This is a genomic window from Calidifontibacillus oryziterrae, from assembly GCF_000331575.1.
Lineage (GTDB): Bacteria > Bacillota > Bacilli > Bacillales > Bacillaceae_J > Calidifontibacillus_A > Calidifontibacillus_A oryziterrae.
Map to the genome: position 1 here is coordinate 1 of NZ_ANOK01000005.1, position 57,671 is coordinate 57,671.

Annotated in this window: 47 protein-coding genes, 1 pseudogene and 1 riboswitch (1 of these 49 running past the window's edge); of the genes and pseudogenes, 16 read left to right on the forward strand and 32 right to left on the reverse strand. The window is 36.1% G+C overall.

Annotated elements, in window-relative coordinates:
* Positions 1-402: 402 nt before the first annotated feature.
* Positions 403-1,278, reverse strand: coding sequence for a nucleotidyltransferase-like protein (locus tag D612_RS0104555; RefSeq protein ID WP_017754305.1), 876 nt, complete (start codon positions 1,276-1,278; stop codon positions 403-405).
* A 186-nt stretch (positions 1,279-1,464) separates the two neighbouring features.
* Between D612_RS0104555 and D612_RS0104560 the strand changes: the two genes are divergently transcribed.
* Positions 1,465-1,815, forward strand: a complete 351-nt coding sequence (locus tag D612_RS0104560) for a YgzB family protein (RefSeq protein WP_017754306.1) — start codon at positions 1,465-1,467, stop codon at positions 1,813-1,815.
* A gap of 36 nt (positions 1,816-1,851) precedes the next feature.
* Here D612_RS0104560 and perR read toward each other — a convergent pair whose 3' ends face one another.
* The 5 genes from perR to D612_RS17860 form a co-directional block, all read right to left on the reverse strand.
* Complete coding sequence (gene perR / locus D612_RS0104565; protein WP_017754307.1) at positions 1,852-2,289, reverse strand: peroxide-responsive transcriptional repressor PerR; 438 nt, start codon at positions 2,287-2,289, stop codon at positions 1,852-1,854.
* Between the two features lie 190 nt (positions 2,290-2,479).
* Complete coding sequence (locus D612_RS0104570; RefSeq protein ID WP_026092394.1) at positions 2,480-3,028, reverse strand: cob(I)yrinic acid a,c-diamide adenosyltransferase; 549 nt, start codon at positions 3,026-3,028, stop codon at positions 2,480-2,482.
* A 3-nt stretch (positions 3,029-3,031) separates the two neighbouring features.
* Positions 3,032-3,982: a D-2-hydroxyacid dehydrogenase gene (locus D612_RS0104575; RefSeq protein ID WP_017754309.1), complete on the reverse strand. Its 951-nt coding sequence runs from the start codon at positions 3,980-3,982 to the stop codon at positions 3,032-3,034.
* A gap of 275 nt (positions 3,983-4,257) precedes the next feature.
* The gene (gene bcp / locus D612_RS0104580) at positions 4,258-4,728 is read right to left on the reverse strand and encodes a thioredoxin-dependent thiol peroxidase (RefSeq protein WP_017754310.1); all 471 of its coding nucleotides are present in this window, start codon (positions 4,726-4,728) and stop codon (positions 4,258-4,260) included.
* Positions 4,729-4,852: 124 nt separating this feature from the next.
* The gene (locus tag D612_RS17860) at positions 4,853-5,332 is read right to left on the reverse strand and encodes a potassium channel family protein (RefSeq protein ID WP_017754311.1); all 480 of its coding nucleotides are present in this window, start codon (positions 5,330-5,332) and stop codon (positions 4,853-4,855) included.
* Positions 5,333-5,522: 190 nt separating this feature from the next.
* Here D612_RS17860 and D612_RS0104590 point away from each other — a divergent pair, with 190 nt between their 5' ends.
* Positions 5,523-6,818, forward strand: coding sequence for a glutamate-1-semialdehyde 2,1-aminomutase (locus D612_RS0104590; protein WP_017754312.1), 1,296 nt, complete (start codon positions 5,523-5,525; stop codon positions 6,816-6,818).
* Between the two features lie 784 nt (positions 6,819-7,602).
* Here D612_RS0104590 and D612_RS0104595 read toward each other — a convergent pair.
* The 5 genes and pseudogenes from D612_RS0104595 to mutY all read right to left on the reverse strand — a co-directional run bounded on the left by D612_RS0104595 (position 7,603) and on the right by mutY (position 12,874).
* Positions 7,603-9,384: an ABC transporter ATP-binding protein gene (locus tag D612_RS0104595; protein WP_017754313.1), complete on the reverse strand. Its 1,782-nt coding sequence runs from the start codon at positions 9,382-9,384 to the stop codon at positions 7,603-7,605.
* 202 nt (positions 9,385-9,586) lie between these two features.
* Positions 9,587-10,117, reverse strand: coding sequence for a nucleoside tri-diphosphate phosphatase (gene ntdP / locus D612_RS0104600; RefSeq protein ID WP_017754314.1), 531 nt, complete (start codon positions 10,115-10,117; stop codon positions 9,587-9,589).
* A 333-nt stretch (positions 10,118-10,450) separates the two neighbouring features.
* A pseudogene (locus tag D612_RS0104605) lies at positions 10,451-10,603 on the reverse strand (gamma-type small acid-soluble spore protein); the annotation flags it as partial.
* A 152-nt stretch (positions 10,604-10,755) separates the two neighbouring features.
* Entirely contained in the window at positions 10,756-11,670 is a 915-nt protein-coding gene (locus D612_RS0104610; RefSeq protein ID WP_017754316.1) for a L,D-transpeptidase, read from the reverse strand.
* A 103-nt stretch (positions 11,671-11,773) separates the two neighbouring features.
* Positions 11,774-12,874, reverse strand: coding sequence for an A/G-specific adenine glycosylase (mutY, locus tag D612_RS0104615; protein WP_017754317.1), 1,101 nt, complete (start codon positions 12,872-12,874; stop codon positions 11,774-11,776).
* Positions 12,875-13,072: 198 nt separating this feature from the next.
* On the opposite strand from mutY, the gene D612_RS0104620 reads away from it, so the two are divergent.
* The 3 genes from D612_RS0104620 to D612_RS18955 all read left to right on the forward strand — a co-directional run bounded on the left by D612_RS0104620 (position 13,073) and on the right by D612_RS18955 (position 14,745).
* Positions 13,073-14,053, forward strand: a complete 981-nt coding sequence (locus D612_RS0104620) for a metal-dependent hydrolase (RefSeq protein WP_017754318.1) — start codon at positions 13,073-13,075, stop codon at positions 14,051-14,053.
* Between the two features lie 273 nt (positions 14,054-14,326).
* On the forward strand, positions 14,327-14,482 hold the full coding sequence (sspK, locus tag D612_RS0104625) for a small acid-soluble spore protein K (protein ID WP_017754319.1): 156 nt from the start codon (positions 14,327-14,329) through the stop codon (positions 14,480-14,482).
* 107 nt (positions 14,483-14,589) lie between these two features.
* Positions 14,590-14,745 (forward strand): YpzG family protein, encoded by a 156-nt coding sequence (locus tag D612_RS18955; protein ID WP_017754320.1) that lies wholly within the window; start codon positions 14,590-14,592, stop codon positions 14,743-14,745.
* 154 nt (positions 14,746-14,899) lie between these two features.
* On the opposite strand, the gene D612_RS0104635 is transcribed toward D612_RS18955, so the two are convergent.
* Together D612_RS0104635 and recX are read right to left on the reverse strand one after the other, a co-directional pair.
* Positions 14,900-15,211: a YfhH family protein gene (locus D612_RS0104635; RefSeq protein WP_017754321.1), complete on the reverse strand. Its 312-nt coding sequence runs from the start codon at positions 15,209-15,211 to the stop codon at positions 14,900-14,902.
* Between the two features lie 182 nt (positions 15,212-15,393).
* Complete coding sequence (recX, locus tag D612_RS0104640) at positions 15,394-16,218, reverse strand: recombination regulator RecX (protein ID WP_017754322.1); 825 nt, start codon at positions 16,216-16,218, stop codon at positions 15,394-15,396.
* A gap of 210 nt (positions 16,219-16,428) precedes the next feature.
* Between recX and D612_RS18960 the strand changes: the two genes are divergently transcribed.
* The 3 genes from D612_RS18960 to D612_RS0104655 all read left to right on the forward strand — a co-directional run bounded on the left by D612_RS18960 (position 16,429) and on the right by D612_RS0104655 (position 18,766).
* Positions 16,429-16,560 carry a YfhE family protein gene (locus D612_RS18960; protein WP_017754323.1) on the forward strand — a complete coding sequence of 44 codons (132 nt, stop codon included), beginning with the start codon at positions 16,429-16,431 and terminating at the stop codon, positions 16,558-16,560.
* Between the two features lie 143 nt (positions 16,561-16,703).
* Positions 16,704-16,889 carry a YfhD family protein gene (locus D612_RS0104650; protein ID WP_017754324.1) on the forward strand — a complete coding sequence of 62 codons (186 nt, stop codon included), beginning with the start codon at positions 16,704-16,706 and terminating at the stop codon, positions 16,887-16,889.
* 449 nt (positions 16,890-17,338) lie between these two features.
* Positions 17,339-18,766 (forward strand): ABC transporter substrate-binding protein, encoded by a 1,428-nt coding sequence (locus tag D612_RS0104655; RefSeq protein ID WP_017754325.1) that lies wholly within the window; start codon positions 17,339-17,341, stop codon positions 18,764-18,766.
* A 222-nt stretch (positions 18,767-18,988) separates the two neighbouring features.
* Here the strand turns inward: D612_RS0104655 and D612_RS0104660 are convergent, their stop codons facing one another.
* A complete protein-coding gene (locus D612_RS0104660) occupies positions 18,989-19,906 on the reverse strand; it encodes a ketopantoate reductase family protein (protein ID WP_017754326.1) in 918 nt (305 codons plus the stop codon).
* Between the two features lie 246 nt (positions 19,907-20,152).
* Between D612_RS0104660 and D612_RS17865 the strand changes: the two genes are divergently transcribed.
* Positions 20,153-21,376: a TsoY family (seleno)protein gene (locus D612_RS17865; RefSeq protein WP_407637448.1), complete on the forward strand. Its 1,224-nt coding sequence runs from the start codon at positions 20,153-20,155 to the stop codon at positions 21,374-21,376.
* A gap of 361 nt (positions 21,377-21,737) precedes the next feature.
* On the opposite strand, the gene D612_RS18620 is transcribed toward D612_RS17865, so the two are convergent.
* From D612_RS18620 to D612_RS17880, 5 genes are all read right to left on the reverse strand, one after another.
* Positions 21,738-23,105 carry a sensor domain-containing diguanylate cyclase gene (locus tag D612_RS18620; RefSeq protein WP_017754328.1) on the reverse strand — a complete coding sequence of 456 codons (1,368 nt, stop codon included), beginning with the start codon at positions 23,103-23,105 and terminating at the stop codon, positions 21,738-21,740.
* Positions 23,102-23,668, reverse strand: a complete 567-nt coding sequence (locus tag D612_RS19800) for a hypothetical protein (RefSeq protein ID WP_017754329.1) — start codon at positions 23,666-23,668, stop codon at positions 23,102-23,104. Before D612_RS19800 ends, D612_RS18620 begins: the two co-directional genes overlap by 4 nt.
* 843 nt (positions 23,669-24,511) lie before the next feature.
* On the reverse strand, positions 24,512-26,929 hold the full coding sequence (locus tag D612_RS0104675; protein ID WP_026092395.1) for a Lon protease family protein: 2,418 nt from the start codon (positions 26,927-26,929) through the stop codon (positions 24,512-24,514).
* Positions 26,930-28,291: 1,362 nt separating this feature from the next.
* Entirely contained in the window at positions 28,292-29,356 is a 1,065-nt protein-coding gene (locus tag D612_RS0104680; protein WP_017754331.1) for a multicopper oxidase domain-containing protein, read from the reverse strand.
* Positions 29,357-29,573: 217 nt separating this feature from the next.
* The gene (locus tag D612_RS17880) at positions 29,574-30,401 is read right to left on the reverse strand and encodes an FAD-binding oxidoreductase (RefSeq protein ID WP_017754332.1); all 828 of its coding nucleotides are present in this window, start codon (positions 30,399-30,401) and stop codon (positions 29,574-29,576) included.
* Positions 30,402-30,828: 427 nt separating this feature from the next.
* Between D612_RS17880 and prxU the strand changes: the two genes are divergently transcribed.
* Positions 30,829-31,548: a thioredoxin-dependent peroxiredoxin gene (gene prxU, locus D612_RS0104695; RefSeq protein ID WP_267879056.1), complete on the forward strand. Its 720-nt coding sequence runs from the start codon at positions 30,829-30,831 to the stop codon at positions 31,546-31,548.
* Between the two features lie 222 nt (positions 31,549-31,770).
* Positions 31,771-32,055, forward strand: coding sequence for a hypothetical protein (locus tag D612_RS0104700; RefSeq protein ID WP_017754335.1), 285 nt, complete (start codon positions 31,771-31,773; stop codon positions 32,053-32,055).
* Positions 32,056-32,418: 363 nt separating this feature from the next.
* On the opposite strand, the gene D612_RS0104705 is transcribed toward D612_RS0104700, so the two are convergent.
* From D612_RS0104705 to D612_RS0104720, 4 genes are all read right to left on the reverse strand, one after another.
* On the reverse strand, positions 32,419-33,450 hold the full coding sequence (locus D612_RS0104705) for a threonine aldolase family protein (protein WP_017754336.1): 1,032 nt from the start codon (positions 33,448-33,450) through the stop codon (positions 32,419-32,421).
* Between the two features lie 246 nt (positions 33,451-33,696).
* Complete coding sequence (locus tag D612_RS0104710; RefSeq protein ID WP_017754337.1) at positions 33,697-33,963, reverse strand: GlsB/YeaQ/YmgE family stress response membrane protein; 267 nt, start codon at positions 33,961-33,963, stop codon at positions 33,697-33,699.
* Between the two features lie 76 nt (positions 33,964-34,039).
* Entirely contained in the window at positions 34,040-35,230 is a 1,191-nt protein-coding gene (locus D612_RS0104715) for a MalY/PatB family protein (RefSeq protein WP_017754338.1), read from the reverse strand.
* Between the two features lie 274 nt (positions 35,231-35,504).
* Positions 35,505-35,825 carry a BC1872 family protein gene (locus D612_RS0104720; protein ID WP_017754339.1) on the reverse strand — a complete coding sequence of 107 codons (321 nt, stop codon included), beginning with the start codon at positions 35,823-35,825 and terminating at the stop codon, positions 35,505-35,507.
* A 362-nt stretch (positions 35,826-36,187) separates the two neighbouring features.
* Here D612_RS0104720 and D612_RS0104725 point away from each other — a divergent pair, with 362 nt between their 5' ends.
* Positions 36,188-37,159 (forward strand): NAD(P)H-dependent flavin oxidoreductase, encoded by a 972-nt coding sequence (locus D612_RS0104725; protein ID WP_026092398.1) that lies wholly within the window; start codon positions 36,188-36,190, stop codon positions 37,157-37,159.
* A gap of 632 nt (positions 37,160-37,791) precedes the next feature.
* Here D612_RS0104725 and D612_RS0104730 read toward each other — a convergent pair.
* Entirely contained in the window at positions 37,792-38,544 is a 753-nt protein-coding gene (locus tag D612_RS0104730; protein ID WP_017754341.1) for an SDR family oxidoreductase, read from the reverse strand.
* A 407-nt stretch (positions 38,545-38,951) separates the two neighbouring features.
* On the opposite strand from D612_RS0104730, the gene D612_RS0104735 reads away from it, so the two are divergent.
* Positions 38,952-40,652, forward strand: coding sequence for a diguanylate cyclase (locus D612_RS0104735; RefSeq protein ID WP_017754342.1), 1,701 nt, complete (start codon positions 38,952-38,954; stop codon positions 40,650-40,652).
* A 231-nt stretch (positions 40,653-40,883) separates the two neighbouring features.
* Here the strand turns inward: D612_RS0104735 and D612_RS18625 are convergent, their stop codons facing one another.
* The 7 genes from D612_RS18625 to D612_RS0104775 form a co-directional block, all read right to left on the reverse strand.
* Positions 40,884-41,777, reverse strand: a complete 894-nt coding sequence (locus D612_RS18625) for a cyclic nucleotide-binding domain-containing protein (RefSeq protein ID WP_017754343.1) — start codon at positions 41,775-41,777, stop codon at positions 40,884-40,886.
* 412 nt (positions 41,778-42,189) lie between these two features.
* The gene (locus tag D612_RS0104745) at positions 42,190-43,014 is read right to left on the reverse strand and encodes a hypothetical protein (protein WP_017754344.1); all 825 of its coding nucleotides are present in this window, start codon (positions 43,012-43,014) and stop codon (positions 42,190-42,192) included.
* Between the two features lie 12 nt (positions 43,015-43,026).
* Entirely contained in the window at positions 43,027-43,725 is a 699-nt protein-coding gene (locus D612_RS0104750; protein ID WP_017754345.1) for an ABC transporter ATP-binding protein, read from the reverse strand.
* Positions 43,722-44,087: a GntR family transcriptional regulator gene (locus tag D612_RS0104755; protein ID WP_017754346.1), complete on the reverse strand. Its 366-nt coding sequence runs from the start codon at positions 44,085-44,087 to the stop codon at positions 43,722-43,724. The genes D612_RS0104750 and D612_RS0104755 overlap by 4 nt, the downstream gene beginning before the upstream one ends.
* Before the next feature lie 202 nt (positions 44,088-44,289).
* Positions 44,290-45,756 carry a sodium:solute symporter family protein gene (locus tag D612_RS0104760; RefSeq protein WP_017754347.1) on the reverse strand — a complete coding sequence of 489 codons (1,467 nt, stop codon included), beginning with the start codon at positions 45,754-45,756 and terminating at the stop codon, positions 44,290-44,292.
* Positions 45,757-46,110: 354 nt separating this feature from the next.
* Entirely contained in the window at positions 46,111-47,841 is a 1,731-nt protein-coding gene (locus D612_RS18630) for an ATP-binding protein (protein WP_017754349.1), read from the reverse strand.
* Positions 47,842-48,072: 231 nt separating this feature from the next.
* A complete protein-coding gene (locus D612_RS0104775; RefSeq protein WP_017754350.1) occupies positions 48,073-48,747 on the reverse strand; it encodes a uracil-DNA glycosylase in 675 nt (224 codons plus the stop codon).
* Between the two features lie 468 nt (positions 48,748-49,215).
* Positions 49,216-49,299, forward strand: a riboswitch (cyclic di-GMP riboswitch).
* Positions 49,300-49,343: 44 nt separating this feature from the next.
* Here D612_RS0104775 and D612_RS0104780 point away from each other — a divergent pair.
* The 3 genes from D612_RS0104780 (at position 49,344) to sstT (ending at position 52,519) form a co-directional block, all read left to right on the forward strand.
* Complete coding sequence (locus D612_RS0104780; RefSeq protein ID WP_017754351.1) at positions 49,344-50,264, forward strand: COG1470 family protein; 921 nt, start codon at positions 49,344-49,346, stop codon at positions 50,262-50,264.
* Positions 50,265-50,344: 80 nt separating this feature from the next.
* On the forward strand, positions 50,345-50,887 hold the full coding sequence (locus D612_RS0104785) for a hypothetical protein (RefSeq protein ID WP_017754352.1): 543 nt from the start codon (positions 50,345-50,347) through the stop codon (positions 50,885-50,887).
* A 399-nt stretch (positions 50,888-51,286) separates the two neighbouring features.
* On the forward strand, positions 51,287-52,519 hold the full coding sequence (sstT, locus tag D612_RS0104790; protein WP_017754353.1) for a serine/threonine transporter SstT: 1,233 nt from the start codon (positions 51,287-51,289) through the stop codon (positions 52,517-52,519).
* A 1,022-nt stretch (positions 52,520-53,541) separates the two neighbouring features.
* On the opposite strand, the gene D612_RS0104795 is transcribed toward sstT, so the two are convergent.
* Positions 53,542-57,671 carry the 3' portion of an immunoglobulin-like domain-containing protein gene (locus D612_RS0104795; protein ID WP_017754354.1) on the reverse strand. 142 nt of this gene lie beyond the right edge of the window, so only the last 4,130 of its 4,272 coding nucleotides appear in the window; its start codon lies beyond the right edge, outside the window; the stop codon is at positions 53,542-53,544.

Genomic DNA, 57,671 nt, shown 5'->3' on the forward strand with positions numbered 1-57,671 from the left:
CAGCGGCAAAATCTATCATATCATTTTGTTTCGTGGAAGTCAACAACTTTTTTAAAGAAGTTTTTACGCCGTCTCTTTAGCGACATTATTTATTTTACCAATCAACTTCATAGAAGTCAATACTGTTTAATAAATATTTTTAATCGCCTTCTTTCAGGCAGCGACCTTTATAAGATAACATCTGACACTTCTAAAGTCAACATGTTTCTTTAAACATATAATCATTTTTTGATCTCTCTATATTATTATTCTATATTATTATATAGAGGTCTTTATCTTATCCTTATAATCAAAAAAAAACACGTCGCTGCTCTTTTTAAGGAAGCGACGGTCTTTACTATATCATGCACTATATTTTTACGTCAACATTTCATTTTTTACAAGTCAATAATTCTGATAGTTTTAGGAAACGATATATTTTCTTTGATATATATTATTGCTTTTTGTTCCTTCATTTATTACGCGAACGATATTTTTTGATACTAAATATTGAAGAAGGAGACCTACGTCCAAGTTAAAGTCCTCGAGGCTTTTTTCCTGCATTAACTCAGCTATTGTCCAAGGCTCTTCTTTTGATTTCATAATATCAACTATGAAGGAGCTGCCAATCCTTGCACGCGAACTGATGGCAAATTCACTGGCTAACAATAGTAATTCTACCTTTTCTTCTATCGTTTCTGTGCTTTCTACAAGCTCCATATAAAGCTTATACACTTCCGGCTCTATTTTTTTAACCTGTTTCCAGACGGTTACTTCCGGATAAAATCCATGTTCAATAACCGATAGCCTAGCTAAATGATGTAACGCAAGAACCATCTGATTATAAGCATCTAAATATTGTTTCCTCTCATATAAATCTTTTCCGTTTGACCAGCTCCGAATTAATTTCGCAAACTCTATTACAATTTTCCTCTTTCGAAACATCACTGGAAATTGAAGAATTGAATTCCTTAATGCCTCTATATATTGATTACGCTCAAATAAAACGGTCCCATCTAACACCCAATAAAGTAGTCTTCGATTTGAGCCATTAGCTAACCATTCATTAAACTGATTTTCATTAATAATATGAAAAGCAACCTTTTTCTCATCAATATTGTAATGTTCGACTTCATACATAGGCCCTTCGTCGTTCATATTTTTTTCAATTACAATTAATATTGTATCGAAATTGTCTGTTAGAGGACTATTTGCTTTAGCTTTTTCTAATAACAACACCCCTAGTGTTTCGCTACGACTCACTCTTTCTTCATAAATAGGCCGAAGTAACTCGTCCATATAAATGCCCCCATCTACCTTACTCTTTGTTTAAATATCATGACTTTAGTCCCAAATGTTCTCGCTATAAATTATTCTACAAGGGTTAATAAAAAACCTTTTTTCACTATTAATAAGTTTAGATTTAGATTTGATAAACTTAATAATTGTTTATGTGCTATAATTTTCAGTTAGGAGGGAATTGAAATGGGTTTAAAATATTCTAGTAAAATAAATAAAATTCGTACCTTTGCCTTAAGTCTAATATTTCTTGGATTTGCTTTAATGTATGTCGGGATTTTTTTCAAGCAAAACGTTTGGTTAATGTCATTTTTTATTTTTATTGGTTTTCTTTTCATTATTGCTAGTACCATTGTTTACTTCTGGATTGGAATGCTTTCAACAAAAACCGTTCAAGTAAAGTGTCCATCCTGTAACAAAACGACCAAAATGCTTGGCCGCGTAGATCTATGTATGTATTGTAACGAACCACTTACTTTAGATCCAAACCTAGAAGGAAAAGAGTTTGACGAAAGCTATAATAGCAAAAAAAAATAAGCTGAAAGCAGCTCATGCTTTCAGCTTTTTACGTACTTAATGCTTTTGGGTTGTTTTACAATCAGTGCATGTTCCATATACTTCCATTCTATGATGGCTTACTTCAAAGCCTGTCACATGCTCGACTATTGTTTCTACCTCATCCAAGCCAGGGTAGTGAAAATCAACAATCTTGCCGCATTGCTCACAAATGGCATGATAGTGATCTGAGACATTACAATCAAATCGGCTTGAGGAATCACCGTAGGTTAGTTCTCTCACTAATCCGACTTCTTTAAATACCCGCAAATTATTATAGACTGTTGCGACACTCATGTTTGGAAATTTTCCTTCAAGCGCTTTGTAAATCTCATCTGCAGTTGGATGGGTCATTGAATTTAATAGAAATTCTAATATCGCATGACGTTGAGGTGTAATTCGAACTCCAGAACCTTTTAGAGTTTCCATCGCCTCTTGAATACGTACTTCTGCCATCGTCATGCACCTCGCTTTCAAGTATATATTATTACTTTATAATTTTTATAATGTTATAACCATTGTACAATCAGCCGTGTTATATTGTCAATCTGCAAATAAATTTTTCACCACTATCATAGTGGAAATCCCTAAGCGGTACTCATGTTTTTTGTCGCGCTTATTTACCCTTGTTTACAATAATTATTAATTATTGATGTAATCCAAGCTCCTCTTCGTTTAATCGATTATTGACATAGCGAGCGGCAATAAACAAGAAATCTGACAGACGATTTAAGTATGCTACAGCTAATGGATTAACACCTTCACCTATTGCCACCGCCTTCCTCTCTCCTCTTCTTACAATTGTTCTAGCGACATGTAAGGCGGCACCTGCAGGATGACCACTAGGTAATATGAAATTTTTAAGCTGTGGTAATCTTGCATCCCACTTGTCTATCGTTTGTTCTAACTCTGTAATATCATTTTCTTGAACTGACCATTTTACCTCTTTTCCCTGCGGAGTTGCTAGCTCTGCCCCAACATGAAAAAGCTTCGTTTGGATACGATGTAGTATTTCTAGTATTTCCTGCTTCCCATCAAATGTCTCTTTTTTTAAATAGCTTAAAGCTAAGCCAATCATGGAATTGGCCTCATCACAAGTACCATACGCATCTACGCGTGGATCTGTTTTTGATACTCTATCTCCGTAAATTAAAGAAGTCGTCCCTTTGTCCCCTGTTTTCGTATATATTTTCATCAACTAATACCCCCTGTTTAAGTCAATTATATTTTTGTAATTATTCTCACCTTTTAAATATTTTTCTAAATTATATTCAAAAATATCAAAGCCTCTACGTTGATAAAGGGCTGATAATCCCGATAAATGGGGAGTTACGGTTACATTTTCCATCCTCCAAAAAGGATGATCTTCCTTCAACGGTTCAGTCTCAAAAACATCTAAGACCGCATGGGCAATTTCATTTCTCTCCAGCGCATTCATTAATACACTTTCTGCAACAACCGTTCCTCTGCCAATATTGAGAAACACTGCATCATTTTTCATTATGGCAAAATGCTCCTCCTTCAACAGATGAACCGTTTCTGGGGTACTTGGTAGGACGGAGACAATAAAATCACCTTGTTTCAGTGCAGGCTTGATGTCAGCAACCGAATATATTTCATCGATATATTCTGATGGTTTGCCGCTACGATTGATACCAATCGTTTTCATGTTAAATGCTTTTGCCAGCCGAGCTATTTCTGTCCCAATTGCCCCTGCACCAAGTATCGTTATTGTTTTGCCAAATAACTCAATCATTTGGATGGAACGATCCCATATTTCATTTTTCTCGTTTTCTATTAATTGCTTTGTCTTTCTTGAGACTTGAAGCATCATTCCAATTGTATATTCGGCCATAGGTGTTTTATGGATCCCCCTGACATTTGTAACGAGAATTCCTTTTTCTTTAATCGCTTGAAAAGGCATTTTTTCCATGCCAGCGGACAAAACCATAATCCATTTTAAGTTTTTTGCCGTATCAATTAATTGTTCATTTAAATCTTCGCCATATGTAATTAATATTTCCGCGTCCAGTAAATCCTCTTTTGCCTCCTTCATTGCTGTTTTAAAGCAAAAATTTACGTTTGGATATTTTTCTAAAAGCTTCTCCTTAATTGCTGTCTTGACTCTAAATGTTGTCAGTATTTTCAAAAATATCACCTCACAGTTAATTATAGCGTATATAGTGAAAACGTGAAAACGTACAAATAAAAAAAGTGCGAAATACAATCGCACTCGCACTTCAATTTTACCGCTATCATCTGAGGAGGTATGCCCTACAATATAACATACGAAAATAAACTGATTTTTGTATAGGTAATCGCCTGTAATTCGTAAATTTCAGGAGAATGATAAGCCGAAGAAAGACGATTCATTACCATTACGCCGGATTCATTATTGATAATAATGTAGTCCTTTCCCTTAATTTAAGCCAAGTTTTCTTTAATAAATTGTAATGCCTCTTCAACATGTCCTTTCACCTTAACTTTGCGCCACTCCTTCACGATCTTGCCTTCTCTGTCAATCACAAAAGTTGAACGTTCAATCCCCATATACTCTTTACCAAAATTTTTCTTTAATTTCCAAACACCGTACGCTTCGGCTGCCTTATTTTCTTCATCTGCTACCAGTAAAAATGGTAAATCATATTTTTCAATAAATTTTTCATGGCGGTTCAGTGGATCAGGACTCACGCCTATAATAACAGTATTTAACCCAGCAAAGCTTTCATGATGATCGCGAAAGTCGCACGCCTCGGTCGTGCACCCCGGCGTCATATCCTTTGGATAGAAATACAACACGACGTTTTTTCCTTGAAAATCAGATAATTTTATTAATTCACCATTACTTGCCGGAAGCTCAAAATCCGGTGCCATCTGACCAATATCAACTGCCATCTCAAAACCTCCATTGTTGTTTTACAAATACAATATCTAACAATACCATATTTTTCAAATATTAACTGAGAAGCTTTACTCATTCATTAAATATTGACTACTCGGTGTTCAGCGTTTTCGTTATCTAATAATATCTCCGACTTCTGTTCGCAGACTGCGTACGTGTATGAATGGTTGCTTTTTTTATCGAATACGCCTCCTCCATTTCTAAAAAAGACCTCATAACAAAGGCGATTGGTAACATATAACCTATTAGCGCTTCGATAATTGCAATCCACCTTCCGATACCAATAGGAGTAATGTCGCCATAGCCAACAGAAAACATCGTAATGGCGCTAAAATACATGCCTGTTGATAATAGCTGTAGAAACTGCCCTGCCACTAATTGACCCGCTTCAACCAATATCGGCTTCCCGGTCACGATGATCACAGCGTACATACATCCAAAACCAACTAAAATGATTATATAAGTTAATAGTAAAACAACGAAGTATTCGAACGGTAAAAACCGTAGCTTTCTTAAATGGGTTTTATGATCTGTCCATATCCATTTCAGGCTTTTATAAATGATAAAAACAATCATAATTATGCTAAAAAGGACCACCCTATTTTGCACCACCTTTTCATTATTTATATGAAGAAGTTGTCCAAAATAGAAATTAATTCCTTTGGCTAGTATTTGGCGAAAATAAAAGTTTTGTCTTTTTAAATATATTTTTACAAATGTAAAATGCAGTTTTTTTTCTAAAAGTTAATTGATAAGATTAAGCTAGACTACATAAGGAGGCAATATAATGCAATTCAACAAGTCAGAGAAATTGTATTCAGATGCGCTAGAACATATTGTAGGTGGAGTAAATAGTCCTTCTCGATCATTTAAAGCTGTTGGTGGTGGCGCACCTGTTTTTATGGAACGGGCAAAAGGTGCCTACTTCTGGGATGTTGACGGTAATCGCTACATCGATTATTTAGCTGCATACGGACCAATTATTACTGGACATGCACATCCCCATATTACAAAAGCAATTACTAAAGCTGCTGAAAACGGCGTGTTGTACGGAACACCAACTGAGCTCGAAGTTCAATTTGCCAAAATGTTGAAGGATGCGATCCCTTCACTTGAGAAAATTCGCTTTACAAACTCGGGAACAGAAGCTGTTATGACAACCATTCGCGTTGCAAGAGCGTATACAAACCGTGATAAAATTATTAAATTTGCCGGCTGTTACCATGGTCACTCAGACTTAGTATTAGTGGCTGCAGGATCAGGCCCATCTACATTAGGAACACCTGATTCTGCTGGTGTACCGAAAAGTATTGCCCAGGAAGTAATTACTGTTCCTTTCAATGAAATTGAACCTTTTGAGGAAGCACTGAACAAATGGGGCGACCAAATTGCCGGTGTGCTTGTAGAGCCAATTGTCGGGAACTTCGGTATCGTTGAGCCAAACCCTGGTTTCTTGGAGAAGGTTGTTGAGCTTACCCATCAGCATGGAGCTTTAGTCATTTTCGACGAAGTAATTACTGCCTTCCGCTTCATGTATGGCGGTGCTCAAAACCTGTTAGGAATTGAACCTGATATTACTGCGCTAGGAAAAATTATCGGTGGTGGCTTGCCAATCGGTGCCTATGGGGGACGTAAAGAAATTATGGAGCAGGTGGCGCCATTAGGCCCTGCTTATCAGGCAGGAACAATGGCTGGAAATCCAGCATCAATTTCAGCTGGGATTGCATGTCTCGAAGTTTTACAGGAAGAAGGACTTTATGAAAAACTCGATGAGTTAGGTGAGATTTTAGAGGAGGGTATTTTGACACACGCGAAAACATATAATATCCCGATTACAATTAATCGCTTAAAAGGTGCATTAACGGTTTACTTTACAACGGAAAAGGTTGTAAATTATGCTCAAGCCGAAAATACTGACGGTGAAATGTTCGGCAAGTTTTTCAAGCTGATGCTTCAGCGAGGTATAAACCTAGCGCCTTCAAAATACGAAGCATGGTTTTTAACAATTGCCCATACAGAAGCTGATGTGACGGAAACGCTTCGGGCAGTCGAAGCTTCATTTATGGCGATGAGTAACAAGTAACAACATAGAATATATGAGAAAACGTTAATTTCGTTGTAGAATATATGAGAGTACATTAATTCCGTTGTAGAATATATGAGAAAACGTTAATTCCGTTGTAGAATATATGAGAAAACGTTAATTCCGTTGTAGAATATATGAGAAAACGTTAATTCCGTTGATGTACTAGATGAAATTAAATAAAAGTGTTTAAAAAAAGCAAAGTGGAAGAAAAATTTCACTTTGCTCTTTTATTGGAGAAAGAAAATTCCTACTTTTCGATCCTCAATATAAAAATAATCTAAAAATATTAAAGATCAACTACAGAAATAAGCTATTATTTTATATTATCAATCATTACAATTATTATTGAGAATGGTTATTGTCCTATATGAACATTTTATTGTCGCAATTCGGATTTTATTTGCCCAGCTTAATACTTTATTGTCCTGAATCGGACATTTATTGTCCGACTGCCACTATTTGGAAAACGAAATGTACATGAACTCATTCGCCGCCTCGACTGCCACTATTTGGAATACGAAATGTACATGCACTCAATTACCACCTCGACTGCCACTATTTGGAAAACGAAATGTACATGAACTCATTTACCGTCTCGACTACCACTATTCGGTAAATACAATGCGCTCACACTCATTTACCGTCTCGACTGCCACTATTCGGTAAATACAATGCACACACACTCATTCGCCGCCTCGACTGCCACTATTTGGAAAATACAATGCGCTCACACTCATTTACCGTCTCGACTGCCACTATTTGGAAAATACAATGCACAAATTTACCTTACACTACATCCATCTTCAGTTTCAGGCACATCATCCAATTGTTGCACCTTAAACAAGTTGTAATAGCTGCCCTCAAGCTGCATTAATTCTTCATGAGTCCCTACTTCTTTTATTTCACCATACTCAATCAACACGATACGATCTGCATGGGTGATCGTAGCTAAGCGATGGGCAACAATGAACGTTGTCCGGTTCCTTGCAAGTTTATCTAGCGCCTCTTGAATGAGATGCTCGCTTTCCAAATCCAGTGCTGATGTTGCTTCATCTAATATTAATAATGGTGGGTTTTTCAAGAAAACACGGGCGATCGCCACGCGTTGCTTTTGTCCCCCAGAAAGCTTCACGCCCCGTTCGCCAACCTTCGTATCATAACCGTTTGGTAGCTCCATAATAAATTCGTGAGCATTGGCAGCCTTCGCTGCGGCAATCACTTCTTCATCTGTTGCATTTGGATTACCCATTAATATATTCATTTTTACAGAATCACTAAACAAAATATTATCTTGAAGCACCATACCGATTTTATCGCGTAAGGATCTCGCTCTAAAGTCACGTATATCAATACCATCTAATTTAATCGAGCCTGAGGTTACATCATAAAAGCGTGGGATAAGGCTTACTAATGTAGATTTGCCACCGCCGCTCATCCCAACCAACGCAATTGTTTCTCCCGGTTGTACGTCTAAGGAAATATCCTTTAACACCATTGTTTCCTCGTCATTATATTGAAAGCTTACATTTTCAATTGTCACATTCCCCTTAACCTCTTTTAGTTCAATCGCATTTGGCTTATCGACAATATCATACTTCTCATCTATAAATTCAAACATTCGATCCATTGATGCCAGCGACTGTGTTAACGTAGTTGAAGAGTTCACTAGGCGCCGCAAAGGGTTATATAGCTTATCCATATAAGAAACAAACACAACCATTGTTCCTATTGATAAATTTCCGGTAATCACCTCATACCCTGAAAAAGCAATAACAATTAACGGTGCGATATCAGCAATCGTATTCACGACAGCAAATGTTTTGGCATTCCAGCTCGTATGTGCCAAAGCTTTATTTAGAAAATTTTTATTTTGCTTATTAAAAAGCGTTTGTTCATGCTCCTCTAATGCAAAGCTGCGAATCACCGGTACGCCTTGAACTCGTTCATGCAAATGGCCTTGTACTTCAGCCAAAGCCTGTGAGCGCACTCGCGTTAATTGCCGCAAGCGTCCATAAAAATATTTGACCGAAAATCCATAAAGTGGAAAAAGCATCATTGCAATCAGTGTAAGTTTTACATCAAGCGTAAACAAAATGGCTAACGCAATAAAAATGGTTAACGTATCAAGCCAAATATTCATTAACCCAGTAACAACAAATGACTTTGTTTGTTCAACATCATTTATAACTCGTGAGATCACCTCACCGGTTTTTGTGTTTGAGTAATAGCGCAAGCTTAGCTTTTGGATATGGGAAAAAAGCTGATCGCGGATATCATATAAGATTTTACTTGCTGTCCATTGGGCATAATATTGACGGTAATATTCAATAGGCGGGCGCAAAACTAAAAATATAAGGAATGCAATTCCCATAATTAGAAATAGTTGATGCACTTTTTCATCAACAGTTAAAGTTTCATTCGGGATAATATCATCTAGTACATATTTTAAAAATAACGGCATTAATAAAGGGATCCCAAATTTTAAAAGTCCGATAATTATCGTTAAAATAATCTTCGATTTATAAGGACCTACGAACTTTAAATATCTCTTTATACTATCCAATCTGTACACCACCTAGTAGGTAATAACGATTCACGTGCTATTTACACCTTAAAAAAACTACCTTAAAAAAACTAGGCTTCCTTTATTTTTGAACGGAAGCCTCTAAATCATGTATTTTAAAAACCTTCTGCTATCATGTCTAGGTAATTATCCCAACTAGTTCTAAATACTACATCAAAAGCATTATTTACATCTAAAGCATTTAAGAACGATAAGTTAAGTACCTCTCATACCAGTTATCAACAAAATCCGGTGCAAACGGACCTTTCCGTCCGCGAATCCAACGAATTAAATCATCCATATTTTTCTTCAATATATAATCAATTTCATCTGGATAATTCATTTGCTTACTATGTATTTTATACTCATCCTCATCTAAAATACTAAAAGTCATATCCGGAAAAACCTTTATATCTAAATCATAATCAATATATTTAAGTATGTTGCGGTCCCATGCAAATGGTGAGCTTAAATTACAATAGTAATAAATACCATCGTCCCGTAACATCCCAATAATATTAAACCAATGCTTGGCGTGAAAATAACAAATCGCCGGTTCGCGTGTTATCCATGTTCTTCCATCAGCTTCCATAACTAGCGTTCGATCATTCGCACCGATTGCAACAGAACGGGTCCCCTTCAATAAAGTAGTTTCTTCCCAAATACGGTGTACATTCCCGCTATGCTTATAGCTTTGTATTTGAATTTTATCTCCTTCTTTGGGAATAAACATACGATCTTCCTTTCTCACCTTAAACCTACTATAATAAATCGGCAACCGTCGCATAACTTCCTTAAGATGATTACTTAAACGTAAATGCTTGAATAAATGAAAAAAGAGCTACCTCTTATCTTTATTGTGGTACTACTTAATTTTAGCTATAACCTATTTTTCTATTATATTATTATAACGGTTCAGTGCTTAATTTAAAACTATTGTGTATGAGAAAAACACGTATTTTGCCCAAAATCACAATTTATGATGGTTTTTAAACCTTATTAAAGCAAAAAAACATTCCCCTCCTTAGATATAAGGAAGGGAATGCTTCCAGTACTGAATGTCAGATTATGAATTCTGACTTTTGTTTTGCTCTGCTTGAGCGTTTTGTTGTCTTACTTGTTGTGCATTTGTTTCACTAGCAAATTCAGTTCCGAATTGCCCTGCACTACCAGCAGACTTTGCATTTTGTTGTCTCACTTGTTGAATGTTAGTCCCAGATTGAGAGTTCTTAGCCATCGTTTGGCACCTCCATCAAATTTGCTAAGTCAAGTACTAGGGAGTACTCCTTGACTTGCACAAATTTATTTTGTGCCGTAATTCATTTTCTATGCAGAAAAATTTCGTTTATCGAAATTAGCTGGGTGTTGAGCTTAATTTTTAACATTTATCCATGCATCACCGAACCATGTAAATATATGGTACCAGCTGCCAACCTGTTCAAATGCTTTTACCGTTTGGGGACTAACCTCACCACTATATGCTCCATTAGGTCTCGTATATAACGTAGTTTGTTTTGTTAAAACAAGCTTCTTCTCTACTTGATTCAATTCCCCAACTACCGTTGCCTCTTTTGTAATCCAAGCATCACCAAGCCAAGTGCGAATATGATAAAACCCCGTGTCCGTTTCCTCAAAAACCTTCACTACTTGTGGAGAGGAAATCATGGCACCGAAGCTGTTACTATACCTTGATGGCTTCGTAAAAAGCTCCTTATCCAAAAAGATCGTGACATTCTTGTTACCTTTTATAATCTCCGGTAGCTTCAGTTCGTACCCATTTTCTTTAGCTAAATCCTCAAAATCCTTTTTCTCATTTACTATAACGACTTGAATACCTGTTGAAATTTGGTCAAAAAGCCAGCGAACATCATCGTTATGCATCCGAACACAGCCGTCACTAATATATTTCCCTATACTACTTTCGTTATTATTACCGTGAATTCCATATACATTGCCCCACGTTCCAGGCACACTTAAACCAAGCCAACGATCTCCTAACGGATTATTCGGTGACCCACCTGGTATATTTTTCTTATAATAAGGACGATTTTTTATTTTTTTTAGAACTGTAAATGTACCTTCTGGTGTATAAGTCATTTTTCTTCCCGTTGCAACATCAAAGACTTTGACTACTTGGCCTTCATCGAAAAAAGCTAATTTATTTGTAGCCTTATTAATGATAATCATGGAATTATTTTCTGCAGCGGCTGTCTTCGTTAAAGAAGGGAAAAGTAATACAAGACACAAGCATATAATCAAAATGAAAAAGGCTCTTTTTCTTACCATCTCTTATTCCCCCCAGCTTAGATTAAAGTAATGGTCCTCAACGACCCAAATCTAATCTATGCATAGGGACTTGTAGTGTTTCTATCTGTAAAGAAAAATTATTTTAGTTCACATTCAACTCTATCTTTAGTTTCTCAATAATTTTTTGAAAGGATACCGGAAAAGCATATTCACTTACCTCATGTAAATAAACAAAGCGCTCGTTATCAGTAGGCTCGAACTTAGATGTTGTTGCTCCACGATAAACGGCAATGTCCCAAAGCAAATGAGAAAACTCATGCTTTAAATTCATAACATAATCAATTCCTTTTAACTTTACCCGATATTTATCATTTATGAATTTTACGAGCTGCTCCTGTTGACTGAGTAACACGGGGGAAATTCCCATTTCAAAATTTGGAAACTCCCATAAATTGGCTAACAAGCCTGTATTGGGCCGTTTTCGAATAAGAATTTTTCCTTCGTCATTCTTAATAATACCAACAATTAATACAACGTCCTTTATTGCTTTTTTCCTAGATTTAATAGGCAATTCATCTTGAACTCCTTCTTGAAAAGCTAAGCAATGCTGTTGAACAGGGCATAACAAACAAGATGGAGATTTCGGCGTACATACAATTGCTCCTAATTCCATCAAACCTTGGTTAAATTCTGATGGTTGTTCATGGGAAATGATTTCTCGAATGACTGATTCGATAATTTTCCTTGTTTTTGGTTTCGCAATATCGTCCCATAAAGAAAGAATGCGCGATAGAACACGCATCACGTTCCCGTCAACGGCAGGCTCCGGAATCCCATATGCAATGCTTAAAATTGCCCCTTGTGTATACGGGCCAACCCCTTTTAGCTTTGAAATTTCCTCAACATTATTCGGAACTTTACCACCATATTCTGACACAACTTCCTTTACAGCCGCTTGAAGATTTCTTGCTCTTGAGTAATAGCCTAATCCTTCCCAAGCCTTAATAACTTGATCTTCATCAGCTTCTGCCAACGCTTCAATAGTTGGAAATTTTTCAAGAAAATTTTTATAATATGGAATTACCGTTTCTACTCTTGTTTGTTGTAGCATTATTTCAGAAACCCATATTTTATAAGGATCTTTATCGATTCGCCATGGTAAATCACGTTGTTCACGAAGGAACCATGTAATAAGATCATTCTGAAACTTGTGTTTATTAAAATTTTTTAAATTAATATGCACGTTTGCTCCCCCATGGTGGTAAAATTTAAAGTATAAAGCTTTTCCAGTTTATTTATTATTGAGTTCAAATAAATCATTACTTTTGAAGTATAATACAATTGAACTTATTTGTTTGCTACTTTTATCGACTTAGTTCAAGCACTGTTGAAGGTTTGCTAGCTAATCATTATACAAATTTTACTATAGGAGGCTAAGCTCATGGATACTGGAACTCATGTTGTCATGGGGATTGCACTTGGTGGTATCGCAACCCTTGACCCAGTTGTTGCGAATCATGAACTTACCGCACAAGCCATTATGATTGGAACAATAATCGGCTCGCAAGCTCCTGATTTGGACACTGTATTAAAGCTGAAAAATAATGCTAAATATATTCGGAATCATCGCGGAATTACTCATTCAATCCCAGCTGTGATGTTTTGGCCTCTATTAATCACTGGTGGTATTTACCTCTTTGCACCAGAGTCCAATTTGCTGCATCTTTGGCTTTGGACTTTTCTAGCTGTAATATTTCACGTTTTTGTAGATATTTTCAATGCATATGGAACACAGGCTTTACGACCATTTACAAAAAAATGGATTGCTCTTGGCGTGATCAATACGTTTGATCCTTACATTTTCTTCGCCCATGTAATCGGAATTGCGATTTGGCGACTTGGTGCTCAGCCAGGAATTACATTTGTTGGTGTCTATATCGTATTAATAGGGTATTATATTGCCCGCTATTACTCGAAGAATAATATTATAAGGAAAGTAAAAGCAAAAATTCCAAATACAACTCAAATTATCATTTCACCAACATACCGATTAGCCCAATGGCACATAGCTATTTCAACTAAAACAAGATTTTATGTAGCAAGGGCCATCAATGGAGAAGTGAATATTTTAGATGAGTTTGAAAAAATTCCAATTCCCGACACACCTGTTATGAAGGCAGCTCTTAAGGATGATAATTTATCCGCCTTTCTGTCGTTTTCGCCTGTCTATCGTTGGGAAATTGATGAATATAATGACCATCATGAGGTTCGATTTATTGATTTAAGATACCGTAGTAAAGGGTACTATCCGTTTGTAGCGGTTGTCCAGCTCGATCAATCCCTAAATATTGTAAGCTCATACACTGGCTGGATATTTAGTGAAGAAAAGCTATTTAAAAAGCTGGAAATTGTGCCGGAATAATTACTTACTCAGTATTTAATTACTTCTTCATCAATCAATAATTAGTTACCAATCAATAATTAGTTACCAATCAATAATTAGTTACCAAGCAATAATTAGTTAGTTAGCAGTAATTAGTTATTTAGAATGGAGCAGCTTTAAATTATATTATTTTTACTAGTTTGGAATCTTTTTTACGCTGTGAGCCCTTCATAAGCTTTTTGTTTTAACTCATACTAATAGTGAATGTTCTTAAGCATTCGGACATTCATCACTGTTTAAGGAGGGTTCTAAATGGTACGCAACAAAGTAAACAATTTTCCTCCTCGCATGAGCTTTGACGGTGAACCACGTGCTAAAGAAGAATATTCTTCGTTACGTGCAAATGGACAAATTAATACAACACCGCAAAAGCGTATGCGGAGCTCAAACGAAGAAGCACGTAAATAGGCTGCCTTACAACTCAACATGGCTAGATTTATCAAAAAATGCTGAAATGGCGCTTGATTTCAAGAACTAGCATATAGGCCAATCGAGATATGAGGAGGATGATTTTTATGTCTAAACGAACGAAGTTCAAGCAGCATATATATCAAAATCCTTTTCAAAGCCCACACGCAAATCCAAAACATGCTTATCACCAAGTAAATGGTGAAACGAGGCGTACCGTAAACTTGATTATCCTAGAGCACGAAACAAGAAAACGTTCCTAACCAACCATTATAATGGCTACCTTCCGCTTTCTTTAGCGGACAATTATGAAAGGGGCTTGCTCACTATGGTACAACATTTACTGCAGGAATTACCCGCTGAAGTGTTTGACCAATGGTGCTCGCCCCTTTTGTGTTGTCAGCTTCATTGAAAAAATTAAATTCGCCTTAATAACGAAATCGGGATTCCTTCCTCCTGTTTGTTCCCATCTCTTTTTCCCCATGCAAACACACCATTCATATAATCAATCTTGAAGTGAACACCTGGTGCTCCTTCAATCTCATATACTTCGCCGACATGAAAATCACTTGGATCTAAAAGATACGCTTTCGCCATAGCAATTTTTCTTTCATATACAGCAAACTCATTAACCATGCCAAGCTGTTCAGCTTTTCTAGCTTTCTCATGTAAATGACTTATTTCTTGATTTAACTCATACTCTGTCATAGTACTATATCGTTTTTCCATTACCCCACCCCATATTTCTTTAGCAAAGCGCTATGTAGTGCTAACCTTTACAACCATAAGTATAGATTATTTCTAGCACCGATCCAAATCATAACTTTTGGAAAAGCTGTTAACTTTGATTTCTGGAGAAAATACTCTATCAAGAAATGAACCGATCCAAATCATAACTTTTGGAAAAGCTGTTAACCTTCGTGTTCGTCCATCTCAATTTTATGAATAAATTTTTCAATGTCATCGCTGCTAAATCCACGTTGATACAAAAATTGTTTTATTTTTTGCTTTAGCTCCCAGCCCTCGTATTTGCTACTGTATTTTTTGAGAGCCTTCTCACCTTGTTTCGTCACTGCTTTTTCAAGTTGTTCGTCGTCTGTAGCAATCTTCACTTGACTAATAGCTGTTTGAACAATTTCCTGGGAAAAACCTTTATTAAATAACGCTTGACTCATGTTTTTCTTTATTTGATACTCAGACAAATTTTTGTTCTTACCAAAATTTTTCTCAGCAAACTTACCGGCAATTTCTAGCTGTTTTTCCTCCGAAAACTCTTTTAATGCTTCCGTAATAGTATCTTCTGAAACGCCTTTTCGATAAAGCTCTTGTTTTATTAGCGCTGGCCCCTTTGTTGATGTGCCAATTCTTGAGCGAACAAAGGCCGTCGCAAACTCTAAATCATTCACAAAATTAAGCTTCCGTAGCCGTACTATTACAGAGCTAATAATATCATGCTCAAATGATTTCCCAACTAAATAATCCTCAATTTCTTTCTTAGATCTCATTCGAAAAGATAAAAAATGAAGTGCCAAATTAAAAGCTTTCTTTATTTCATCTTTATGAAGAATTTTGTTGAGCTCTTCTTCCGTGTATGTATTCCCTTTGCGAAGCTGAAATTCAATATATACATCTTGGTCTACACTAAATCCATACTCTTCGCCATTCCCACGATCAATATAGATGTTAAACCTTTCTGCATTATTTTTTTGGGTTGTAATCCTGACAATCTTTATCACAACTACTCCTCCCAACTTTTTCATGAAAAATTTACTGAATCACACGATCCTTCATCTGCTTCATTATAACAGACGTTATGTATTGTAATCTGTAATTTCAAAAGCAAAACCACCCGTATCTTAACAAAATAATAATTTAATCGTATATCTTACTCTTTTTTGGGAATAATTTTAACAACCATAATTTTGAAAGAAAGGGAGTTTTGACCTTTGAAAAGTAAAGCTAGACGTGACAAAGAAAAAAGACGTTCATTAAATAGTACACAAGAGGTATTGTATTCTCGTGATTTTAAAAAAGCGGATCGAGCAGGTGGATTTGTACCACCTAACCCAAATTCCTAATAATTCCATTCATACCCTTTATCTCTCGAGACATTCTATTAGTAAAGCCTTTGTATATTAAACTTAGCGCTATTAATCGTAACTTACTTTTAATCATAACTTATTGAAGCGCAAAACTATGTATTTGAAAGGAGCTTACACTAATGACTCGAGGACAAAGCCAACAACGAGACAACAACTCAGCAAGTATGCCGCAAACACCTAAATATGCAAAAACGACTGCAGATGGACGTGACATTGAATTTTCCCGCGAATTAGCAGATCAGGCTGATCTAGAAGCACAAGCACGTTCACAAGCTGCTGACCAAAGAGTAAAATCAAAACAATAATTTTTTAAGAAAGACGCGAAATCCCACTCGGAAAAGTGGCATTCGTTAAATTGTAAAACTGTCCAATTTTTTTTGTGGACAGTTTTTTTATTTTACAACATTTTTATAAGCTTTAACGAGGATACTCTGTGTATAAAGCTGTTGATAACTTAATGATTGTTACTATTGTGTGAACGTTTTTCTGTGGATAACCTCGGTTTTCCATGTGGATTATGTGGATATCATGGTGGATTACCCATTTAATCCTGTTTTATATGTGTATAGATTTGTGGATTACTTTTTTGTAAAATTCACCTTAATCTCATTGACATTTTTTATTAAAATACTCTTTTTTTTTTACAATAATCCATAATATTATTTAATCTTTTCCATTTTTTTTATAAAAATTTGGTAAAATAAACCTAGGATTATTTGTCAGAAATTTTTTATTACTAGAAGAGGGTGATTTAGTGAAACGTTTTTCTTTCGTCATTTCTATAGCAATGGTTTTTCTATTACTTTTAATTAGTTGTAATACTAAGGAATCATCCACACCTGTTGGTTCGACAGACAATGATGACTTAACTACTATTAAAATCATTGCAGAATCACCTGGAGCAGTACAATTTATCCAAATGCAGGAAAAAGAAATCGCAGAAAAATATGGAATACGGCTAGAATACAATTATCCTGAAAGATTAACAGAAAACTTGGAGGACTTTTTATTTGCCACTGAAGAGCAATATGATATATATAGCATTTTCCCAGTTAAACTTCCTCTTTATGTTGAACGAGAAATGCTCTTTCCTTTAGATGAATATATAACCGAAGAATTTGAAAGTGATCTTCTCCCCTTTTATCGTAAGCTTTATATGAATTATGGGGGACACGATTATGGTATGGCTTATGACGGTGACGCTCACCTATTATTTTATCGGAAGGATCTTTTTGAAAAATATAACGATGAATACAAGCAACTATATGGAGTTGACTTAAAACCGCCAACAACGTGGCAGGAATATGACCAAGTCGCGAGCTTCTTAACACGAGATCTGGATTCAGATGGTAAAATTGATATTTATGGCACTGCCATCGTAAATGGTGGTGGGATGAGCTATCCTTGGTTTATCGAACGATTCATGTCTATGGGTGGAACTTTTTTTGATAAGAATATGAAACCTACACTTAATAGTGAAATAGGACAGAAGGTTTTACAGGATCTAGTAAACTTACAAAATAGTAATGCCGTCCCACCTGGCTCTATGTATGACTGGGAGGACTTAAATAATGCGTTTTTGCAAGGTAAAATTGCAATGTGTGTTCAATGGAGTGACACAGCGCGCTTTTCCTATGATAGCGACACTTGGAAATCAAAGGTTGCTCATAAAGTTGACTGGACCATTGTACCCGGTGAACTGCCCGAAGCTCCGAGGGGCGGATCCTTTATAGGTAGAGTTTTGGCAATATCAAGTGATTCGAAGGTTCCAGACAAAGCCTGGCAGGTCATTGAGCATCTAACATCAAAAGAAGTAAGTATCAAATCTATCAATTCTTATCAAACGATTAATGATCCTTTCAGATATAGTCATTTTGAAGTAGATGGAAAAGGCCCATTCCCGACCGAGTTAGTAAGTCACGATTTTTTTGAAACACTTAGTGAGAGTTTGAAAAATACAAATGCTGAGTTAATGATTCCAGGCAGCTGGGATTATATGCAAAGTCTTGATCGTAATATGGGGCTCGCACTTATAAATAAACTCACACCAGAACAAGCTCTTGAGCAAACCGAGAGAGAATGGGAAGCTATCACGAATAAGTACGGACGCGACACGCAAAAGCAATATTATCATGAATGGGTAAGAAAATTAGAAGAAGTAAGAGAGCTTAACGAAAAATAGTATTGAAATCCATTTTCCGTTGGTATTGTTGATGTTGATGTTGATGTTGATGTTGATGTTGATGTTGATGTTGATGTTGATGTTGATTTTGATTTTGATTTTGATTTAGTTGATGTTGAGCCTTTGAAGTGCGGCTAATCGAAAAAAATGCATTGGCGAGAAGCTTTGACCGAATCACTCTGCCAATGCATTTTTTATATGTTTCTATTAAAAAACGGTTCGTTAATATTGTAATTCAATTAATTTAATTCGATCATATAACATTTCGTTAACTGGTGTGGCAACATTGTATTGCTTGCCAAGCTCTAGAATTGTTCCGGCAAATAAATCAACCTCACTAAAGCGCTTAGCTTCAACATCCTGTGCCATAGATGGCTTCCCTTCAGGACTTAAAGTCGCTAATACACTTAGCCAATAGTTCAAGTCAGCTTCAGTTAAATTGACCCCTTCCTTTTCAGACAAGGCCATAACCTCTCTCATAGCTGCAATCATTGTATCCCTTGCTTCCCCTTCATTTTGGATTAACCCATAATTTCCTTGGTAGACGGCAACCGTTTGATTGACACCAACGTTTAACATCAATTTACCCCAAAGTCGCTTGTACATATCAGTTACAGCCTCATAAGGAAGCTCCACCTTTTCAAAAAATCTAGCAACGCTTTGGACCTTTTCGCTAACCACACCTGGATCCCGTTCTCCGAAAACTAGCATCCCCATATTATGGTATGTTAATTGATTTCCTTCTTTAACGGCATCCATGCCTTGGGCAACACAATATAAAATTTTATCCATACCATAAGTTTCACCAATAATACCTTCACTTGATATCCCATTTAAGGCAGATATAATAATCGTATTTTCACCGACGTGGTTTTTCGCGGCACTAATTGCATCCTTTAAGCCATTGTATTTCACAGTAAAAATAAGTAAGTCTGCTGGCTCACATTTTTCTTCCGGTGAAATATAGTTAAATTCACATTTTTCACCGTTACAAAAAACACCCGTTTCCTTATACCTTTGGATGCGGTCCTTATCTGCGATTATTCTTAAAGCGTTCTTTGGCATTTTCTTCGCCAAATGACTACCAAATAAAATCCCTAATGCGCCTAGACCAATAATTGAAACAGTTTTTATCTCCATAGCAACCCCCGATTTCCATTCTTTTATGTAATTAAACTTTGTTATTTAAACTTTATCACAAAATTCCAAATTTTGAACCTTTCACGACTTAAGTCACGAGTATTCTCGCTCATGTAATAAAAAATTTCATTTTTGGAAATTTTATTGTTGATTTTTTTATTTTTTTTTATTAATATACCCTTATGGGTATATTTGAAATCGCCAATAAACAATTAAATCAACAATTTAATTATTATTATTAGGAGAGTGGTTTTTTTGGTAAAAAATTTAAAAGAAAAATATAGTCCGCTATATTTTCTAGCTTCACTTGGTGCAGGGGGAATGGGAGTATCCTTTTTCATGTATTTTATGTTTTTAATCCCACATCCAGACTTTGGGATGCCGACGTTTAACCATATTTATCCTTACCTAACAGGGGATAATAAAGTAGTAGCTGGTCTTATCGTATTTGTTACATTAGCAATTCTTTTCTTTGTTTTTAAGCATTTTCAATTACTCATTTGGAATCTAAAGGAATATAGCCAGTTTAAGAAAACTTCTGCCTATCAGCAATTGCGCTCAAGCAATGCTGAAGTAACCTTAATGGCAATTCCTTTAACACTTGGAATGACTATTAATGGCATGTTTATATTAGGCGTGTTATTTGTACCAAATCTACTTAGTTTTATCGAATATTTATTCCCAGCAGCCATCGTAGCATTTTCTCTTGTAGGGATTTATGCATTACGTATTTTCGCAAGCTACTTTACTCGTTTTATAACAAATGGAGATTTTGACTTTGGTAAAAACAACAACCTAAGCCAAATGATTGCAATTTTTGCATTTTCAATGATTTCTGTAGGATTAGCTGCTCCAGCAGCATTAAGTCATAATATTTATACATCAACGGTCGGCATGTATCTATCGATTTTCTTTGGTACAGTTGCAGTATCCTTAGTGATTATCAAGCTTACGTTTGGTTTAAATTCAATATTTGCAAACGGTATCGGGAAGGAAGCGGCTCCTAGCCTTTGGATTATGATTCCTGTACTAACATTATTCGGAATTACTTTTGTACGGCTATTTTCTGGTGTAAACCATAACTTATTTCACACCCAGCCAAGCCCGCATATTGTATTTTTAGTTTTATCAGTTTTTATTTCACTACAAATCATATTCGGATTAGTTGGATTTGTTGTAATGAGAAGGATTGGTTACTTTAAAGATTATGTATATGGCGATATGAACAGTCCTGCAAGCTTTACACTTGTATGTCCGTTTGTTGCATTTACAGTTTTAGGTATGTTCTTTATTGGTTGGGGTCTTGTCCAAACAGGAATTGTTGAAAAGTACACAATTGCTCACTATTCATTAATGATTCCGTTTGTGTTAAGCCAGATTAAGGGTATTGAGTTTATTTTCAGATTGAATAAAAAGAACCTTTATGCAAAAGCAACTAAAAGTGTACTAAAATCTAGTGTTGCAAACTAAGAAACATAAGCTAGCAAAAATCATATCAAATCGATCCAATGTACTCACTTTTTCGTTCATGTTGCAAACTAAGAAACATAAGCTAGCAAAAATCATATCAAATCGATCCAATGTACTCACTTTTTCGTTCATGTTGCAAACTAAGAAACATAAGCTAGCAAAAATCATTATGATGATTATATGATAGCTTCGTATAAATTGATTTTTTAACATAATAGACGCCCGAATAGGCGTCTATTTTTTTGTTACACTAGCGAAAATACTCACGACTGGTAACTGGTATTTTTGCCCGTACTTTCACAAGTCTTTTATTTTGTTACATTAGCGAGATTACTCACGCATTTGTCATGGTTGTTCAATGTTATGTTTTAAATTCTACAAATTGAACTTGGTTTTTCCCGGAAGCTTTTGCTTTATATAAAGCTTTATCTACCGCCAAAAATAAATCCTTCGGTGATCTGTTCATATCAGGAATTATCGACGCAACTCCAATACTAACTGTAACATATGGGCAAACTGCCGAGTATTTATTGGGGATTTTCAAGTCCTCAACTGCTTGTCGCAATTGAAGTGCCATATTGATCGCATCATCCTTTCCAAGATCAGGCATAATAACGACAAACTCTTCTCCCCCATAGCGAGCCGGCAAATCTCCGGCACGATTAAAGTAAGACTTAATGGTATGTGCGACTTGAATTAAACATTCATCACCAGCGCTATGTCCATAATAATCATTAAATGCTTTGAAATTATCAATATCAACCATAAGTAACGAAATGGATCTCTCGTATCGTAAACAGCGATTCCATTCGATGAGGATAACTTTATCGTAATGTCTTCTATTCCATAAATCTGTTAAAGGATCCTTCAAAGTAAGCATGCGGAGAGCACTATTGGCTTTCTCAAGCTCTAGCTTCTGATGCTCGATTTTTTCCCGCGACTTTTGTAGTGCCTCGGTTCGTTTAATTACTAGCTCATCAAGATGACTATTCATTTCTTTGAGCTTTGCCGTCATAACTTCTTCATTCTCAAGTACTTCTGAATACTTTTGAGCTAGGACTAACGAGTTTGCAAACACGAAGATTAATTGGCCGACAGAAGACAAGTTCCCTGTCCTACACACCGTTCTTATAAAAGAGTTACCATGATCATTCATCCATATACTTAAAAAAATAATGTCATTCAAGCTTGTTACTATTAATGCTAGTGCTCCAACAATAATTATGTTAATTCCCTTTTCTTTTTGCCGAAAAATTTTTATGAAATTAAGTAAGATAAAAATAATGACACAAAACGTAAAAACTTGAAATGCTGGATTAAAAACTGTAAAAATTTTTGCAGGGGTCAAAACAACAATGGTGCTAAAGATAATGCCTACAATGCTTATGAATCTTACAATTTTGGAATGAAAGCCGTTTTGAAAAACAGATTTAAAATAGCATATGATTAATGGAACACCTAAATAAAAAGTAAGGGTTTGTATTTTATGAGCTAACTCCCAACTAAAGTTTGGAAATAGATAAATAAAAAACCTTTCTCCAACTAACAGCGTTCTTAAGCCAATTAGAAGACAGAACAATCCAAAAAATAAAGATGACCTATTCTTTTTCCTAAAGAAAAATAACGCAAGATGATAGGCTCCAATAATTGTTAAACTCCCAAATAAGAAAAGCTCATAAGCTATATTTTTATCGCGCATAGCCATTATTTGCTGTTCATTTCCAATCATGAGGCCTTCAAGTATCCCCCACTGCGATGATAAAAGTTAGATACTTGGATTACAACTTCATTGACCCCTTGTTGTGCTTCAAAAAAAGCAACCTGTGGAAGATACTGTGCCGTCATTTCCGTTCTATTAGCACCAACCTTGCCAGCAGAAGCGATAAGTTGTTCATTAACCCAGAGCCTATATATAGTAAAGATTCTTGGAAGTTTGATCGCTAATCTTGAATTACCGTTAGTTGTGAAATGTAACCGAAAAGTAGCATACCCATCTCCAGTTAATGGTTGGTTATTGATTGTAAACTTGTTCCATGATTGCGGAATGGTAATGTAGCCGGTTCTTTCAATTTCTCCGTTGTGAAATTCCTGCGGTTCAAGTAGCTGATTCCAGTAAAATTCCCATTGTCCATCTAACCTAACAGCCTCTTTCTCTGACTGCCATTCTGATAAATTTAGACTACCTTCCTTAGCAGTGGCGTAATGGACCGAATAGTCATTAGAGCAGCCTCCCAAAGATAAAACAATTGCTATAAATAATAAACTACATGTCAGAAACCATTTATTTACCATTAGGAGATCCCCTCTTCCAGGAATAGCAATTGCAGAACTATACTTAACGATGCTTTAGGAGTACAGAACCGATCGTTACGTAGGAAAACGAAAATGGTACTTTATGAGTACGGAAATGATACCTTATGAATACGGAAGCGATACCTTATGAGTATGGAAATGGTACTTTATGAATACGGAAGCGATACCTTATGAGTACGGAAATGATACCTTATGAATACGGAAGCGGTACCCTATGAGTACGGAAACGATACCTTATGAATACGGAAGCGATACCTTATGAGTACGGAAATGATACCTTATGAATACAGAAGCGATACCTAGAAATCGAAAATGGTACTTTATGAATACGGAAGCGATACCTTATGAATACAGAAGCGATACCTAGAAAACGAAAATGGTACTTTATGAGTACGGACACGATTCTTTATGAGTACGGAAACGATACCTTATGAGTACGGAAATGATACCTTATGAATACGGAAGCGATACCTTATGAGTACGGAAATGATACCTTATGAGTACGGAAATGATACCTTATGAATACGGAAGCGGTACCCTATGAGTACGGAAACGATACCTTATGAATACGGAAGCGATACCTAGAAAACGAAAATGGTACTTTATGGCATACATATATACAAAAAGGCACCTGATTGTTAACATCTTAGGTGCCTTTTCGGTCATTTTTTTGAAAACTGCTTATTAATATACAGTTATCCAATCCATATTCTTTTTCTACATGATATCTTAATGCATTTCTTATTCGACAAATAATGACAATATTCCTGCTCGAACGAACAAACTTTAAAAGCTTAGTACTAATTTGCTCAAACGCTACCTCTATTTCTTTTTTGCTGATTCAAACATCTTTGTAAATCGTTCTTCAACTCTCGAAAAAATAGTATTAGGCGCATACTTTCCTTTTTCGTTACGAATATTCCCAGCACTGATTCCAGTTAGAATTTCAATTCCTTCAGCAATATGACCGATCGCCCAAATATTAAATTTTCCGTACTTTACAGCCTCAACGACATCATTTTCAAGCATTAAATTTTGAACATTTTGTTTTGGAATAATAACTCCTTGATAACCAGTTAAGCCTCTCTCACTGCAAATATGGAAAAATCCTTCTATTTTCTCATTCACACCACCGATTGGTTGAATTTCTCCCCATTGATTTACAGAGCCTGTTACAGCAATACCTTGATTAATTGGTACTTCAGCTAACGAAGAGAGCAGAACATATAACTCCGTGCTTGAAGCACTATCTCCATCAATCGGGGAATACGTTTGCTCAAACGTAATACTTGCAGACAAAGGGATTGGACGGTTTTTTGCAAATTCACCGGAAAGGAACCCAGTTAGGATCATCATTCCTTTATTATGAATTTGTCCGCTTAAGGCAGCTTCTCTTTCAATATTCATAATCCCACTTTTACCTACATACGTCTGTGCAGTAATCTTCGTCGGAATTCCAAATACAGAATCCCTTGTTCCTAATACAGCTAAGCCATTAATTTGCCCTACTCGATAACCATCTGTTTCAACCATGATCGTTTCGTTCTTTATCATTTCTCGATATTGTTCAGTTACATGATTTGATCGTTGCATTTTTTCGGAAAGTGCTTTTTCGACATGTTGTTTGTCAACAACAGTTTCATTCTCGACCTTTGCCCAATAGCTTGACTCAACAAGCACCTTTGTTATTTCTTGAAAATCAGTCGTTAGCTTTGACTGCTCCTCAACTAAACGGGAGCTATAATCAATAACCTTGGCAATTGCGCGTCGGTGGAACGGTAATAGTCCTTCTCTCTCTACATAATTTTTTACAAACCGCGCAAGCTTCCAACTGTTTTCTTTATCCTTGTCCATAACCGTTACAAATTCCACTTTAACTTTAAAGAGCTTATGGAAGTCTTCATCATAAATAGAAAGGAAATCAAATAAATAGTAGGATCCAATAATAATGACCTTTATATCTAATGGTATTGGCTCCGGCTTAAGCCCGCTAGTTGGTACTACACCATTATCCTCATATAAATTTTCAATTTGAATGCTACCCGTTTGTAGCGTTCTTTTTAAACGAGTCCAAGCATTTGGATGCTGCAGTAGCTCTGCAGCTTGAAGCACTAAATAACCACCGTTAGCTAAGTGCAGTGCACCTGGCTTTACTAAAGAGAAATCAGTGACCCAGCTACCAAGGGATCCGCGGTACTCTACTTTCCCAAATAAATTATGGTAGGTTGGATTCGTTTCATAAATAACCGGTGCACCCTTTAAGCTTCGATTATTTACAAATAAATTAACCGTATAACGATGGAGATCCTTCTCTTTTGAACCTATAAGAAGGTTCATAATATTTTGCTGTTCATCCTGCTCTGGCTCGACAAAGAACGAATAGTGCCTTACAATATCGTGAAAATATGCTTCTAAGTATTCCATCACCTTTTTATTCTCTTGATACGTCTCATAAAGCGGTTGAAAAAGGCCTTCAATTGATTTTGCAGCTGCTTCCATCATAAACTGTGTAATCATTTTCCGCAGCTTTTCTTCTACTTTAAGAATTTGATAGACAGTTTCATCAATTTTCGTCTCAACTACTCTTTCTCGCTCTTTTATCAAATCCTTGTTAGCATCAGACAGAAGCTCGTACTCCTTCATATCCATCGGTCTACCAAAAAATAATGGGATTGTCTCAACCCCTTCGGGAGTCCTTTCAATTTTTATTTGATTTTCTAGAGCAAATATATCCGTTTGTTCCCAAAGTTCTTCAATTTCATTTCTAAAATCATCAAATATCTTACGTTTATCTTTTTCAAATAACTCACTAGTAAAGGCTGAGCGAATATTTCTCTCAATATCAATTAATAACACTTCAATTTCACGTTGAAACTTTTGTCCTAACCCTGCAGGAAAATGAATAGCTAATGGCATATCAGGGTTTTCAAAATTGTAAACATAGCAGATATCATTCGGTATCTTTCGTTCTTTCGCCTGTTTTGTCACACTATCCATTGTATATGTCAGCCGGCCGGAACCTGAAGGACCAACTACAAAAATATTATAACCTGATTGTTGAACTGCCAAGCCAAATTCCATCGCTTTCTCCGCTCGCTTCTGTCCTATCATTTCATTCGGTAGCTTTTCGAGTTCAGCTGTTGTCTCAAACGGAAATGTAGTTGGATCAAACTCTGGTCGTAGCTTTGCAGTCGGAACTCTATGTACTGATAAAACATTCTCATATTCTTCCCTATTCATTGCAAGCAACTCCTTTCGAAAATTTTGGGCTACTTTTTGGTTTTCCCTTATCTTCTTCATCATAAATTTATTACACCTAATAGTATTGCTTCAAAATTTTATAGTAAATAACATATTCTACCTAATTTTCTCAATGATACTTAGAAATTACAAGGTAAAATTACTTACCGTAATCTCTGTGATGCTCAATTAGACCGCTTGAACTATTGAAAAGTAAATATTGGTCCGAACTTGGTGTAACTTTAGATAGGAATTAGATTGAAGGACAAAAATAAGTCCGAACTCAGCCCCAGTTCGGACAGGAAATCCCCAATACTGCTAAATCGTGTCCGAACTCAGCCCCAGTTCGGACAGGAAATCCCCAGAATTGCTAAATCGTGTCCGAACTTAGCCCTAATTCGGACAGGAAATCCCCAGAACTGCTAAATCGTGTCCGAACTTAGCCCTAATTCGGACAGGAAATCCCCAGAACTGCTTAATCGTGTCCGAACTTAGCCCCAGTTCGGACAGGAAATCCCCAGAACTGCTTAATCGTGTCCGAACTCAGCCCCAGTTCGGACAGGAAATCCCCAATACGACTAAATCGTGTCCGAACTCAGCTCTTGTTCGGACAGGAAATCCCCAGAACTGCTTAATCGTGTCCGAACTCAGCCCCAGTTCGGACAGGAAATCCCCAGAACTGCTAAATCGTGTCCGAACTCAGCCCCAGTTCGGACAGGAAATCCCCAGAACTGCTAAATCGTGTCCGAACTCAGTCCCAGTTCAGACAGGAAATCCCCAGAACTGCTTAATCGTGTCCGAACCCAGCCCCAGTTCGGACAGGAAATCCCCAGAACTGCTAAATCGTGTCCGAACCCAGCCCCAGTTCGGACAGGAAATCCCCAGAACTGCTTAATCGTGTCCGAACTCAGCCCCAGTTCGGACAGGAAATCCCCAGAACTGCTTAATCGTGTCCGAACTCAGCCCCAGTTCGGACAGGAAATCCCCAGAACTGCTAAATCGTGTCCGAACTCAGCCCCAGTTCGGACAGGAAATCCCCAGAACTGCTAAATCGTGTCCGAACTCAGCCCCAGTTCGGACAACTTTGGAGAATTTATGACATTTCGTGTCCTAGCGCATTCTAACTCCATTCAAATATTTGAAACACTACAATTTTATAAGAAAACACCTTCAACAAAAACGGCATGGTAAAATCGGTATTCGATTTACCATGCCGTTCCTAAATTAATTGTCCTATATACGTTAATGTTCTGCTTTATTGTTTCTATCATCAATATATCTAAATCTAATTTAATGCTACGTTAAAACGTAATGATAAAGTGTGGGCGAGTTGTTTCTATCATCAATGTATCTAAATCTACTTTAATGTCCGCCAGCTTCCATTCCATCATCTTTGCCGTCACTTGTTACTTTTAAATAAGCTGTTGCACCTTTTGAAGCGTGATTGAACTGATGCGTTACAATTGGATATACACCCTCTTCAACAACAGTAAATTCGACTACTGCACCACCACTTGCTGGAAGCATAACAGTTTGCATGCCTTCAAAGTGATTAGCAGGATTCCCATCAATATACACATCATCAAAAACAGTTCCGACAACATGGAATGAGCTTACTTCATTTGGTCCCACATTATTCACATAAAGTCTAACTTTGTCTCCGACCTTAGCAAGTAGCGGATTATCTTTTGTACTTCCAACAACACCATTCGTATTTACTTGACCTTCTGTTAATGCTTTTGCTGAAAATACTACATGACTTGGTTCCCCATTTAACATATCTTCATAATCGTTATACTTATACCACTCATTTTGTACAATTACATACTCTTTATCCACTTCAGCATCTGTTGGATAACCGTTTTTTGGCATTACAATGATCACGCCGTGCATTCCATTTGCAATATGTGACAGGACAGGCTTTGTTCCACAGTGATACATGAAGACACCTGGTTTATTAGCATTATACGTAAATGTTCCTGACTCATCTGGCATAACATCAATAAACTTTTTATTCGGTGCAGCGTGTACAGCATGGAAATCCATGCTATGAGGGATTGATGGGTCCATATTTTCTAGCGTGAAATTGATTTTGTCTCCTTCATTTACAACAACTAGTGGACCTGGAGCTTCCCCGTTAAATGTCCAAGCTTTATAAATATTTCCTTTATCTATTTCAATATCAGTAATTTGAGCTGTCATTTTGACATTTACTTCATGCTCGCCTACTCTTTCAATTTGAATAGGGGTAGGTGCTTGATTTACACCTTTATGAGGTGCAATCACTTCGTTTGCTTTCTCTTCAGCTTGAACTACTTCTTCCTTTGCATACTTATTTATATTTATATAAAATTCACTTGTATTCCAACCGACTAAAACTAAAGCACTTAAACCAATAGCTAATGATACTTTTACTTTATTTTTCATAATAAATACCTTCCTTCTAGGTTTTTATTAGCTTCAGTTATCTAGTAAGGTTCGTGACAACTTTGTGAAACTATTCACAAATGACGCTAAAAAAATTAGACCCATTAATTTGTAACTAAAGTTAGTTTTTATTATTATCACTATCCTTACAGTGCAATCTTAATTTATTTAGTGATTGTTTACAACTCACAATATATTCCAATTCCAAAATGTTTCCCTAAGACTTATTGATACTACATATTATAAACATAACCATTGCACTTAACGTCTTTAAACCTGATTTCCCTAAATTATAGGCAGTTTGATAGGCATCTTCAAAACTATTAAATGCAAAAAATGCTGGAAACTCAGCCTCTGGTCGTGGGAATATTTCTAAAACAGCTTCAGTTGCTACTCCTAATGTACCTTGATGGCCCATGAACAAATCCTTGAGACGATAACCTGTTGAAGATTTACGAATTTTTTTGCCGCCACCTTCACCGACATGAATCACTTCTCCTGTAGGTAAAACATGTTCGAAACTTATAACTAAATCTCGAGTATGTCCATAACCTGAGCCGACTAAGCTAAATCCACTACAACCAATCCTGCCACCAACACAGGCATTAACATACCCAGCAGGATCATCCGGATGCCAATATCCTAGCTCACCAAGAACTTTATTTAGCATAAGTAAATTTATACCAGTTTGAACGGTTACACACATATTTTCCTCATCAATTTCAAGGATTCTGTTCATTCTCTTTATATCAATAACAATTCCATGCTTTAAGGGAACAGCTCCGTCCGCTAATCCACTTCCGCCACCCCGAGGGACAATAGGAATCTTATACTTATTTGCTATTTTTACAATTCCAACAACATCATCTGTTGAATCCGGGAAGACAACAATATCAGGTAAATGTTTTTTCCATTGTTGGACAGGGAAAGGGGAACAGGAAGCGCTTCTAACAACGCGATGTCTCATTTCTGTTAAGACATTTTCCTTACCTAGTGCTGCGATCAATTCTTTTACCGCTTCATCATTTGCTTGTGTTGTAGTCATTCTTTACAACTCCTTTTTTGTTAATTTCAAGATAAAGTTAAAACTTTTAGGAATTAACTTTCTGTACAATCTTTAATATGCAAATACCGTGCCAACATACTTAGGGGCTTTTAGACTTGTAAATTAGTTTTTTTAGGTAGTCATTTTCAGAGGATTTATTCAAATTTGGAATTTATATATTAAAAATTGAATATTGACTATTTGTTATAAACAAACACACATTCAAAACAAAGAATCTTTTTTCAGTTCGGTTTTCTATTACTGTGTTTACAAATACTGTGTCCACAAATACTGTGTTCACAAAGTTTTCGCAAACATTTATTTCCATCAAAAATGATGGGCCGTCACAATAATGGTATAGTTAATTTGACAGAATATTTTACTTAAACATAATCATTAATTTCAATAGGAAAGAAGGTGAATAACAGTGCCTGAAGAATTCAAACCTGGTTGTCAGAGACCTGCTACAAGAAATACTGCACCTAGTACAGAAAATGTTGTCATTGAGAAAATCGAAAAGGAGAGGGAAGAAACCATGATAAAAGTTGGCAAACCTGCACCAGATTTTCGAGCTGCTGCTTATCATCAAGGAAAATTTATTGAAACGAGTCTTTCTGAATATAAAGGTAAATGGTTGTTACTTTGCTTCTATCCAGGTGATTTTACATTCGTTTGAGCGACAGAAGTTTCAGCAGTTGCTGAAAAGTATAATGAATTACAAGCTTTAAATGCGGAAGTTCTATCAGTGAGTGTAGATAGCGTTTTCGTCCACAAAATGTGGAATGATCATGAATTGTCAAAAATGATTGATAAAGATGTGCCATTCCCGATGCTAGCTGATCAAGACGGTAGTATAGGAAAAATGTATGGCATCTATGATGAAGATGCAGGAGTGGAAACAAGAGGACGATTTATTATTGATCCAGACGGCATTGTTCAAGGCTTTGAAGTATTAACCCCACCTGTGGGAAGAAACGTAAGTGAAACGATTCGCCAAATTAAAGCGTTCCAACACGTTAGGGAAACAAATGGTTCTGAAGCAACACCATCTGGCTGGAAGCCGGGCAAACAAACCCTGAGTCCTTCACCGGAATTGGTTGGAAACGTATGGAAAGCATGGTCGGTAAAAGAAGCTTTTGAAGATTAGAAGACAAGTGACTTAAATCAACGAGTTGTCTTTTGAGGTGCAAAAAGTAATAAATCAGGCGTGGGAACTGTTCTTGTGGAAGCATGGGGACAGTTCTTGTACTTTCAGCTTCGGAAGTGAAATTGAAATGTAGGATTTTCCCATCCCTAGGTAACGGTTTATACAATCTAATTCTAATTTGAATAGATTGTAGTAAAGACTGTTTGCAAAGGGGGGATAGTATTGGCACAAAAAGGCTATAGACGGTTCTGCATTTTCCCAGGCTATAATTGGTGCGGACCAGGCTGCAGTGGACCAGGCGCACCGGTTAATGACTTAGATGCAGCGTGCAAACGTCATGATGAATGCTATAGATATCATCGAAATCCATGTGAATGTGATCGTGAATTTCTACACCGTCTTCGCTTGATAATGAATCCCTATTCACAAAAAGGGAGACAAGCACGCCTTATGTATAATTATATGAAGCTTCAATCTATTTTTACATGTGGATTTTACCGAAGGTAAAAATCAAAACAGGTGCTATCCTCAAAATGGGACAACACCTGTTTTTGCATTTAAACTATTTACATAGCTTTTGATACTCTTTTTACATTAGTAAAACTTCTAATGCTCATTATTCGGTAATAAAACTTCTAATACCCCTTTTGCGGTAATAAAACTTCTAATACCCCTTTTGCGGTAATAAAACTTCTAATACCCCTTTTGCGGTAATAAAACTTCTAATACCCCTTTTGCGGTAATAGAACTTCTAATACCCCTCTTGCGGTAATAGAACTTCTGATACTCCTCTTGCGGTAATAGAACTTCTGATACTCCTTTTGCGGTAATAGAACTTCTGATACCTTTTGCGGTAGGATGCCCCTTTCGCTACTTTTGGAGTAGTTTTTCTAATTCTTCAATAAAAGCGGACACTGCCTCTTCTTTCGTTGCCCAAGATGTTACGAGACGAATCGCTGAGAGATTCGCATCTACTTGTTCCCAAATTAAAAATGAAAATTTTTTCTCGAGTTCGGCAATTAAAGAATTTGGTAAAATTGGGAACACTTGATTAGATGGCGCATGGGTCAAAAATTGAAAATTAGCCCTCGTAAATCCATCTCTAAGAATGTTGGCCATTTTATTAGCATGTGCGGCAAGTTCAAAGTACAAGTTATCTTTGAAAAGCTCAAGGAACTGTATACTTAACACTCTTCCTTTTGCAAGGATAGCTCCTCTTTGCTTCATATGAAAGCGAAAATCCTCTTTAAGAGAATCCCGACAAATGACTAATGCTTCACCTAAAAGCGCTCCATTTTTTGTCCCGCCAATATAAAAAGCATCTACTAACTTAGGGAGATCACGTAGTTTGAGATCACTTTCATCCGAACATAGTGCTGATCCTAACCTCGCCCCGTCCATAAACAAAATAAGACCATGATCATCACAAAACACTCGTAATTGCTCAAGTTCATCTTTTTTGTAAATTGACCCGATTTCTGTGGAGTTTGATATGTATACTAGTTTTGGAATTACCATATGCTCATCTGTATGGATGTCAAGCACCTTCTGCAATTGCGCTGTGGTAAGCTTACCATCAGAGCTCTCTACAGTTAGTATTTTGTGTCCAGTCGCTTCAATTGCTCCAGTTTCATGAGTATTTATATGTCCTGTACTTGCTGAAATCGCGGCATGATGCGGTCTAAGAAACGCTGAAAGAGCTGTGAGATTCGTTTGAGTTCCTCCAGATAAAAAGTGAATATCTACATCAACCCGTTCTAATTTTTGCTTTAACAATTCAATTGCTTTTTTCGAATAATAATCTTCCCCATAGCCCTCCTCTTGGTTAAAATTGGATTCGACTAAGGCATTCAAAATTCTAGGATGGGCGCCTTCACTGTAATCGTTTTTAAAGCTGTACATATAATAGCCTCCATTATTATTTAAGATTGTATATTTTTTATCCTATCATAACATGTAACGATAACACATCACCTTGCAATTTTTCACGCAACAATATCACTGCAACAAAACTACTGTGACAAAAAGATAAAGGTTATTTGTCCCTATCTCATTACTGATAAGAAACAAATAACCTTAATTCCGTATTACAATAGCTAACTTCCCAATACAAAGCAATTATCCTAATCGGTCTTTACAAAATCTACATTAAACAAGCTTATCAATTATTTTAGCGATAATACCTACAATAATAACTACGATAAAAGCACCAATCAGCGCAGGAACTAATGAAAATCCAATAACCATCGGACCCCAATTCCCGACTAAACGAGGACCTACCCACGCGCCTATAAATCCCGCTAGTAAAACCCCAGCCCAGCCACCAGGCATAGTAAACGGAGTTACCTTCTCTGCAACAGTACCTATGACGAAGGCTATCATTGCAGAAATGATCAAAGTTATAACGCTAGTCATCCTTCAAACTCCTTTTTACTAGCTTATTCACATTCTGCAATGATTGTTCGTAATGTTTTATGAGAAGACTATCGTATTAGTTTAAGTCCTCAAACTCCTTTGCAATTCTTTCAAATGCCTCTTTTATCATCGGCCTTGGCGATGGAATGCAAATTCTTTGATAATGCAACCCTTCTTCGCCGAACATAATACCGTCTTCTAATATAACATTTGCCTTGTTGTAGATACGGTCGTGTACTTCTTTAGGAGAAATCCCATATGAGCTAAAATCCATCCACATAATATACGTCCCTTCAGGAATTCTTACCTTAACCTTTGGCATCCTTTCGGCTAAAAACTCTACTACCCATTCCATAGTTCCATCAATGTATTCCTTTAGTTGCTCTAACCAATCCTCGCCATGATTATAGACGGCTATGAGCGCAGAGATAGTAAATGGTGAAGCTAATTGCATACCAAGCTCATTCGTAAATGTCTTCCTTAACTCTGGATTAGTGATGATTACATTTGTACAATGTAGACCGGCAACATTAAATGTTTTATTAATCGCTGTAAACGTGATGATATGCTCCGTACTGCTAGCAGCTTTTGCTATTGGGATAAAGGAATGATTGCTGCGAATTAAATCACCATGTATCTCATCAGCGAAAATAAGAACCCCGTTCCGATCACATATTTCAGTCAATTTTTGCAGCTCTTCACGATTAAAAACGCGACCAGTCGGATTTTGTGGATTACATAAAATAAATAGCTTTGTATTTTCCTCCTTTGCTTTTGCTTCAAAATCAGCAAAGTCAATGGAGTAATACCCATTTTCATCAGTGATCAAGGCGTTATTCCTTACTTGCCTTCCATTAGATTCAATCACTCTTGTAAAAGGTGGATACACAGGTCGTTGAATAATTACGCCATCACCTTGTTTTGTAAAAGCCTTAACCGCAACATTTAGGGCATGCACTGTCCCAGGACTATATACAATTTCATCTTTTTTGATGTCCCAATCATGTCTTTTTTTAAACCAGTGCTGTATAGCTTCATAATAGTCATTTGGGAAAACAGAATACCCGAATATTCTATGGTCTACTGTTTTATGTAGAGCATCAACTAAAGGTTGTGGAACTGGCAAATCCATATCTGCAGTAAACAACGGTATCGTATTTTCATCGTACCGTTCCGTAAGCCTCATTTTTTTTATTAGTTCTCCACCATCCCATTTCATTGAATATGTATTTCTACGATTAACAATTTCATCAAAATTATATTTCATATGGACTCCTCCTTGATTCTCAGTTATTTCTCAAAAAAATGCATTACCCTATATTTCACAATTAGCAAATGTAAAAGTTCCGTTTATGATTCTAATATAGAACTTTGACGGAACTTTTAGTACTTTCATATTACTAAAATACATGGTAAAACACTAATAATTAAGAATTGGAATAAAAGCAAAAACTGCCGAGAATGTCCCGACAGTTAGAAGGTTTAGTAAGAAAGCTCATTTTTTTAAGTAGAAAGAATTTTAGTAGAAGGTTATTTATTAATCAACATAGTGTTTGCCATATTTTACTTGTATTTGTAACAGAGCTTTTTTCAATAATTGAATAAGCTGCATTTGTGATTGCTTGCGCTAATGTTTCGCCTGTTTCCTTTATATCGTTAAAACAGGCTTCGGTGCCATTTGCCACAAATTTAAATCCGAATTTTTCCAACTGCTCCACTATTAACATTGCATGGTCTAGGTTTTGTTCTGGCTGAAAGTCATTAGTATGAATAAAAACTCCTTTTTCATAATCATACCAACGATCCCACCGATTTAATTTCCAACCTAGTATACGACGAGCAATAGATTCTATTTTTTCCATACTCCATTTCCCCTTTATCTTTTTTTCCGGCCTATCCATTTGTTATATAACAAATGATATTATTTTTTATAATTATATAACAGAATAATAATGATTGCCACCTTTAAATTACGTATTTTTTTTCAAAAGGGGATACGCCAACAACCCTCAATTTGATGACGAATTAATGTAGCAAAATTACAAACCCCATTATGAAATGGTATGATCTTGAAACTTGTGTTCCTATACTTTGGTGCTATTTGTGAACATTTTGTGACAACCTGCAAAATAATACCTACTATTAGTACTAGGTGTAAACTTTGTTACTGCGATTTGTACTTCCTATTGCTATAATGAGTAGGTATTAGTGCTTTCAAACCAATTTGAAATGGGGTTTTTTCTTGAATTTTCCACAATTAAAAATAGGGCATATGATGCCCAAGGTTCCAATCATGCAAGGCGGTATGGGCGTTGGTATTTCATTAAGTGGGCTTGCATCCGCTGTTGCAAATGCCGGGGGTATAGGGATCATTTCGGGTACAGGCATTTCTATCGATGAAATGATCACACATATTAGAAGGGCAAAGGAGCGCATTAAGGGTACAGGTTATATTGGAGTAAATGTCCTTTTTGCTATGAATGATTTTGCAGAAAAAATGAAAGCAGCCATTGAGGAAAAAGTTGATTTCATTATCTCAGGTGCTGGAATTTCGAGAGATATGTATGCTTGGGGGAAAGAATCAGGCATACCTGTCATTTCGATCGTATCTTCTGCAAGGCTCGCTAAAATGTCTGAACGACTTGGAGCTTCCGCAGTTGTTGTTGAAGGACATGAAGCCGGTGGACACCTTGGGACCGAAAGACCTTTATTTGACATATTACCTGAAGTAGTTGCAGCTGTTAACATTCCGGTTATAGCTGCAGGTGGTATTTTAACAGGTGAAGATTTGGCACGAGCATTAAATATGGGAGCTGCCGGAGTTCAAATGGGTACGAGGTTCGTTGCCAGTGAAGAATGTGATGCACCGTTATCTTTTAAAGAAAAATATATCAGCGCTCAACTCGAAGATACGATCTTGGTAAAAACAACCGTTGGACTCCATGGTCGGGCGATTAAGAATTCTTTCACTGATCTAATTGCTGATGATAAAAAGGTAAAGATAAAAAAATGTATTGATTGTCTAAAAAGTTGTTCTCATCGCTTCTGTACGTTAGATTCCCTAATTACATCTATGAACGGCGATTGCGAGAATGGTATCGTATTTGCCGGTGCAAGAGTTCATGAAATCAAAGAAATTCTTCCAGTTCAAAAGATTATTAACAATATCATGAGAGAATATGAAGCTTGTAGGTAATGTTTAATTAGTCTAGACAAATGTTTATTAATGCTATGGTAATTGGTTGTTAGGTAACAATAATAGCCTAATGCGGGAATCGTCTGTTTGACAGTCACATTCGGAAATACAATCATTCCAGATAATGTAACAATAATTGCCCAATGCGGCGCGGCGTCTGTTTGTTTTTTAAAATCAATGGTAATTGGTTGTTTAGAGTTAGATTGTATTTGAACTAGAATAGAAAACAACATTCGATGGTAATTTAGCGGACACTGGTTCCGTTAATTAGTAAAAATGAATCTTTATGGTGAGTCTATCGGACCTAGGATCCGTTATTCATTCAAAAAGGACCCTTTTTTGTATGTTTTTTATCAAATAACGGATCTTGTGTCCGTTAAATTGGAGAAATACATGATTTTGATAAAATAACGGATCTGTAGTCCGAATTTTTTCCTATGGGAAAATTGTAGTACTACCCTATGGTAAAATATGTAATACTACCCTATGGTAAAATATGTAATACTACCCTATGATAAAATATGTAATACTACCCTATTGTAAAATTGTAGTACTACCCTATGGGAAAATTGTAGTACTACCCTATGGTAAAATATGTAATACTACCCTGTGGTAAAATATGTAATACTACCCTACGAGGTGTACGACCAACCGTGCTCACCATGGTAGATCATTTGTTTTGACATACCGCCATCAATAGTAATGTTTTCACCGGTTATAAAGCTACTAGCATCACTGCATAAATATAGAACCATTTTGGCAATATCAAGCGGTGTCCCTACACGCCTCACTGGGTGCTGCAAATGATCTTCCCTTGATAGTTCACCAAAAGCACCTGTGTCAATCCATCCTGGGCTAATGGAATTCACTCTCACTTTTCCAGCTAAGCTAATGCTTAGAGCATGGGTTAGTGCGCTAATTCCACCTTTAGCAGCCGAATAACTTTCGGTATCCTTTTGGGACATCGTTGCACGTGATGAAGAAATATTTACAATTGCTGCATCCGAATTAAAATAATCTTGTAATAACATCGTCAACAAATATGGGGCAGTTACACCAAGCTTTAAAACATAATTAAAATCATCATAACTACATTTTGACAAGATGCCATTCCTACTTACACATGCGTTATTAATTAAATAGTCAACGTGCTTAAAACGTTTTAAAACCATTTTCACAAAATTAGTAATGATTTCTTCATTCGTAATATCCCCTGAAAAATACGTCAGCTTTTCACCATGCTTAGCAACAAGCTTCTCTGCCGCTTCGTTGTCTATATCTATAAAGATCACATTTGCACCATTCTGTAGAAATTGTTCAACAATGGCTCGTCCAATTCCATTTGCACCGCCAGTTACAATGCATACTTTATTGTTAAAATCCAATGGTTGCATCCCCCTTTTATTATTATTTTCTGCATTAATTCTTATTACTAAATACTTTGTTGATGATCGTAAAGGCGCTTTTCCATTTTTTACTAATAGTTATTAGCAGTTATAAAATCAATACCTAGCTGCAAGTCGGTCCGACATCACTCTTTAGTATCTTTCGTTATTATAATATCCAGCAAATATGAAAAGCTACCTCAACAATAATTGCTTTTTGGTTAAGAAAAAAATTTGTCCTACTTTTTAAAATTAGATTTGCCGAAGTATTTTAAAATTCTCACATAACAAAACAAATAGTGTTAGTATTCTTAAAATTGCTACAAAACGAATAACCAAGTTAGCAATAAATCCTATATAATAATAGAAGCAGAGATACAAGCAAGGATTGGATGGGAGGGGAAGAAATGGAAGCAAACTATTTTAAGGATTTCTTTAGCAGGTCTCCGATAGCCTTTTCCTGTCAAAAGGCTATATTCGATAACGAAGGAATGCCTTATGACTATGAATTTTTATTTATTAATGAAGCATTCGCTAAGCTAATGAATATTCAATGTGCCTCTTCTGTCCATAGAAAATTTTCAGAAGTATTCCAAGAAGTGGGTCGAGAAAATCTAGTAAAGAAAACCCTAGAATATACCAACACGAACCTTGAGGCAACTCATTTTGACTTGTACCTTGATCAGGATTCTAAATGGATTCGCATCCACATGTTCCCTTTACATGAACATACCTTTGGTTGTACCTATTTTGATGTAACAAAGGAATATATGCTTGTTCAAGATATCGAAGGATTTTTAAAAGTAAATATTGATTTGCTTTGTGTAATAGACCTTAAAGGTCATATTATGAAAGTGAACAAAGCATTTGAACGGATACTTGGATATAAATTTGAAGAGTTACAAGGAAATAAGATTACTACTCTAATACATCCTGAAGATGTACAGGCAAGCAAACAAACGTTGAAAAAGCTAAAGGATCAAAAATCAGTTTCTAATTTTATTAATAGAATCCGTGGTAACGATGGGTTATATAGAATTTTAGAATGGCATTCAGAAACTATTGGAACATATATATATGCATCTGCGAGAGATATAACGGAAACACAAAAACTAGAAATGCAGCTGTATAAAAACAACGAAAGTCTTATCGAGCTAACTGAAAAGTTGGAGAGAAAAAACAAAATTCTAAAAGACCTTGCTATCAAGGATGAATTAACTGGTCTATACAACCGTCATTACTTAGACCAGTGGATTGATCAAGAGCTAAGTCGTGCTGATCGTGAACAACAACCATTATCTATGATTATTTTTGACTTGGATCATTTTAAGCGTGTAAACGACATTTGGGGGCATCCAGTTGGTGATGAGGTTTTGAAACAAACAGCACATTTAGCAAATCGTCTAATACGGGAACCGGAGTTTCTTGTAAGGCTAGGCGGTGAAGAGTTTGCGATACTATTACCAGGCAGTAATCTAAAACAAGCAATCCATATTGCGGAAACGATTCGACAAACAATGGAGGACTACAAATATCCAATTGTCGGCCATTTAACAGCTAGCTTTGGCGTCGCCGAAAAAAAGAATTCTGAAAAATTTTATTGCTGGTACAAACGTACAGATAAAGCGATGTATCGCGCGAAAGAAGCAGGACGGAATCGTGTTTTTTGCTCAGACGATGAAGACCGTCCGCTTAACGCCCCGATAAAGTTTGTTTGGAAAAGTGAATGGGAAAGTGGCAATCCTAAAATAGATGAAGAGCATCGAGAGCTTGTTGAACAAGCTAATAGCCTTGTATCTTTGTCTTTGTCAGATATAGATGATGACAAAATTATCCCAAAAGTGGATACTATTTTAAATAATATTATTGAGCATTTCCGTGATGAAGAAGAAATCTTGAAAAATGTTGGATATCCAGATTACGAAAAACACGCTGAGATCCACCAATGCTTACTAGATAAAGTGTTTCAATTCAAAAAAGCTTATCAGTGTGGAGATTTAAAGCTATCTGAATTATTTTCATTTATCGTAAATGACCTCATCGTTGGCCATATTCTAAATTCCGATTCTGATTATTTTCCATATACAAAAGCCAGCCATAAAAAGTAGATAGCTGCCAAGTGCATCAAGCACTTGGCAGCTATTTCTTAATACAGACTTATATCCTTATGATGTATATATTTAGTTTTATTCATTGGATTTTGAATCGGAGACGTCAGCTTGAATTCTACTCAAAAACTCCTTTAATGGTTTTCACCTTCATATACACCGTCCAATTATGTTTCTTTACTTTATTCCTACTGAAAACTTATGGACTCTCAGCACCTTTCAGTAAATTTACTATTTATCTCTTAACGAACTTGAGATGGTTACTAACGTTGTTGATAAACTAATTACCTCTTCTGCTTTTCCAACCATTTCTTTCGTAATATTATTTTGTTTTTGACTTTTCAGGGAACTCTCCTCCGACGCTTCTGTTACAATTTGCATTTTATCAGAAATTTTTTCCGACAGGGATTTAATCATGGCGGCATTTTCTTTTGACAACTCAGACAATTTTGTCATTTCTTGTGCAACGATGCTAAAGCCTTTGCCATGTTCCCCACTTCGAGCTGCTTCAATCATCGCATTAAAACCTAATATTCTCGTTTGGTTTGCTATTTGAGTAATAAACTCTAACGTATTATTTACTTCATTCGTAATTTCTTGAACCTCTTTTATATGGTTAACTAATTGGCGCTCATTCTCCTCAATTTCATGAGCAAATGTAGCGACTTCAGCTATTTTCCCTTCCATTGTTTTCATGCTTGTATTGAGTTGTTCTGAAACCGTTTTTAACTCCTCACTTACCGTTTCTGCAAGTCTCTTATTTTGATTTCGAATCCGGCCGGATAATTTCTTTAATAACTTCCAAGCAAACCCCTGTTCATTACTTATATAGTTTAATAGCTGCTCCTTTGTAAAAGAAACGAGTATGGTTGGTTTCACTGCTGTTGCTGTAGCACTTCGCGGCATATTTTCAAGCAATGCCATTTCTCCAAGTGCATCCCCAGCACGTAAAGTTGCAATTGTTATCGTATTACCGGTATAATTGGCAGAAAGCATTACTTCCCCCGAGACTATTAAGTACATATTCTTCCCTTGATCACCTTGATGAAAAATAACCTCATCCTCGTTGAAAGATTGCTCAACACCATCCTTAATAATCTTTTCTGTATCCATAGTTATATTCATTTTCAATCAGCCCTTATCTTTATTTGAAACTAATATTATTACAGACACATTACTCTTTTTTTGGCTATTTTTGCAGTATTTCTTCAAATGATTGTTAGCTACACATCCTGAAAATATTGCCATATATGGTTGATTATAACACCAACTATCATGATTATCGACAACAATTACATGGTTTCTGTCTGAGGACTTTAAAAAAAATCAAAATAAAAATGGTGATTTTGATTGCTATGGTGGACGCAACCCTTAAGGCATTGCTTCAGTCTCCTTGCTTGCATGAATGAGAGCTATGGGGCTTTCACTGTTGCTTTCCCGTAGGAGTCGTCACCTTCGCTTTTCAAAATCACCAGTATTAAACATATTTTTAACATAGTACAACAGGACTTATCAGATAGCCCCACCGTACGTGAAGTTACAAATCTATTTTCTTTTCAATCAAATAACCCGTACCGAAGAATAGTGCAACCGTTGTAATAATATTGTATAGGCTTGCTGCTATATTTATTTCAAGCCCACCATGAATGTTACCGGTAACAAGGCTATTATTATGATGAAAACTGATGGCACTATTTTCTATACCCATTGTCCCAATACTAAACGTGTTAAGGTCTAAATAATATGGGAATAAATCACTCAATCCAAATTGCCCAAACGCTAAAATCCCACTTAGTATTAAAAAGATAATAAACCAGAAACCGCCAATTCTTTTATTTCGAAATGTCACTTTGCTTAATGCCATTGAAAAATATATTAGTACTAAAAGATTTACGCCACCAAACACAGATGTTAGTACAACAAAAACAATTTCTGCCCATGAAACTTGTTGCAAGAACATCGAGAAGATTTCCGCTAACGGAACTTCAACTGGAAAAAAGCTGTATGCCATAACCAAGTTGTATATTCCGATTACCAAGCCTAATATCGTAAACCACAATAACGCAACAATTAATTTTGAACCAACAATTTTATATCCTGTTAACGGTAATGAAAACGTTAAGTACCCTCTATCTTCATATAATTCTTTTCGGAAAGAGCCTACAATAAATAAAAATGTGACTAATGCTGTAGCAAATAAAACCATTACCGACAAAGCTATAAAAAGGTTGCCTGCTAACGATTCCCCAGTAGCTCTACTTATATAGGCGAAAATACCTGTCATTAGAATTAATACTAGAGCTAATACACCTAAAATATATTTATACGTTCCTCTTATTTCATATTTCATATAGTTAATCACTCAAAATCCCTCCTATTCACTAAATACTTCTTTATAAATATCATCAATTTGTTTTCCCTTTTCTGCCCGTAAATTCTCAGCGTTTCCAGCTAAAACAATTTGACCATTCCTTAAAAATACAACTTCATCTAACATGTTTTCCATGTCTCTGACTAAATGGGTTGTAATAATCATTGAACTATTTTCATTGTAGTTATTAATGATGGCATTCATAATTTGATCTCTTGCGACAGGATCTACTCCGGCAATCGGCTCATCTAAAATGTATAGTTTCGCATCCCTTGATAATACAAGTGCTAAATTAAGCTTTTCATGCATCCCTTTTGAAAGTGTATCAATCTTCATGTTTGGTTCTAGCTTCATAAAATCTAACAACTCATTAAATTTTATTTCATTAAAATCACTGAAAAAATCTTTATAAAGCTTGCAAGCATCTTCAATCTTCATCCATTTGTAAAGAAAGTTTCGATCTGGTAAATAAGAAACAATTGATTTCGTATAAACACCGACTTTTTGATTATCAATTAATACTTCGCCACTTGATTGTCTTAATAAGCCCGTCAATATTTTAATGAATGTCGTTTTCCCGCTTCCATTTGGGCCTAGTATACCAACAACTTTTCCCGCTTCTATCGTGAAACTTGGTAAGTCTAATACTTGTTTATTCAAATATTTTTTCGTTAGATTTTTCACTTCGACAATCGTACTCATTCATTTCCCTCCTCAAACCAGTTTGAGATGATTTCTTTTATTTCAGCTTGTTTAAACCCTAGATTTTTCATTTCTTTGAAAAATTGTTCGACAACCTCGGTTGCCATCGTTCTTTTTAGCTTATTAATAGTGTTGATATTTTCTGTTACAAAAGTACCCATTCCTCTTTGCGTGAAAACTAATTCTTCTCTTTCCAATTCTTGATAAGCCCTTTGAATCGTGTTTGGATTTACCTTTAATTCTTTTGAAAAATCTCTTACTGATGGCAACTTGTCACCCCCGTTCATCTCGCCTGAGACAATTTTTGTTTTCAATAAATTCATGATTTGAATATATATGGGAAGATTATTGTTAAACTCCATTTCCCCACCTCCATAGCTTTTAATGTATCGGTGTATTAATGACATAGTACACTAATATTCAATTACTGTCAACACCACTGATATAAATTTTTTCAACAAGACTTTGTTGAAGCACAATTTGCTGATTTTCAACAAAAAAAACAACCTACTCTATCGCAATGTAGGTTGTTTGTAAAAGCCAAACGTCTTGTTTATAAAATTATTAATTAGATTTCTTGAGTTCTTCAATACAAGTTAAAAATTCCTCTGCTTTTTGTTCAGGTGCTTTTGTCAATAAACTGACAACGATAAAAAGGAACACTGAAACAGTAATACCCCAAATACCGGAAGCAAGACCAAGTGGTTTTAATTTAAAAACCTCAAAAGCGATAACCATCAACCCACTTATCATGACACTTGTTAATAAACCTGCTGCAGTTCCTCTTTTCCAGAAAAACGCACCTATTATCGCGGGAACAACTACTAACAGCCCTGCTGATGAAGCCACTGATAATACTGCAATTAAATTTAACTCTAATTTGGCAAATAAAAAGGCTAGTATAGCGATGATTGGAATCACAATTTTCCCAACTCGCAATTGCATTTGATCCGTTGAACTCCTTTTAAAGTTCCCATACACATCTCTCGCAAATAATGAAGATAATGTAAGTAGAATCGAATCGATCGTCGAAATAGCTGCCGCCATAATCCCGACCATGACGATAACTCCTAAAAGCGGTGGTACAACATCAGATGATAGAACCATTGGAGTTGCTAAATCTGGGTTTTCTAAACCGGGAAACATCACAACAGCGGAAAATCCCCAAATCACTGCAACAAGAGTATAAATTAAGCCGAAAATCATAAAACCCATTAACATTATTCGTAAGCTTTTTAGTGATGCTGGCATAAATAACCGTTGGCTTACTTGGGGATTTGATAGACTAAAGAAAAACCAAGGAATTGTCATGCCAAGAAAGGTTGTAAAGCTCCAAAATCCGTTTCCGGGTACTGTTAAATATTCAGAATGATTTTTTTCTAATGAATGAAAAAATCCAGTGAAACCACCTAATTCATTAATAAGTACTAGTACGACAATTGTTGATGTAATAATCATGAATAGTGCTTGTAATGAATCAGTCCAGGCAACCGACCTGATTCCAGCAATATATGCAAAAACAATTGCAACAATAGTAGCGATAATTACACCGACAGTGAATGGGATTTCATTATTTGTCATTCCCTGCAATAAATATCCCACCCCTGTAAGCTGAACCGCACTATATGGAATTAGGAAAATACAGCTTGTTAAAGACACAATAACGGCTACCATTTTATTGTCATATCGGTCGCCTAACATTTCCGACGGGGTAACATATCCATATTTCTTCCCTACGATCCAAAACCTTGGTCCAAAGAAAGCAACTAGCGAAACTCCCATTAAATAGATGAGTTCAAACCCTAATGCACCTACACCACCCTTATAGGTTAAACCTGCCAAACCAACTAACATAAACGCACTGTATGTAGTGGCACTATAGCTAAGGGCTGATACAAATCCACCAAGTTTCCGGTCACCAAGAAAATAGCTGCCTAAATTATTTTGTGTTCCTGTTCTTGACAGGTAGGCAACATATAAAGCAATGATTATATAAATAACAATCGCCCACCAAATCATAGTTGTTGTCATCTTTCATTACCCCAATTCTTCGTTAAAAAATAGTTGATTACGATTACTATTATGGAAAGCAAGGTCCATACGAAAAAGCCTCCATACCATTTAGAAACATCATTTAATAACGTGTATGGAAGAATATAAGCTAGCATCACAATCACAATAATTGATAAAGCCCATTTCCATTCATTTTCTTTCACACGATCACCTTAACCTATTCTAGTTTTTTGACTATTTTCAATATACTACCAATAAAATAATTATTCAAAGTCAAAAAAAGAATCGACAGCAATATGTGCCTATCGATTATCTCAAAACAATATTATTCACAATACCATTAGAAAAAAATTCTATCATAAAATAAAATTCCTAATTCGCCCACGACGATAGTGGTAATGTTACAGAAAAAGTTGAACCCTCTCCTACTTGACTTGTAACATCAATTTTCCCATTGTGATTCCCGACAATTTTATAACAAACCATAAGACCTAAACCAGTTCCCTTCTCTTTGGTGGTGAAAAAAGGTTCACCTAATTTATCTAACATCTCTTGAGACATACCAGTCCCTTGGTCAATAACATCAACTTGAACAAAATCCTTTAGTTTCTTCGTTAGAATTATGATTTTACCTTTATCCATAACCTCAATTGCATTTTTTATAATATTTATAAAGACTTGCCTTATTTTTGTTTCTTCACAATCTATGTATATTTCTTTTCTATCACTTAAAATTTCAATTTCTATATTTTTTAAAATCGCTTGTGTATCTAGCAATGTTTTTACATTGTTCAAAAGCGCAACTATATTTGTAACTTTCAATGTCTCACTGTGCGGTTTCGCAAGTATTAATAATTCACTAGAAATTTGTTCAATTCTTGAAATCTCATCATTTATTATTGTTAAGTAAATTTCATTACTTGTATCCTCAAGCAGTTTGACAAACCCTTTAATTGCTGTTAATGGGTTTCTAATTTCATGAGCAATCCCCGCAGCTAATTCACCTGCAATACTCAGCTTTTCAGAACGTACCATTAGCTTTTCGTTTAGCTTTTGCTCTGTTAAGTCAATTAATATGTATAATGCTGCACTTTCCCCTTCAAACCAGGTTGGAATCCATTTTACTGCAAAGTACCTAAATTCATGATTTGGCAGCAAAAGCTTATATTCACTTAAGCCGTTTTTAGTTGCAGATGTAGTTTTATCAAACAGCTTCGAAAAAGCTTTCCCTTGAATATCAACACTATCAAAGCTCTTTATTCCGGTATGATTAACATAGACAATATGATCATTCTTAGTAATTACAATGGAAACAGGTAATTCCTCAATAAGATTGCGATAAAACTTTTCACTTCGTTCAATAATAGACTTCTTCCTATTAATTTCATCATACAATTTTTGCAGTTTTTTATTTTGGTCTTGCAAAAATGTGATGTCCTTATCAAGCTTTTGCAGCCTTCTTATTTCCCCATTTGAAAGAGGATTTAAGTTTTCTTTTCTGTAAAACGGCGAGAGAACGATTTGATCGTCAGTCATAAAATATTCGTGCGTTTTAAGCATCTCATTTTGAATATATGCCGGAACTATTAAACCATTATACGTACAGACTATAATTGTTTTCGATTCAGCAACAACCTCGTCACATCGAGATTCATAAAGTCTTAATTTCGAAACGGCTGGTTCATCCATTTGCAAGGATACTTGACCCCATATTCGGAGGAACAAACCCTTTTCTAAATACAGACTTACTGTGTCTTTTAACATCTGGATGCTTCTATCAACATCAAAACTGGCATTAGTAAGGTAAAACGTATCATTTTCAACAAATACTATGAGTTCTATATCATCCTTTTTATAACCATTAGTTGTCAGCTTTTCTATTACTTCTTCATAAATATCAATTTTATCGACGATAATAACTTGTTGCCTTTTAGTAAGCCCTTCAGTTATAAAACCTAAAAGGTTATTAATATACTTCTCTCTTTCATAAAAAGCATAGAAAACATGAACCCCTTTTTGTAAGGCTTCATCATTATTTGTAAGCTGTGATAAAACATTTTGTTGATTCAAACCACTTGAGCCATTAATTATATAGCGAAGCATAATGAACCCTCCTAAACTCCCATAAAGCACTAACAACAATAATTGATCCATTAGATGAAAATAATCGAGTTAATTAGTAGAAATTATGAAGTAAACCTGCTTCGTTAAAAACGTTTGGTAGTTTTAAAAATATTTTAAACTTAGAATTATTTCACATTATTTATATATTTTATTAATTATACCATTTTTTACTATTATGATGGTAGTATTAACAGATATAACTACCCTATATTACCTGTTAGAAATTTGCCAATCTATTTCCCAAAGCCCGTTTTCACGCAAAAAGGCATTAGTTCGAGAAAAAGGTCTACTTCCAAAAAAACCTTTATTAGCAGAGAACGGGCTTGGATGTGGCGATTTAATTATTAAATGCTTTGCAGACGTTATTAGTTCTTGTTTCTGCTCGGCAAACCGACCCCAAAGGATAAATACAACTGGTGTCTCCCGTTCATTTAATTTTTCTATAATTTTATTAGTGAAATTCTCCCAACCTAAAGCTTTATGTGAATTTGGAATTCCGGCTCGAACAGTTAAAACAGCATTTAACAACAATACACCTTGTTTTGTCCATTCAACTAAGTAACCATTATTAGGAATATAACAACCCAAATCCGCTTGAAGTTCCTTGTAAATATTTTGTAGAGATGGCGGAACTACAACCCCAGGTTTAACAGAAAAACTTAATCCATGAGCTTGACCGTGACCATGGTACGGGTCTTGTCCGATAATTACTACTTTCACATCTTTATAGGGAGTAAAATGTAATGCATTATAAATATCGTATCGATCAGGATAAACAGATTGTGTTTTGTATTCTTCCTTTAATACACTTCTCAGCTGCTGATAGTAAGGTTTAGCAAATTCTTCTTCAAGCAAAAGAGCCCAATCATTTTTCAAAATCGCCATTAGGTTTCACACTCACTTTAATTAGTTAGTAATTTTCATTATATAAACAATATAAACTACCTTTTCATTTTTATTGTAAATAATTGTTACCGATGTTAGGGAAAAGTTTTAATGGGGTACGTGGTGATTTATTAGCGCATGTCGCAATAATTATATCAATATATTGTTTCACCAGTGCTTAATATATATTTTTTGATTAAAAAAGGTGTTTCCAAACTTTTTTATTTAATTAATCTTGGTTTCTTTAACGCCTTACTTCTTGTGATATATATCACGATATTTAAACGTCTAAACATAGTATCAATGCTTAAAATTCGATTTGTCTCGTTATCAAAAACAGCTTAAGATCCTATCGAAAAGAAATGATTAATAAAATATCTCAGGATAATTTTTGAACATTATGTTAAATTTTACCCAAACTATATAATTCCTCCAACAAATCAAATAAAATAAGATTCAAATTAAGAAAATATAAACTGCAGCAAAGAAGATTCATCTTTATTTGGGCGCTTGGATGAATCGGAGCGAGTAGCGCAACCGGCCATTTTATTTTGGCCGGTTTTTTTCATTTTAAGACTATCAGGAGGTTCAACAGCATGCAAAAAAATTGGAAACTATTCATTTCTATGATTTTAATTCTCTTCAGTTTTCCTTCACAAATATTCGCAGAAAATTTTGAAGGCTTTTCTGTTTCAGATATGATTATAGAGCTTACAGGAAAACCAGGAGACAAAATCACCCATACATATAAAGTATTTAACGATACAGATAATACCGTTTCAGTATCGCTTAATATTAAGGACTTCAAACTTGAAGGGAAACAACTTAAATTTCCAACAAATGGACATGAATCCTTTTCTGTTATGAAGTGGTCAAATCTCAACGATAATGTTTTAAATTTAGAAAAAAAAGAATCAAAAGAAGTCGCACTAACTGTTTCCATCCCCAAAAACGCTGAGATTGGCGAGCACTCCGCGCTAATTTCTAATAAATTTTCAAACCCAAATACTAATGCATCACAAGTAAAATTCGAAACAGAAATATTACCCATTCTTTATGTTACAGTAACGAATCCAGACGGTACGATCCCAACGGATAAAAGATGGAGTTTAATTAACACAAGCCAAGATAAGATAAATGGTGGATATTTTCACTTCTTTGTAAAAAACGAGGGAAATGTACATTTAGAATCAGAAGGTAGTATCGAAATAGTGAATCTTCTTACAAAAGAGTCGACATCAATCCAGATTCCAACAATTAACCTGCTTCCAAATCATGAAAAAGACATAAAGGTATTATGGGAAAAACTTGATTTAATTGGGATATATAAAGGAACATATCAATTTTCAATGGATGGAGAAAGATTTGAAAAAGACTCAGTATATTTAGCTGTTGTTCCTTGGGTATTTATTTTAACTAGTTTGGTAGTCATCATTCTCTTATTCTTGGGAATCAGAATATATTTAAGGAGGTTAAAGAAGAGATGGATAGAGGAAGCAACTAGATTAAAAGAGTAAGTTCCCCTTGTCACCCCATCCTTCCGCCAAAGGAAAGGGTTTTATATATAATACTCAAATTATATTTTAGGAGGCAAATCATGAAGTATATTAAAAAACTACCAAAGCTACTTCTATGTACTCTATTACTAGCTGCTTCTGTACCATTATACTCTCTAGCAGCAAATGAAGTAAACATAACTGCAAAGCTTTGGCCAAAGTCAGGGATGTCATTAAATTTCAACGAAGTTAATTTTGAAGGATTCATCGGGGCTTCTAACAACGCTGCAACATTTTCTCTTAATGACCAAATCGTGACCGAACCATCATTATCTGTTCGATATCATACAAACTATACTGCCTATATTACTGGTACGAACTTCTCAGATAGTGCTGGTAACACATTGGACATTGAGCGTTTAGGCTTATCCGTTGATGAGGGAGCATTTGCTCCAATAACAACTGATTCCGAAGAATTTACTAGTGATTCCGGAAATGGAGCAAGTAATGATGTAGTCAATTTAAATTTTAATCTTGACCTATCTTCTCAAGATAATAGTTTTTCCGATAATGAAGTATTGTCTAGTATTAGTGATGAAACAAACTTTGTAACAACTGTTACTATCTCTATACCTGGTTTTTAATAACTATTTAAGGAAGGCAATTCATTTTTTTGCCTTCCTTTTCTATTTCTGAGTGTTTTCAGCTTGCGAAACTTTTTATAGACTTTGCTTCTATCCGTCCATGTTAAAGCCTAATACTAGAGTGACAAAATAATAAAAATGTTTTTTCGATTAAAGATATTCAAATGAATAATTGATAAATATAATCCTGCATATAATAAATCATATATGAATTATAGCGAAATATATACCTTTTCCAACTTTACACAAAATTTTTATAGAACAACTACAAATATTTTAGTATAATGATATTAATATTTTAAAATAATTCACAATTGGCAAAATTCACTTTAAATATACAACCTAACAATATAATTGTGAATTTTTTTTATGCATCTATTAGAATTCGGAGGGAAGTACATGAAGAATTTAATTCTAAAGTGGAACCAGTTAAGTCTAGTAAAACGAATACTTATCGGTATGATTATAGGTATTATTTTAGCTGTTACGATACCTGATGCCGCTAAATGGATATCAATTTTTGGTTCCTTATTTGTTGGGGCATTAAAGGCCGTTGCACCAATATTGGTATTTTTCTTAGTTATCGCAGCCATATCTAATCATAGAAGTGGTATGAAAACAAATATGAAATCCATTCTTGGATTGTATGGAATCGGAACATTCCTTGCTGGATTTGTGGCCGTTTTGGCGAGTTTCCTTTTTCCGGTAAGCTTATCACTGACTACTGGCGCAGAGGGTTTAACACCTCCCGGTGGTATTGTCGAAGTACTGAAGACATTATTATTTAATATTGTAGACAATCCAGTTAATGCTTTAATGAATGCTAACTATATCGGCATTTTAACTTGGGCTATCCTTCTTGGTATTGCTTTAAGAAGGGCTACCGATTCTACTAAGGACATGTTTGCTAATTTTTCAGATGCCATCTCACAGCTAGTAAAATGGGTTATTAATTTAGCTCCGATCGGAATCATGGGTCTTGTATTTGATGCGATTGTAACGAATGGTTTAACGGCTCTGCTCGATTACGGAAAATTACTTTTAGTACTTCTCGGATGTATGTTTTTTGTTGCCCTTGTCGTAAATCCTATTATTGTATATCTTTATATTCGAAAAAATCCATATCCACTTGTATTAAGAGCTTTGAGAGAAAGTGGAATTACAGCATTCTTTACACGGAGCTCAGCTGCTAACATTCCGGTAAATATGAGTTTATGTGAAAAACTAAATTTAAATAAAGATACTTACTCAGTATCAATACCATTAGGGGCCACAATAAATATGGCTGGTGCAGCAATTACGATCGCAGTTCTAACTCTTTCCGCTGTTCACACTCTAGGTATTCAAGTAGATATTGGTACAGCACTAATTCTTGTCGTTTTATCAGCTGTATCTGCTGCTGGTGCTTCAGGGGTTGCCGGTGGATCACTGTTGCTTATTCCTCTCGCTTGTAGTTTATTCGGAATTCCTAATGACATTGCAATGCAAGTCGTTGGTGTTGGTTTTATTATCGGAGTTTTACAAGACTCTTGTGAAACTGCACTTAATTCTTCAACCGATGTTGTCTTTACAGCAACAGCCGAATATGCCAAGCTACGTAAGGAAGGCAAAGAGGTTGTTGTTAATCCATAAAAAGATTTTTTAGTATAGACAAACTGTAGACCAACCCTTCACAAATGAGAATTTGTAAAAGGATTGGTCTATTTTATTAAAGTTCTGAAATTTTAGTTTTACATTTAATTAAGCGATCTATTTTTTGACTAACCTTGTCCGCTCAGGTGGTTGGCAATGTCGCTATCCTAGCTTTAAATCCAATTAATCGATGTTATTACGGTCAGTTGGCAATGTCGCTATCCTAGCTTTAAATCCAATTAAGTGATTGTCGTAATAATACGCATAATACTATGGGAAATTATTTGAAAATCTTTAGTACGATCAGTTAATACGTTCAAATAATATGCTCTAACAAACGACAAACCCGTTCACAAATAAAAAATTTGAAAATGGGTTTGTTTTTTTGTACAGGATTTATTTGATATTAATATTTGGAAATTAGTTTTGTTTATAAGAGGAAAACTGTTAAGTCCTAGTTTGAGTTTTACGGACATACGTTCCGTTATTTGTTAGAATTAGCTATTAAGTTAAATCTAACGGACATACGTTCCGTTATTCAATCAATAAAGATGCTTTTTTGTATGTTTTTTATCAAATAACGGATCTGGTGTCCGATAAAATTGGAGAAATACATGATTTTGATAAAATAACGGCCCTGGTGTCCGTTAGTATATCTATTCCATTATTTTGTGAGGCTTGGTAATTCTAATTAACATCTTTAGTTGAAGAACTCGATTTAAAATCATCAGAAACTTCCCAAATTACGGTATTTGTGGCTTAAACTGCACGAAGTTAGGTATGCTAGAAAAATTCGGAATTCCCCTTACATTTCGCATGGCAAGAAACAAATATCGTTACTTATTCTTTAATACATAACAAGGTTAATATTTCGAAAACATAAAAAAAAATCACCCAAAAGGGTGAAAATATATTTTTATAGAAAAAATCTATAAGTGTTTTTACTCTTCAGTTAACTTGAATCCACTACATAAATTCTTATATGAGTATTAGCAGTGTTAATAGACTCGTCCATTGCTTCATCAGTTATTTAAGTTTAGTAAATTCATAATCACTGTTGCTGCCTCTGCTCTTGTTGCTTTTCCTTGTGGATTAAAAGTTTGATTTGGAAGACCGTTTACTATTTTGTAATTCGCAGCTGTGTTCACAGCGCTTTCTGCCCAGCTCGCAATTTTTTCACTGTCTAGGAAGTTATTTTTTGAATCAACTTGCTTAAGTGCTCCTGCATTAACAATCATGACTGCCATTTGTTCCCTAGTAATTTCTTCATTTGGTCTAAATTGATCTTCACTTAATCCATTTACAATACCAATTGTCGCTGCCTGCTCAATCACATTTTTCGCCCAATGATTTTGGATATCGGAAAATGTTTTACTATTATTTTTCGTTTCCTCTATTCCAATAGCCTTAGCAAGCATAGCCACAAATTCTGCTCTAGTGACTGTTTGGCTCGGTTTGAATGTTCCATCAGGATATCCACCTACAGCCCCTTTTAAAATTAATTGGCGAATCGTATCTTCAGCCCAGTGTCCGCTTATATCGTTAACGATAATAGAAGTTGATGTAGGATTTTCTACTTGTTCTTTTGGTGGTAGTGCAAGAATCGTAAATGTACTAAATCTTTCAATTGAGAATGATAGACCAATAGGTTGATTATTTTGATCGTAAACAATTTTGCCCGTTACCACTTCATTATCATCCTTACTATGCTGCACTAGCACACCTAGAGACGCTAGGAAAGTCTTTTGTTCATCCGGGTCGCTTGGAATATCAATGCCCTCTAATGGTAATGTTACATCTGTTTTCCCTTCGTAATTCGTTTCTATTTTAAGCGACTGACCTACTTTTGTTCCATTTGGGGCAATAATACTAATCACAGAATCCGTTTCTTGAATTTCTGTAGATGCTTTTATTTGTTCAATTGTAAAAGTAACGTCTTGATTTAAATTGCTCAATGTAGTTGTTGGAATTGAAATCGTTGCATGATTCGATTCAATTGTAACGGCCAAATCGTTATTACTTATGCGACTTAGTGTTTCCTTTGATAAGGTTGCTTCAACTTTATCTGCAGGATCTTCCTTTGAAGTATTTATTTCAATCGTAATCGTATTTTGATTTTTATTTAATGCGTCATTTATTAATTCCGTTGCTTTTGTTTCATTGATCGTTACTTGATCAACCTTTTGTCCATTTTGAACAGTTCTTGTAACTGTGCCATCGGCCGTTGTACTGTTTTGGTTAGATGATGAGCTTGAACCACCACCGCCACCACTGCCGCCAGTTGCTGGCTGAGCTTTAATGGTCAAAGTAAAGCTTTTCGCCTGGCTTGTACCGCCTTCCTTGCTGACAGTAGCTGTTAGGGTAACGGACTTATCTCCCTCGCTGTGGCTTGGTCTTGTAACTGTCCCGTCGCCAGCGATGACCGTAGGATCACTGGAGCCCCAGCTTAGGGTTGTGCCATTGGTTCCCGCTGTCGGAAGATAGAGTCCTGTGGTCACGTTATTTTCGGCGCTGTTTTCTCCTTTGATGATATCCCAGGTTATTGCCTCTGTATCAATCGTGATCAGTTCATTGATTTCTCCCATAGTCAGGGGCTGCCACTGTAAGAGAGGATAAGTAAGAACCTCGGTGATTCTCCAGACGCCGCTAAAGTCCCACCCCTCGTAGGTTGCCTGTTGTCCCATTTCGGCAGTGTTTTTTGGTCTTCCCTTGCCGATATCATCATTTTGTCCTGATGTTTCGCTGTCGTAATAGCTATTTGTGACTTCATCGTAGTTTTTACCAACCAGACCACCCACCGTTGCATCGGAGTCCCCTGCCACAGCCCCTATACTGTAGCTGTTGTTGACAATTCCGCCGTTGAAGCCAATCAGACCGCCCACTGAAGCATTAACACCACCAGTGACGTCGCCAGTGCTATAGCTATTTGTAACGGTGCCGCCATTGTAGCCGATTAAGCCCCCAGAGTATTCGTCATCTCCACCTGATACTGTTGCCAAACTGTAGCTGCTACTGACCGAGCCGTCATTATAGCCCAGCAATCCGCCTGCGCGTCCCGCACTGCTTACAGTACCGCTTAGAACACTGCAGTTACTGATGATTCCATAATTATGTCCCACCAGACTACCCGCAAAGGCATAATCTCCGGTCAGGCTATTTTCTATAATGACACTCTCTAGAGTGATGTTTTTCAGAACTCCGCCGGTATCTATTGCACCAAATAAGCCCACCCAGGTCAAGGAATTGCTAGATGTCAGATTAGTTATGGTCCACCCGTTGCCTTCATAACTGCCGGCAAATTTTGTTCCTTTAAATTCATTCCCGATGGGTGTCCAGTTGGCATAGCCTGATAAATCAATGTCGTCAGTCTGCTCGAAGTAGATATCGCTAGTATTGAGATAATTTCGTACTGCATCAAGTTGGTCCGCTGTTGCTACTTGATAAGGGTCTGCTTCTGTACCACTGCCATCACCCGGCCAGTCTAGAGATATATCAACGGCATAGGTAGTTGTTTTGCCGTCAAAGGTGATCGTCAATACTTGATCATCAGCAGGTACGCTGCTGTCAAATCCAGTGATGTTTGCAGCTGTAATCGGCAAGGCGGCTTTGTTATTCCCCGCATAGGTTCCTGTGACAACAAGGCCGGTGTTGTCCAATGCTTCTCCCACTGCATAGGCTAACTTAGTTGCTGGTGTCGTGATGGCGATGCTGTTTAGAGTTATGCTACCGCCACTGTCATAACCAAGCAGTGCGCCTACCGTGGCACTATCCCCTCCTGTGACATTGCCAGTACTGGAGCTGTCTTTAATTTCCGAAACACTATTCCCATGATGATAACCTACCAGGCCGCCCACATATGCCCGTTCTTCGCCACTGACATTTCCAGAACTATCGCTATTGTTAATTTTCGCCCTATTCCTGCCTACCAGCCCGCCAATAGACGACGAATAATCAAAATAGAAATATCCATTATCGCTTTTACCACCAGTTACATGTGAACTACTAGAACTATTGTTGATGTTTCCAAAATCACCATAATTATAACCAACCAGTCCACCAACATTTGCATCATCACTACCGTTAACAGTTCCTTCACTCATACTAGAGCTGATTGTTCCTCCAGTATTAAAACCGACCAATCCGCCAACACTAGAAGCAATCCCTGCGATCACATTACCAGTGCTACTACAGTCAGTTACGGTTCCTCTATCAATAGCACCAACCAGTCCTCCCACATGGGCAATCCCTTCGTAGTGTTCATTTCTTGGTTCCTCTTTCCATACTCCATCATTCGTTGAGGTAACTGAAACACCTGTCAACGTCATATTCTCCAGCTTACCACCATTACTCAATAATCCGAACAAACCAACGTACTCCAAAGTACCGTCATTGATGGTCAGATTGGATATGGTTTTACCATTGCCGTTGTATTTACCAGTAAACGGGTTAGTGGCATCACCAATTGGAATCCAGTTGGCATAGCCTTCCAAATCAATATCCGCTGTCTGCTCGAAATAGACTTCGCTGTTATTTAGAAAATTTCGTACTGCATTAAGCTGGTCCGCTGTTGCCACTTGATAAGGGTCGGCGACTGTCCCACTTCCGTCCCCTGGCCAGGGTGCCCCAAAAGTAACTAATTTTTCATCCTCCCAAATCACATAAAGGGTTAGATTTTCTGCAGGCATCGTCACGTTTTCACCTTCAGCATAGGGTGTACCTGTATCATCTGCTTTTGTGTTCCAGTGCTTGAACTGCTTGCCTTCCGGTGGAGTGAAGCTGTTAACCCCTGCGGTAAAGGTATCACCTTCTGCTTTCTCAGTTTCTAGCGGTACTGTGCCACTGCCGCCATTAGCATCATACGTTACCGAATAATACGTATCCTCGACAAGCTTCATAATAATTAGAATAAAGTCTTCTGTCTGGTTTGTCCCTCCTGCATAGCTCACAGTTGCCGTTAAGGTAACAGTTTTGTCTTCACTATCCGCTGCTGGTCTTGTGACCGCTCCTGTGTCAGTGTTAATTGTTCCGTCATCTGGTGAAACACTCCAGCTGATTGTTGATCCATTTTCCCCGGTCTTTGGAAGAACGAGGTTTACTGTTATAGTGTCTGCTGTTGTGTTTTCGCCACTAATTACGTCCCATGCCAAAGCCT

What these genes read in the sequence shown, in the direction of transcription:
- D612_RS0104555 (WP_017754305.1), bottom strand. Translation starts at nt 1,278, where the DNA reads ATGGACGAGTTACTTCGGCCTATTTATGAAGAAAGAGTGAGTCGTAGC.
- D612_RS0104560 (WP_017754306.1), top strand. Translation starts at nt 1,465, where the DNA reads ATGGGTTTAAAATATTCTAGTAAAATAAATAAAATTCGTACCTTTGCC.
- perR (WP_017754307.1), bottom strand. Translation starts at nt 2,289, where the DNA reads ATGGCAGAAGTACGTATTCAAGAGGCGATGGAAACTCTAAAAGGTTCT.
- D612_RS0104570 (WP_026092394.1), bottom strand. Translation starts at nt 3,028, where the DNA reads ATGAAAATATATACGAAAACAGGGGACAAAGGGACGACTTCTTTAATT.
- bcp (WP_017754310.1), bottom strand. Translation starts at nt 4,728, where the DNA reads ATGGCAGTTGATATTGGTCAGATGGCACCGGATTTTGAGCTTCCGGCA.
- D612_RS0104590 (WP_017754312.1), top strand. Translation starts at nt 5,523, where the DNA reads ATGCAATTCAACAAGTCAGAGAAATTGTATTCAGATGCGCTAGAACAT.
- ntdP (WP_017754314.1), bottom strand. Translation starts at nt 10,117, where the DNA reads ATGTTTATTCCCAAAGAAGGAGATAAAATTCAAATACAAAGCTATAAG.
- D612_RS0104610 (WP_017754316.1), bottom strand. Translation starts at nt 11,670, where the DNA reads ATGGTAAGAAAAAGAGCCTTTTTCATTTTGATTATATGCTTGTGTCTT.
- D612_RS0104620 (WP_017754318.1), top strand. Translation starts at nt 13,073, where the DNA reads ATGGATACTGGAACTCATGTTGTCATGGGGATTGCACTTGGTGGTATC.
- sspK (WP_017754319.1), top strand. Translation starts at nt 14,327, where the DNA reads ATGGTACGCAACAAAGTAAACAATTTTCCTCCTCGCATGAGCTTTGAC.
- D612_RS18955 (WP_017754320.1), top strand. Translation starts at nt 14,590, where the DNA reads ATGTCTAAACGAACGAAGTTCAAGCAGCATATATATCAAAATCCTTTT.
- D612_RS0104635 (WP_017754321.1), bottom strand. Translation starts at nt 15,211, where the DNA reads ATGGAAAAACGATATAGTACTATGACAGAGTATGAGTTAAATCAAGAA.
- D612_RS0104650 (WP_017754324.1), top strand. Translation starts at nt 16,704, where the DNA reads ATGACTCGAGGACAAAGCCAACAACGAGACAACAACTCAGCAAGTATG.
- D612_RS0104660 (WP_017754326.1), bottom strand. Translation starts at nt 19,906, where the DNA reads ATGGAGATAAAAACTGTTTCAATTATTGGTCTAGGCGCATTAGGGATT.
- D612_RS18620 (WP_017754328.1), bottom strand. Translation starts at nt 23,105, where the DNA reads ATGATTGGAAATGAACAGCAAATAATGGCTATGCGCGATAAAAATATA.
- D612_RS19800 (WP_017754329.1), bottom strand. Translation starts at nt 23,668, where the DNA reads ATGGTAAATAAATGGTTTCTGACATGTAGTTTATTATTTATAGCAATT.
- D612_RS0104675 (WP_026092395.1), bottom strand. Translation starts at nt 26,929, where the DNA reads ATGAATAGGGAAGAATATGAGAATGTTTTATCAGTACATAGAGTTCCG.
- D612_RS0104680 (WP_017754331.1), bottom strand. Translation starts at nt 29,356, where the DNA reads ATGAAAAATAAAGTAAAAGTATCATTAGCTATTGGTTTAAGTGCTTTA.
- D612_RS17880 (WP_017754332.1), bottom strand. Translation starts at nt 30,401, where the DNA reads ATGACTACAACACAAGCAAATGATGAAGCGGTAAAAGAATTGATCGCA.
- D612_RS0104705 (WP_017754336.1), bottom strand. Translation starts at nt 33,450, where the DNA reads ATGTACAGCTTTAAAAACGATTACAGTGAAGGCGCCCATCCTAGAATT.
- D612_RS0104710 (WP_017754337.1), bottom strand. Translation starts at nt 33,963, where the DNA reads ATGACTAGCGTTATAACTTTGATCATTTCTGCAATGATAGCCTTCGTC.
- D612_RS0104715 (WP_017754338.1), bottom strand. Translation starts at nt 35,230, where the DNA reads ATGAAATATAATTTTGATGAAATTGTTAATCGTAGAAATACATATTCA.
- D612_RS0104720 (WP_017754339.1), bottom strand. Translation starts at nt 35,825, where the DNA reads ATGGAAAAAATAGAATCTATTGCTCGTCGTATACTAGGTTGGAAATTA.
- D612_RS0104735 (WP_017754342.1), top strand. Translation starts at nt 38,952, where the DNA reads ATGGAAGCAAACTATTTTAAGGATTTCTTTAGCAGGTCTCCGATAGCC.
- D612_RS18625 (WP_017754343.1), bottom strand. Translation starts at nt 41,777, where the DNA reads ATGAATATAACTATGGATACAGAAAAGATTATTAAGGATGGTGTTGAG.
- D612_RS0104750 (WP_017754345.1), bottom strand. Translation starts at nt 43,725, where the DNA reads ATGAGTACGATTGTCGAAGTGAAAAATCTAACGAAAAAATATTTGAAT.
- D612_RS0104755 (WP_017754346.1), bottom strand. Translation starts at nt 44,087, where the DNA reads ATGGAGTTTAACAATAATCTTCCCATATATATTCAAATCATGAATTTA.
- D612_RS0104760 (WP_017754347.1), bottom strand. Translation starts at nt 45,756, where the DNA reads ATGACAACAACTATGATTTGGTGGGCGATTGTTATTTATATAATCATT.
- D612_RS18630 (WP_017754349.1), bottom strand. Translation starts at nt 47,841, where the DNA reads ATGCTTCGCTATATAATTAATGGCTCAAGTGGTTTGAATCAACAAAAT.
- D612_RS0104775 (WP_017754350.1), bottom strand. Translation starts at nt 48,747, where the DNA reads ATGGCGATTTTGAAAAATGATTGGGCTCTTTTGCTTGAAGAAGAATTT.
- D612_RS0104780 (WP_017754351.1), top strand. Translation starts at nt 49,344, where the DNA reads ATGCAAAAAAATTGGAAACTATTCATTTCTATGATTTTAATTCTCTTC.
- D612_RS0104785 (WP_017754352.1), top strand. Translation starts at nt 50,345, where the DNA reads ATGAAGTATATTAAAAAACTACCAAAGCTACTTCTATGTACTCTATTA.
- sstT (WP_017754353.1), top strand. Translation starts at nt 51,287, where the DNA reads ATGAAGAATTTAATTCTAAAGTGGAACCAGTTAAGTCTAGTAAAACGA.